The sequence below is a fragment of the Nitrospirota bacterium genome (assembly GCA_004296885.1).
Classification (GTDB): domain Bacteria; phylum Nitrospirota; class Nitrospiria; order Nitrospirales; family Nitrospiraceae; genus SYGV01.
Genome location: SCVN01000020.1, coordinates 1 through 57,671, shown reverse-complemented (window position 1 = coordinate 57,671; position 57,671 = coordinate 1). Strand labels below are relative to the sequence as shown.

Sequence of the window (57,671 nt, the reverse complement as noted above, 5' to 3'; positions counted from 1 at the left end):
GCCAAGGCCGCACGTTGCAGCTGGTCCACCTCGCGCAAGACCCACTGCTTGGTCAGCATGAAATCTCCGCCCTTCCTCACCGGACAAACTTACGCAACCCACTGAAATTAGAGTAAAAGCTTATAGTGCGGGACGGACTTTGTCAAACCAGCCTGCGAGAGACACCTCATGAACTGCTGAGCAGAGCAATCACCGGAAAGGAAAGGCTGGAACCGAGGGGAAGGACAGCGGCTCGCTGGAAGCGAGCCGCCATGACGGAACCTGAATTAGGCCCACCTGCGGGAGGCTGGAAGCGGAAGTTTATTCCCCCCCCTTTTGGACATAATTCTTGACGAATTCTTCGGCGTTTTCCTCAAGGACCTCATCAATCTCGTCGACCAGCTTGTCAATATCCTCTTTCAGCTTCTTCCCGGCTTCAAGCACCTTGGGATTGGGCCTGGCCTCGTCTCGAGCCTGCTGGTCTCGTTTAGACTCCGCTTTCTTCTCCTGTCGTTCCATAGGAGCACCTCCAAGCGTCGTCGAATAATGGCCGGATCACCTGCCTTTTGAACTGGGATCGCTCACGGAGTCAGGATACCCCAGGCCCCCCACCGCGTCAAGCCGAGGCCCGCCCTTCAACAATCTCTTATACGATCAAGGACACGATCAAAAGCGCCACGATGTTGATCACCTTGATCATCGGGTTGATCGCAGGCCCGGCCGTATCCTTGTAGGGATCGCCCACGGTATCGCCGGTCACGGCCGCCTTGTGCGTGTCACTTCCCTTCAGCCCCTGCTCCTCGATGTACTTCTTCGCGTTGTCCCACGCGCCACCGCCGCTGGTCATGGAAATGGCCACAAAAAGACCCGTGACGATACTGCCCACCAGCACACCACCCAACGCCTGCGGACCCAGGACTACGCCGACGACAATCGGGGAGAGCACCGGGATGAGACCGGGCACCATCATCTCCTTGATGGCGGCCTTGGTGACAATGTCCACACAGGTCCCATACTCGGGTTTGCCCGTCCCCTCCATGATCCCCTTGATGGTTCGAAACTGCCGCCTGACTTCCTCGACCACCAACCCGGCGGCTTGCCCGACTGCCTTCATGCACATCGACCCGAAGAGGAAGGGCAACATGCCTCCCAGGAACAGACCGACCAACACCTTGGGGTTCGACAGATCGAAGGTCATCCCCTTGCTCTGCCCCTCCACGGCCCTCGCGTACTCCGCGAACAGGACCACCGCCGCCAGGCCGGCTGACCCGATGGCATACCCCTTGGTCACTGCCTTGGTCGTATTGCCCACGGCGTCCAGCGGATCGGTGATGTCGCGAACTTCCTTGCCCAGGTGGGACATCTCGGCGATACCCCCGGCATTGTCGGTGATCGGACCGAAGGCGTCGATCGCCACGACAATACCCGCCATGGACAGCATGGACACGGCCGCAACGGCCACGCCGAAGAGGCCGCCCTGGGCCGCTCCCCCGCAGAGCCAGTAACTGCCGAGGATGGCCGCCGCAATCACCACTACTGGCCAGGCCGTGGCCTGCATGCCCACCGCCAGCCCCGCAATGATGTTCGTCGCGTGGCCGGTCTCGCTGGCCTTGGCGATCTCTTTCACCGGCGCGTAGCTCTTGGACGTGTAATAGTCGGTGATGAAGACCAGCGCCAGCGTCACCGCAAGCCCCACCAGGGCCGCCAGGTAGTAGCTCATCCCGCTGACGCCCCCGACCCCATCCATCATCTTCATGGTCACCGGGTAGAACGCCACGGCGGAGATCCCGCCCGCGACGAAGAGGCCTTTGTAGAGCGCGGTCATAATGCCCCCGCCGGGCCCCACTTTCACGAACATGATGCCGACGATGGTCGCCAGGATCGATAACCCGCCCAGGGCCAGAGGATACAGAATCGGCGCGGCTTGGCCCCCGAACAACGTGAAGGCCAGCACCATCGCCGCCACCTTGGTCACGGCATAGGTTTCAAACAAATCCGCGGCCATGCCGGCACAGTCCCCGACATTGTCGCCGACGTTGTCCGCAATGACGGCCGGATTCCGGGGATCATCTTCCGGGATACCCGCCTCCACCTTGCCAACCAGATCGGCGCCCACATCCGCCGCCTTCGTGTAAATGCCGCCCCCGACGCGGGCGAAGACCGAGATCAAACTGCCGCCGAAGCCCAGGCTCAACAGCGCATGAATCGCCTTTTCCTGTCCGGCAATGGCCGAGGCAATGGTGTAGAAGCCGGTCAACGCCAGCAGCGCCAAGCCAATGAGCAGGAGCCCGGTCACCGCCCCGCCCCTGAAGGCCACGGTCAACGCCGCATTGAGCCCTTGATGGGCCGCTTGCGCGGTGCGGACGTTGGCCCGAACGGCGATATACATGCCCACGTAGCCGGCCAGTGCCGAGGCACCGGCTCCGATGAGGAATCCGACCGCCGTCAGCAACCCAAACTTATCCGACCAGATCCCGGCCAGCCACAGAACCGCGAACAAAACAGCCGCAACAAGGCCGACGGTTCGATACTGCCGATTCAGATAGGCGCTCGCCCCTTCCTGGATGGCCTGGGCAATGCGCTGCATTTCCTGATTGCCGGCGTCAAGCTTAAAGACCCAAAACGCCAGGTAAAACCCATAGCCGATTCCGGCAAGCGCCGTGACGATCGAAAACCAGATAACCGCTGTTGCATCCACTGAGCAATCCTCCCCTTAAACGACGCGTCTCCCCGTCTCTACGCACAAGCCCCATCCCCACGGTAAGGCATCCGGCGGCACAAAAGTCGGGCCATTGTATACAGACAGGTGGCAATGATCAAGGCGAAACACCGCCCGCTGCATTGCCGGACCTTGCTCGTCGGTTTGTTGCGTCGCCGGAAGACGGTCTGTTATAGTTGGCCGCCGGAGGAGATGTGTATGGGGCTAGGGCCTGAGTACATCCTGGTTGAGGGCAAGACGTTCAAGGAAGAACAACTGACGCTCGACAACCATGTTTTCAAGAACTGCACCATGGATCTGTGCCGGGTCTATTACAGCGGCGGGCCGTTCGAATTGATCGATACGCACATCACGAACTCGACCCTCGTCCTCAATCAGCCGGCCAAGAATATCTATGCCGCTATTCAAATCTTCAAGATGAAGTCGCCCGGCTCGAAGATCGCCACCGATTAGCCGACCCCCGTCGAACCACGTCCTTACTTCAACGGCACATTCAGCGCCTGCTTCACGATCGGGATCGGCTGGAACACCGGATCCTGGGCTCCCTTGGGAGACTCCGCCTCGACCCGCTGGAGGAACTCCGGCGGCCCTGTCACCGGCGCATAGCTCAACGACACCTCGACGTCGAACGACCGGGTATCCTTTGGAGTCGGGAACGTGAAGGTCTCCGTCCGCGTCTCTTCCGGCTTCAGCACCGTATCTTCCAGCACCTTCGTGGCCTTGAAGTCAAACAACGTTTTCTGTCCCTTGGCATCCGCGAACACACGTCCGTAGACCCGCTGGCCCGTATAGACGGTCTTGAGATTCTTGCCCTTCACTGCCAGCTCCAGCACCACCTTGGCCCAGGCCGGATGGGTGGTCGGGAGGTTATGGGGCACCAGGCTTTGAACGGTCACGACCACGCTGGTCTGCTCTCCCTTGACAGAGGTCTCCAGAGCCAGCTTCGCCGCCTCCTGCCGCAGCTTCCCGATCCGGCCCGGGAACGAATGGTTGGCCACCTTGCGCTTATTCTCGCCGTTCGCCGACTCCCCGACTTGCTCCGGCATGTGGCAGGTCTGACATTCTTTGCCGCCTTTGACCGCCTGGCTGCCTTCCCATGGCCCCAACAGCTCGGTCGACTTGCCCAAGTTGGCCGAAGCCGGCACGGACTGGTGGCAGTTCATACAGAGGTCTGACTTGCGGAACAGCTCCAACTCCATGGACTGGTGGGCCAAGTTCTGGACGAAATCCTTGTACGGGCCATAGAGCGTCTTGCCCGGCTCGTACTTCGGCACGGGCGGATGGCTGCTCCGATCGACTTGCTTGATCAGATGGCATTGGGTGCAACCCACTCCGTCGATGACCGGATCTCCGGACTGGACTTGTGCCACGAACATGGGCGCCTGATCGACGAATTCACTGACGTGGGGCGCGTGGCAGCGAAAGCACAGCGCCTTATCCTTGCCGACTGAAAAGGTCAGGTACTCATCCAGCGAGGCACGAAAAGCGGGCGAATGAATAGAGCGCGAGAGGGGCGACGTTTCCCACTCCTCGAAGACCCGTTCATGACAACGTTTGCATTTGTTCGAGTTCGGGAAAACCTTCTCCAAGGCCCCCTTCGTTTTCGACGGTTCCTCGGCCAGCCCCATCGCCCCGTGACCCGAGATCGCCACGAAAGCCAGCAGCCCGAGAACGGTCAAGATCGGCCTGATCTTTCGCATGAATCTTATCCCCACTCCACGCTCCCTCACATCTTTTGACGCCGCGGGCCTTGCTTATAGAGCCTTATTGCGAAAGGTCAGCACCCGTGCTTGCGCATAGTCCTCAAGCAACTTGACGGCAGCCGCCCGTTCCTTCTCCCCAGGCAACGTCGCCAGGTACTTTTTTTTCAGCTCCGGGCTCGGCTCCGGAATCAACGCATAGGAGAGCAACGCCTCCACCGTGGCAGGAACGGCCCCGGCAGGCAACGCCAGGGTGAAAGGCACGCGTTTCGTAGTCCCTCCGCGCACCAAGGGCTCCGGAATGGGTCCTCTCAATATTTGTTCATACGGCACCCCAAAGCGCTTCTGTTCGCTGGCCAACACCTGCCCCTGCGCATTTTTGATCGTGATCGTCACCAGGAATTGTTTGAGCACCGGGTCTCCATCCGGAAAGCTGTGCGGGAGACTGCCCGTCCGCACCAAGACAGTCCCGTCCACGGAGACTTGAGACTTAGTCGCTTCAACATCCACACGGGGCATCCATTCGGCTTGCAGATTGCGGTTCTTCAACATAATGCCGGGGATCACCACGCCACGGAACCAGTGCCGGCCGATGGATCTGGTCATCGCCCCGCGCTTCGAGGTCGAACTGCCGGTCGAAGGCTCCATGTGGCAATCCTGACAGATGGTGCCTTGCAGGATCTCGCCGGGCAACTCTCGCTTGGTCACGTCCTTGACCTTATCGAAGTGGCATGAGGCGCAATAGTTGGCCCCGCGATACAGGTCCGATTGGCTCGCCGGATGGACCAGGTTCTCCTCCGGCTCCGCGTACGGCCCATACATCATCTTGCCCGGCTGCAACTTGAAGGTCGGCGGGTTGGCTGGCGCCCCGGACACGCCGTTGATGAGGTGGCACGAGGCGCAGCTGATCCCTTCGACTTCCACCTTGCCGGAGAGCACTTGCTGGCTGATCTTGTCCGTGTGTTGCGGAAAAACCGTGACCGCCGGCACATGGCAAGACAGGCAGCGGGTCCGCTCCTCGGCCGTGGGATTAGTCTGCAGCCAGAGCCCGAGGACGGTCTTGAAGACGGGTGACTCGAGAGACGTTCCGTGGAGCAGGGCGGCATCGACGCGTCCGAACGTCTTCAGATCGGGAGTTTGCTCGCGCATGCCTTTCCATTCTTCATAGTGACGATCATGGCACTGTTTGCAATCCTCGGATCGGATAAAGACTTGTTCGATCTCGGCTACCCAGGGGCTTGCCGGATGGCTCTCCGCCTTCTGGGCCACCGCCCGATCATGGTAGAGGGCGTTGAGGGCCACGACACAGGCCACCATCGCCACGATCGCCAACTTAGGCATCCGTACCATACGTACTCCGCAGCCCCGCTCGGGCAACGATCAGTCTTTCACAATCCGCACGAAATGAAAATTAATCAGGCCGCCCACTCCCTGGACTTCCGGGTCCGCGGGCTCGTAGCTCCCGACCGTGAAATTTCCGGTGGGGATGGCCCGCTTGAGGGCCCGGCCGAAATCGAGCAAGGTGCGCACCTCAACTTTATCGATCTCCTTGATCACGGCCCGCACCTTGATGCCAGCCAGGTCGGCCGGCGTGCCGCCGATGACCTCGAAGACCACCACCCCTTCGGGCCGTTGCATCTTGAGTTCTTTTTGAATGTCCTCGTCGACGGGGCCCACCACGATGCCGAATTCTTCCCCGAGCCGGACTGCTTCAGCCTCCGTCATCGCCGCTTCCGGAGCGGCGGCGACGACCGATCCCGCAGCCCACATCCAGCAGCCCAACGCAGCCAGGCACAAGAAAAAAGCCCTACCCGTGGGGAGGGCTCGTCCTCGTCTCAACCTGTTCCAAAACCGCCGACCGCTCATTCACGCCCCGGCATAAACACAATTCGACAAGAGCGGCGGCTGTCCGGTCACAGCTTCACCGTGGGATCGATGGAGAGTTGGAACCAGGGCGCCACGGCCTTTTGCCCGTTGCGCTCCTTGTTCTCGCCGTTCCACACCGCAAAGGCAACGGCTTGCAAGCGACCCGGCTCCAACCTGGCTTCATTTTCCGGATCGGTGCTGGCCAACGGCCGCCTGATGACCACACGCCAGACCCCATCCTTCCAGATGGCCTTGCCTTGCACCCGCCCCTGTGACTGCTTGCTGGTCAGGGTACTGAAGCCGCCGCCGACCAGGTCTTCAACGGAGGAGGCTCGGCGGGGAATGACCTCGAATCGCCGGACTTCCCCGCTTTCTCCCTTGCGCTCGGCAGCCTTGGCGGCCCGCCGGTCGATGTCGCTCTGCCAGTCGGCCTTCCAGTGCCAGATGTTGATGTAGTGATCGAGCTGGCCCATGCAGAAAAAGGCGGGCGCCTCCCCCAGCGGGAGCCCGATCGCCACGCCGTCTCGGAACGTGCCAGGGGTCAACCGATCGTTCTTTGTGTTGTCCTGCCATTCCAGCAGGAACGCAATCTCGACGCCGTTGTGGACAGACCGGACCCCCAGAGCCCTGGCACTGGGTTCAGGCCAGACGGGCCTCGTGATCACTTGCCCGCTCAACGGCAGCGTCAACGGCGGGACCTTCTCCCAGGCTAAATCTTCCGGGGCGGAAGGGACATCACCGGCAATCAGGTAGGACCGAACAAAGAGACCTTCGGAACTGACAACGGGAATCCCCAGCCACCCAAGCACCGCCGCACCTGCGAGGAGCCCGGCGAACAACGGAACGATCGAGGCTATCCGACCTTGCCGACCCCAAGCTCGCTCGAATCGCGCCATACCGACGCCTCGCTTCCAGATGGACAGCCGTTGTGGGAACGGCGCGCCTCTCACGGACGGACAACCAGGCCCATCCGACGGAGGCAGGGGTTCACCACAATTTTGCGCGCCTGATCTTGTTCTCGCCGCGCTCGCAGATATAGAGGAATCCCTGTGAGTCGAGGGCCAGCCCGACCGGTGAGTTGACCACTGCCTCCACCGCCAGCAAGCCGTCGCCGTGCTTAATCATGCCCGCGCTTTCCTTCGCCACGAATTGGGCCGCTCCGCATCCGCCCATATTCTTATCCTCGTACCCGCTATCTCCGTTTCCGGCCACGGTCGTGATGAGGCCGGTCGCGATATCGACCTTTCTAACTCGATGATTCATCGTATCCGAGATATAGAAGTTGCCGGCCGGGTCGAAAACCACTGCTTCAGGCGCATGCAGCATGGCCTTGATCGCCGGCTTGTTATCCCCGTCGAATCCATAGCGGCACACTCCGGCCACGGTGGAAATGATCCCGCTCTGGCCATCGATCTTCCGGACCCGGTTGCTGCCCTTATCGACGACATAGACGTGCCCCTGGACATCCACGGCGATCCCGACCAAATCATACAGCCTGGCGTCCAAAGCCGACCGACCGTCATCCAGATAAAAAGACAGGTCCAGGCCATCCGAACATTCCGGCCTGAGCCATCCGTGATCGTCGCTGAAATCAATCCCGATCGAGTCGCCGGATAGCACGACCAGGTTTCTCGCCACCAAGGGCTGCTCGCGCGCATCATCCTCGGCGGACCAAGTCCCTGCAATCGTAGTGACGTGACCGGTCCTGGGATCATAACGACGGACCCGGTGGGCCTGGGTGTCGGCGATATACAGGATGTCGTCCGCGTCGAACGTAATCGCCGCGGGATAGGTGAGATTCACGTCCAGGGCGGAGCCGTCGCCATTGAAACCAAACTGCCCCGTTCCGACGACGGTGGTGATGACGCCGGTCTCATGGTCGACTTTTCTGATCCGGTTGCTGCCCGAATCGCAGATGTAAAGATCGTTGTGGGAGTCGAACGCGACGCCGAGGGGAAGATAGAGACCGGCCTCCCCGCACAGGCCTGAGTCCCCGCTGTAGCAAGTCTCCCCGATCCCGGCAAAATTATGGATCGTCCCTTCATGCAGGTCGATGCGTCGGACCCGGTCCGACCCGGATTCGGCGAAGTAGAGGTATCGCTCGTCTTTATCGAGCGCCACGTGGTGGGGAAGCGGAATGCCGGACTTGACCGCCCGCTTGCCGTCCCCCGTGCTGCGAGCCTTGCCGTTGCCCGCAAAGGTCTCGATATAGCCGACCGGCAGTACGACTCCGGTTTCCATAATCACGTACTCCTTCCGCCAACACCGCAACTCAGACCAAGACCGCACCGCGCAGACGACCTGAACACGGCACGAGTCATGCGGAACCGGCTAGGCCTTTGAAGACGGCGGCGTAGACGCGGCAGGCTGCTCCGGCGCAGCAGCCGGGGACGGGGAAACAGCCCCCGCGCCAGGCGCCGGAATCTGCGGAGCCTGGCCTTGCGCCTGCTCGGTCATCTGCGCTTGCGCCTGGGCTTCCGCTTCGATGGCGTCCGCTTCGTGGACGGATTTCTTGAACCCCTTGATCGCCTTACCCAGCCCCTCTCCGAGCTGCGGCAACTTGCCCGCGCCGAAAATAATCAGCACAATGACCAGAATCAAAATTAACTCGGTGAACCCAAGGCTCCCAAACATGGTGACCCTTTCTCCTTCAGAATGAACGCCTGTTAGCCCTTCCCCGTTTCTTTCGTCCGCTTGGCAAAGCGATCCTTGAGCTTTTGCCTGGCTTGCTCCGCCTGTTCGAACATCTTGCACTTTTCATAGGCGCTGATCAGGTTATAGTAGACGAGCGGTTCGTCGGGGTTGTGTTCCACGGCATCTTCCATCACCTTGATGGCCAAGTCGGTCTTCTTGTGGTTCAGGGCGATGTCCATGAGCTTGAAGCTGGCGTCCAAGTGCTGCGGGTCGAGTTCGAGGGTCCGCAGGTAGCACTGCATCGCCATATCAATGGTGTTGTAATCCGACACCGCCGGATTATCCAGCTCCACATAGACGCTGCCGAGATTGTACCAGGCGATGGGATCGTCGGGCGTGACCTCGACCAGCCGTTCATAATAAGACTTCGCCTCCATAAACTGCCGCTTCTCGCAATACACACGACCGAGATTGAACAGCGCGAGGACATCGTAGGCATGGACCGCCAGCGCCTTCTTGAATTGCGCCTCCGCTTCGTCGACCATGTTCTTGGTCGCATAGATCGTGCCGAGATTCGAGTAGTACATGGCCAGCGAGCGGTTCATTTCCTCCCTGAGCACTTCGGCCATTTCAATGGACTTCTTGACCTCGGTGAGAGCGTCGTCCATCCGACCCTTGCTGAAGTACAGCTCCCCGAGACGACAGCGGGCCTGGAAATCATCCGGCTCCTCGCCAAGCAGTTTCTCAAGCTCGGCAATCTCCTCATCGGGGGTCAATTGCGGTTCCGGTTGTTCAACTGCCGCACCGCCGGTTTCCGTCGCCTTCGTGGGATCCTGTTCACTCATGGTGCCAATCCTATCTGTTTCGTTTAGGTTCGTTCACTGAGCAATGTCCCTGTCGCTTGCGGGAGCAACCCTTCTGCAAGCCCCGTCTCGCCGGCCGGCGCCATGCCTCGACGCTTGTCCAAATTCAGCAGCATCAGCCCGAGCACCACCATAAGGGTCAAATGCGAGAGTTGCAAGGCGTAGCCGGCGATAAACATCAGTCCCAACCCGTATCCAGCCAGACGTCCGATGGTCAGCAACTTGATGACCGTATAGCCCCAACACAACAGGCCCGCCACATAGAAGGCGAAGGGCAGGTAAAAGGTGTAGCCCATGCCCATTTGAAAGATCCACCCGATCCCCTCGCCAGCCTTGCGAACACTTTCCGCCACGGTCGGGTCATAGAGCCCCAGTATATAGTCAAGACCCAGTAGCCCAAGGAACACACTGCCGCCGACCAGCGCAAAGATTGCGGCCCGGCGACGTTGCCTCCTGTTGCTGGTCCACAGGGGCGTCGCGCCATAGGCCCAGAACACCAAAATGCTGGCCAGAACCATGAGCGCCTCCCCGATCCGATTGATCTCGTGCACGAACGGCGGGGCCGCAGCCAGCTTGAGCAAGCCATAGGTTGTGGAGAGCGTCTGATAATAGAGCCATCCGCCGATGCCCAGCACAAAGCACAGGACCGTGGCACGCTGGGGCCACGAGTGGTTGGCCGCCAGGTGCTCGGCCACGAGCACGGCCAGCACCGCGACAAAGACCGCATTGTAGAGGACCGAGCCGAGCATCGTGGGGGGAAAGAACAGGAACGCGACGGTCAACAGCACCAGCAAGGAGACGGAGGGAATCAAGAGCGCATCATACCGTCCGCTCCCTACCCCGCGATTCTTGTTGAGGAGCAGGAGGAACAAGGCCAGAAACACCAGCATCGATACGAGGTTCAATAGAGTAAATCCGATAGACGACAGGGTCTTGAGGGTGATCCGCACCGACTCATATTTCTGCGCCAGTTTGCTCAGATGCATACCCAGGCGCGAAACCAGGCGGTACAAGAGCAGCTCGAGAAACCCGGCTAGCAGCAGAAACTTGGCGGTATATTCGAAGAGGAGCCCATGTTCCTCAAGCCGCCCCCCCCCTTTCTCTGAAACCGCTGTCCCTGCCATATCCTCTAGATCCTTTGTTGACCGTAAACGCTAAGGATACCGATGGATTATAGCCAGAAGCGTCCAAGAGCGTCAACCTGAAGGCGGCCGCAGCGAGCAACAACGAGGGCTAGGGAACCTTAGGAACCGGCAGGCAAGGGAACGCGCTGAACTTTGGCCTTTTCCCGGGCAATGTAGAGGAGACCGTCCGCCATCGAATAATTAAACGGCAACTCGCAGACAACCTCGCTGATCTTCCCGTAAATCTCCTGGTAGACCCGTTCGGCCTGTTCCGGCGTCATGCCTTCCTTGACTTCATAGAAAAACCCAAGGCTGAGGTCCTCCGAGGCCGGCCGCATGATGCGCTGAATCCCGTAACTGCCTGGGTCGCTCATGATAGGCGCTTCTTTTTCAAGATCAAACAGGCACGGCTGGCAGGAAAACCCATACGATTGGTTAAGACGTTCGTTGTGAACGACAAAGTTGGCCGTTTCCATCGCCTCCGCCTCGGTTTCGGTCGGAAAGCCCGCGATGATATAGCAATGGATGGCGATCCCCAGATCGAGACAGTCCTCCGTAATGCGCCGGACGCTCGCCTGGGCAATCCCCTTTTTCATAAAATCCATTACCCGTTGATTGAAGGATTCGAGTCCGAAGACAATCTTGAGGCAACCCGCATCGCGCATCTGCGTCAACAGCTCGCGCGACAGATTTTTTTCGAATCGCATCTCGCAGGTCCATGAGAAATTCACGCGGCGGTCGATCATCTGCTGACAGAGGCGTTTGGTCGGCGACAGGGCAAAACATTCGTCGGTGAAGAAAAAATACTGCGTGTTGTAGCGAGCCGAGAGCCACTGCAAGTCGTCGACGGTCTTGCCTGGGTCCCGCTGGCGGAAGTTTTGGTGGTCGAGTGTGAGCGCACAAAACGCGCAGTCTTTATAGTAACAGCCTCGGGAGAACTGCACCGGCAGGACCGTGCTGGGAGACAGGTACCGCCCTAGCGGAAAGCCATCGTAGTTCGGAGCCGGCAGCTCGTTGATATTCTCAGAGTAGAACGGCTGGTTGACCGTAATCTTGCCGTTCTGGCGATGGATCAGGTTCGGAACCTTGCTAAAATCCCGCTTCCCATCAAGCTGATTGACCAACTCCAACAGAGCCGTTTCGCCTTCAAAGACAATGAAGTCGTCGGTCAGATCGAACAACCACGGACACCGGCGCAGATTATCGACCAGCCTGGTGAAGATACTGCCGCCGATCGTCAGATGCAGGTTCGGGTTGGCTTCCTTGATAAGGCGGCAGAGGGTCAGGCCTGGAATGATCTGGCTCGTGGCCGTGATCGAAACCCCCACCAGGTCAGGCTGATCCACCAGGATTGACTGGAGGAAACGGTCGCGGAACAGACTCAGATAGGGGTTTTGCTCTTCGTCACGGATGGCCTTGAGCAGGTCCTTGGACGAGTAGATGGAGTATGTGCTGAACTGATTGTCGACTACCGTCAGCCGGGTCGGAAAATAGAGCGTGGACACGAGCTCCAACCACTTGTCGATCAGGAAAAGACACTCGCGGTATCGCTCGATGTCATAAAACTCTTCTCCCCGCAGTGACTCCTTGGCCGGCTCGATCGCGTCGATCAGGTATGGAAAACGGTCCAAGGACTCGACCAGGCGCGTGTAGTGTTCCGCACTCCCAGGCCCTGCCTCCCCCGTCCGCTCTTGCTCCAGCCTCTTCACCTTGTCAACGAGCCGCTGGTAGATTTCCGCCCCATACTCCTGCGTCAGAACGGCGTCCAGTACCTCGATTCCGAGGTCTCGCTGCCGGACGTTTTTGACTCCGGCCTTGGTCAAGAACCCCGTCAAAGAAGGAAGGCTCAAATAGGGCTGCGACGGATGCCAGGTTGGTGGAAATAACAGGGATATCTTCACGGAAACCCTTCGGTTGCAGGCTTTTCAGACGATCTACTGCAGGCTATTTCTTATACACCTGCGGCTTTCTCAAATGCAACTGCACACAAGGCCAGCCAGTTCGAAGTCATGCCGCCCCTTGCATCGAGGGAAAAGAAAAGCCCCGAATCACCTTCACAGGCGACTCGGGGCTATTTCTGTCACAGCCTTCGGTGGGCAGCCGCCTCAGGCCATGATTCTATCCCCTCGCGGGGAACTGGGAGAACCTCAGGGCAACTTCAGCGTAAACCAGGTTGAGATGCCCTTCATGCCGTTCCGCTCGACGTTGGTGCCGTCCCAGACCGCAAAAGCCACGGGGACCGAGGCACCGGCCTTGAACTGGACGTCGTTCGCATCGCTGGTGGTCAACGCGCGCTTCACCACGATCCGCCACGTCGGGCCCGTGCAGCAGCCGCCCTTGACGGAACCGGACGGCTCCCACACGCCGTTGCCAATCACATCCTGGTGGGATTGAGTGGTCAAGGTGCTGAACCCGTTGGCATTGAGGTCTTCCACGGAGCTCACGCGCAGCGTCGGATCGGACATAATGTTGCCGGACCAGATGCCCGGATTGAAGGGCCCAAGGCTGCGGCCGATCCGATCCGGATAGGTCACGCCGCCCGCCGGCTCTTCAAAATAGTAATCCCAGAAGATGCCCGGGTACTGGTCGTCCACGTCCCACAGCCCGGCGCTGTCCTTGCCCAGGTCCTTCTGCCACTCCGCATTCCACCGCCAAATGTTGACGGTCCCGCCGGACTGCCCCATGCACTGGAACGGCGGCGCCCCGGAGGTATTCACCGGGAACTGGATCGCGGCCTGATCGCGGAAGTCCTGCGGCCCGATCGTCGTATTGTTCATGGTCTGGTCCGCCCAATCCAGGCGGAAGCCCAACTCCTTTCCGTTCGAGACCGCCTTGACGAAGACGGACTTCACGGAAATGTTCGGATGCATCGGCGTCGTGATCGTCTGCCCGCTCAGCGGGATGACTACGCCCGGCACTCCCTCCCAGATGGGATTGGCTCCGTCCATGGGGATCGGGCCCTTGATGGCCTTCACCGGGATCGTAACCGGCTGGCTCACCGCCAGCGGCACCTGACCCAGCGTCAACATGACGCCCACGACCAGCGCCGAGAGAAGAATGCCAAACACCACTTTCTTGTTGCGTGTCTGCACCACTCTCATATGAATATACCCTCCTCTCGATTAATGATTAAAGACTGCTCGCAAAAACGACCAACTCTTCCGCTCCTGATGACGAATGAAACAGCCCATTACGCCGTGCCAACAGGCCCAGCCTCATCTTTATCCTTATTCTTGTCTTTATCCAAGAAGGACGACGCACCCACTTCATTGAGCAGGATGTTCAGTTCGTTCCCCTGATCTTGCGCGCCACACTCATAGGTCTGGCCTTCAGGAGCATTAAATGTGGCCGGTCGATAATCGGCCTCGGAATAGGGCTGCGGGGTAACCCCAAGGTAGGCCGCTTCAAAGTCCATCCAGTCGGAGCCGAAGTCGGCCATATGTCGGAAAAACCCTGAGTCCGCCTTTTTAACCAACATACGGCAAAACAGGGGAACCCACCGACCGATGTGGTCCTTGACAAACTTTTTTTGCGCGTCCACCACGATCTGTGTCTTATCGACACCATCGTGACAACGGGCATAGGATTCCTTGTAGGCGAGAAAGTGCATGAACTCGAGCTCAACGCTCAAATGGTCCATGCGCTCATGGATATCCTTGGAGAGCTCGACTCCGAACGCTCGATAGTAGCCGGCGATATCGCCCATCACATGGGCCTGGCCAAATACGTGATCGTTGCCGAAGAGGGTTTCGTAGGGCGGACAATCCAGGGTGATCACGTTACTGAACACCCGCCGGTGCTCGGCTTGCAGGTCACTCAATTGCCAGTTGACGCATTCGGATGCCACGAGGGCTTCGACTTGGTCCAGAGACTTGGCGACGGCTGCGAGTTTCGTCCGCGCCCGCTCTCCGCCCATTCCCTCCAAGCCCTGGCGGAGACTTTCCAGCGCCGTTCGCGCATCTTCCACGAATTCCCCGGATTGCAGATAATCCAGGAACTCATCGTCTTCCGGATAGAGCATGCTCCAGGAAAGCAGGAGGTAGAGCTTGCTGCGCCCTAGCGCTCGTTCAACGGCAGGTGAGTCCTTGATGGCTACGGAGCCAGCAGGCATTGCGAGAGAATCCGCTACTCCCCGCTGGCTTTCCTTCGTATTCATCAACACATTCTCCGACGGGTCCTTACCACCATTCAGGCGTAAGCCCGCGTATGATAGGCAATGCACAGGGGGAAGTCAAGCCCGAACTCAACCCTCATATTTCCCTCATGTTGCACAAATGGAACCCTATGATTTTTCAATTGAACCTGGCTCGTTCGCCGGACTCCGCTCATCTGGCGCCTCCACCGGATGCCAACACCCGTGTCGGTGTGATCGTGATGGCGACCTTGTCATTCACGGTTTTGCACGTCTGCTCGCAGAGACCACACCCCACACATCGTTCCTTCATAACCACCAAACGGAACGAATCAAAATCCATGGCCAGCGCTTCAGTGGGACAACGGGAAACGCAGGCGTGACAGCCCTGGCCTGCAGTACAGATTCGATGTGACACAACGGCAACCCCCATGGCGACCTCTTCACGGCCGGCCACGGAGAGCAGAGCCTCGGTTCCGCATGCGCTGATGCAAGGAAAGTCCTCGCAGAGATGACACGGCGTCTCATCCGGAAAGATCACAGGTGTGCCGGACTTGGGTTCCGGCTTGATGCTGCCGTAGGGACAGACTTTAAGACAATCTCCGCAGCGGGTGCATCGCTCAAGAAAAAGCGCCTCGGCGACCGCACCCGGCGGCCTAAGCCAGTCGGTTCTGGCAGCCGGCTCCGGCTTGGCTTGCTCCGGCGACGCATCCCGATGTTTGACAAATTCCTGCGCCGTCTTGGCGACGGACAGAACGGAATCCTTGAGGAAATGACGACGGCCATACTGCGGATCCGCAACCACGGGCTTTTCTCCCATCACATCACGCCGTCGGCACGAAGTTTATACACTTCGACGCAACGATCGCAGGCTCCGAACTCTGTATCCCACCCGGGATGATTGTCCCGGATGAAATCCAATACGTGCTTTTCCAATTTATTCTCGAGATCCTCAACCCATGAATAAGTCGGAAAGCGACAGAGCGGGCATGGGAAACCCGGCATCAGCATGACTTTATTCTGAACCTCTGGAAGCTCCCCGCCCTCCACATCCAGTGCCCGGTCCATGACGCGCAGGGTGTCGGTGGCCATCTCGACGAGCTCCGCGTGGGTCAGCTGGTCCGCCTGCCACAGTCCTTCGAATACCGATTTCAACTGCGCCGGAGGAATCTTGCGATACCAGGAGCGGAATTCCTTGAAGCGGTCCTCCCGGGTCAGCATCGACTCCTTCCCCTCGCGCAACAGTCGGGAATCGATGTGCAGGCACCAGAGCACCCGGTAGCGATGCAGGATCAGGGTTTCTTCACCCGGGTTCTGCCCGACTTTGGTGTCCGGGTCGTAGCCGAAGGTTTCATCCAGAATGTCGGCGATGTGCATGAGTTCATGGCGGCAGTAACGGGTCAGCGCCGGATCATAGAATCGACGCGGGATCAACTTGATCCCCACTCCTTTGAGCCCCTTATCCTCGAACTGCTTGGCCAGGTCTTGTTCGACGGAGCCCCATTTTCTCAGGATGTCGACGCCCTCCTGGTCCTCTTTCAGAACCCCCTTGATCAGGACGATCCCGATGCGCTCCTTGAGCTGGGGGAACTCGTCGAACGCATCCCGGACGATGTCCGAAAATCCCCAGGTGCCGAACAGATACTGGTATAGTTTTTTGAACTCCGCCTCCCGGTCATCCAACGAGAATTTCTCATAGATGGGATCGGCCAGTTCGTGAAACTCCTTGTAGTAGGTCGGATCGCCCTCTCGCTCCGTTTTCTCCACGAAGGAGTCAATGACTTCCTGAAGAAGGGCGGGCTGAAATCGAATCTCCATGGACGGGTGTCTCCTGCTTGCTCGCGGCTGCGCTTGGCCTTAACCGGCTACGTTCACACGAGAGAAGGAATCTCAGGGTTGACCGGAGGCGTGAACGGATACGGCGGCTTGACTTGCTTGCAAACCATCTTTTATGATCAACGCAATCCTGCGCTGATTATAGCCATCCAGCCGCTGTATTTGCAAATACCCGGCAGGGCCTCCGCGGCTGCTGCTATTAAGGAGTACGTGCGTTATGACTGAAATGACCCAGCCCCTCCCCTCCAGCAGCCAGCCAGGCTCAGTCTCGCTTGGAACATCGACGCCGCCGGCCGACCTCCTGGAATATTGGAAAGCCGGCACCAGGGAGGTGAAAACGTTCCGCGGCCATTCTCACGGAATCTGGGCCGTCGCCTTCTCGCCGGACGGGCTCACCTTTGCCAGCGGAGGCGCGGACCGGCTGGTCCGCATTTGGGACATCGAAACCGGACGGCTGCTGCGGTCCCTGCGCGGCCATACCCACGACATCCGCGCCATCCTCTATACCCCGGACGGACAGACGCTGATCACCGGCAGTGAGGACCGGACCATTCGACTCTGGAACCCCAAGACGGGGGAGCCCACTAAGCTGCTCTTCACGCGCTACGACCATAACGTCTGTAGCCTATCGCTCTCTCCCGACGGGCTCATGCTCGCCCGGGGCAGCCACAACAAAGACATCAAGATCTGGGAAATCAGCACCGGCACCGAACTCATGACCCTGCTCGGAAAGGATCAGTTCGACCACCATTGGTCTCCGGTGGTCGCCTTCTCCCCGGATGGCTTCCATTTAGCCAGCGGATCCGACATCGGCAAGATCAAGCTCTGGGAGGTCCTTCCGAGCGGCGAAGAAAAGATCCTCCACAACGGCCACTGGCAGGAGATCGAGGACGACGACACCACCGAGTATCGCGGGTACTTCGTCGAGGACGAGGGCGGGTTCCAGAAACCGATGCTCTATTGGATCGGCGCGTTGACCTTCACGCCGGACGGCCAGGTGCTGATCAGCGGGAGCCGCGACGCCACGATCAAGTTCTTCCAAATGCCCCAGATGACCGAGATTCGGACGCTCAAGGGCCACGGGGGATGGGTCCGGTCCCTGGCCGTGTCGCCGGACGGACGGGTCTTGGCCAGTTCCGGGGACGACAACCAGATCAAGCTCTGGGACCTGGCCGCGGGCCGCCATTTCAGAACGTTGAAGGCCCATACCGGAGCGGTGCGCGGCGTCACTTTCTCCCCTGACGGACAACGTCTGCTCAGCGCCTCTTGGGACCGCACCGTGAAGTTGTGGGAAGGCGGGGCGGAGCCCCAGGAGTAGACTCGACGGCGGCTGACGAAGGGCGAACTGCTCCGGCGTCGGCACGATGCGTTGATCCTTCACGGCTATTCACGTTGTACTGTTGGCCGCTCGCCTCACCGGACCAGCAGAACGGCTCGCGGCGATCCCGCAGCACTCGATGTCTCGATCCCGCCATGCCGAACGCCTCCGAGTTCATCCCTTCCAGCCGCTAATAAAAATAGAAAGGCGACAGGCCGCTACAAGCCTGTCGCCTTTCATTCTCAAAAGTGGGGTGGCGAGGCCGAGCGGACATTGCCGGAGAAGCGGGGCACCCACCGAGGCTCTGCCGGGAAGGAAAGCGGAAACTGACTGAGTCCGCGAAGGAATTTCCGAAGGAGTTCCGCCCGGCAGAGCCCGGAAGGGTCGTTTCGAGAGGCGGGGACGCGAGGGCCTCGCTACCCTGCTAGCGACTACTCGCCTTCGTCGTCCGCCTCGCTACGCGCGGAGGGGATGCCATAGCGCTTGCACTTTTCCCACAAGGCTTTTCGGGAGAGCCCCAGTAACCGCGACGCTTCCGTCCGGCTTCCGCCGACCCGCTCCAGCACGGCCAGGATATAGTCCTTCTCGAACTCTTCTCTGGCCGAAGCCAGCGAGTCCAGCATGGCGCTGGTCGCCCGCTTGCCGGTCAAACCCTCGCTGCAAAACCCGCAGGTCTCCTGCTGCGTCCCGCCCAAGTAGGGGCACGCGGAAAATCCGCAGAGATCCCAGGGCTGTACATCCTCCTCCGGACGCCCCAGGGCGACCGCCCGCTCGATCATGTTTTCCAATTCGCGCACGTTGCCCGGGAACGAGTAGCGGAGCAAGAGCTCCTGGGCCCGCTGGGAAAACCCCTTCACGGGCTTACTTGTTTTCGCCGCGCGGGCCTGCAACATGTGTTCGCCGATCAACAGCACATCTTCCCGACGCTCGCGCAGCGGGGGCAAGATCACCGGGACGACGTTGAGGCGATAATAGAGGTCTTCCCGAAACCGTCCCTGTTGCACCTCTTTCTTGAGATCTTTCTGCGTGGCACAGACGAGCCGCACATCCACCTCGACGGTTTCGCTCCCCCCCACCCGTTCGAATTGCCGCTCCTGCAACACGCGCAGCAGCTTCACCTGCACTACGGGAGAAATTTCGCCGATCTCGTCCAGGAACAGCGTCCCCTTGTGCGCCAGTTCGAAACGGCCCCTCCGCTGCTTGAGCGCACCCGTGAACGCCCCCTTTTCGTGCCCGAAGAGTTCCGCCTCCAGCAAGGTCTCCGGCAAGGCCGCGCAGCTCACCTTGATCAGTGCGTGATCGCGGCGCGGGCTGCTGCGGTGCAGCGCATTGGCCACCAGTTCTTTCCCGGTCCCGCTCTCCCCGACAATCAGCACGGTTGAATCCGTAGCCGAAACCAGCTGGATCTTCTCCAGTACCTCCCGCATCCGATCGTTCTTCCCGAGAATACCCTCGAAGCTGAACCGTCCCTCCAGCTCTTCGCGCAACTGCAAATTTTCCTGGCGCAGCGCCAACACCTTCGAAACCCGGTCCACAATCAACAACAGCTCGTCCATCCCAAAGGGTTTGGTGACGTAGTCGTATGCGCCCAGCTTCATCGCCTCGACCGCCGTTTCCACCGAGCCATGCGCCGTAATCAGGATCACCTCGGAACGTGGCGACCGCTGCTTGCACACCTGGAGCAACGACAATCCATCCGACCCGGGCAGGCGAAGGTCGGTAATCACGATGTCAAACGTGTTGGAGGCGAGGATGGCTTGGCCCTCCTGCCCCGTAGCCGCCGCACGCACGTCATAGCCGACGGCCTTCAGCGCATCGAGCATCGAGAGCCGCATCAGGGGCTCGTCGTCGATGATCAAGACCGACGGAGCTTTCATGCGATCCTCCCTGTCGCGACCCGTTCCCGTACAAGCGGAAGCGACACGGTGAACAGCGCTCCCTGCCCCACCTCGCTTTCGACCAGAATCTGGCCGCCATGCCGTTCCACGATCCCGAGGCTGACGGACAGGCCCAAACCGGTTCCTTCGCCCACGCCCTTGGTCGTAAAGAAGGGGTCAAAAATACGCGACAAGACATGGGGCTGGATGCCGCAACCCGTGTCTTGCACCTCGATCACGCAGGCTTCGCCCACGACCCGGGTCCGGATGGTGACAGTTCCCCCGCCCTTGATCGCTTGAGTCGCGTTCAGGACCAAGTTCATCAAGACCTGTTCGAGCATGTGCTGATCCACCATCAAAGCGGGCAGATCTGCCTGGAGCTGCTTGTCCAGACGGATCTGGCCGGCCACAAAGACATGCTCGGTGAGCACCAAGACACGCTCGACGACCGCATTGATGTCCGTGGAAGAAAGCTCCGGTTCGTGCTGTTGGGAAAAGTCCAACAACTGCCGGACGATCTTCTGGACCCGCCGAAGCCCGTCTTCCATTGAGACCACGTATTCCTCCTGCCTGGCTGGCGACAGCGTCCCCTTGCGCAAGTTGTACAAGCAGTTGAGAATTCCGCCCAACGGATTGTTGATCTCATGGGCGACACCGGCGGCGAGCTTTCCAACCGACGCCAGCTTCTCGGTATTGAGTATCTGTTGCTCCAGCTTCTTGGTGTCGGTGATGTCCCGCGCAATACCCAGGACGCCCTGGATACGGCCGTCCGGATCGTGAAGCGGCGACACGCTCACCATGACCGTCCGCGTATCCCCCGAACAACTCAGCACCTCGACCTCATAGACCTGCTTGGCGCCGATATCCAGCGTACTCTTCAGACGACGCCCACGGTGTCGCTTCGAAAGCAACGAGAGGTAAGGGCGGCCGATCAGATCTTCCTTGCGATAACCCCAGGCGGCGACTTTGTTGTTGACATAGGTGAACCGCTGCTCCGTATCCAACGTATAGATGACATCGTTCGCGTTCTCGAGAAGATTTTCCAGGTAAGTCTTGGTTTCCTCTATCTCCCTGGTCCTGGCCTTGACCTTGGCTTCGAGCTCCACGCTGTACTCGTGCAGTTGCTGCTCCAACCGTTTGCGTTCCGTAATATCCCGGAGTTGCACCATGATGGAGACCGCAGAGCCGTCCTCGATCCGAATCAGGTCCATCTCAACCAGCATGGGCGCACCGTCACGGCCCACCACTTCGATTTCCTCCGTGGGCACTTGCTGCTCGCCTCGTACGATCTTCTCCATCAAGGCACGCGTGAGTTCTTGATGGTGGGAAGAGATCAGATTGAGCAGCGGGCGGCCGATCAAATCGGCCTCCGGATAGCCCAGAACTCGCTCTTCACGCTGATTGACCGCCATTATGCAGCCATTTGATTCCACCATGAAGACCGGATCCGCTGCCAGGTCGAAGAGCGCCTTATACCGTTTCTGCGAGAGCGACAATTGCTGGGTCCGTTCGGCTACTTCCTGCTCCAGTTGGGTTGTATGCCGCTGGACCTTCTGTTCCAACGCCTTGCGTTGGGTGATGTCCCGCACAAATGCACGAGAGTACACAAGGCCCCCGCCCTCGGTGTCGAATAGCGCAGTGGAGTGGATTTCAACGTCGATCGGCCGGCCGTCTTTGCTCAGAAACACCGTTTCGATCGTGGACCGCCCCTTCGACACCATCCGTTCGAGGTAGGCCAGGATTTCCGGCCCGCGTCCCTGCGGGACGATGTCCCACAGACGCATCGCCAACATCTCCTCCAGGCTATAGCCCAGTTTGTCCAGCTCGGTCTGATTGACATGCACGAACTGCCCCGCCTTGTTAATCTGGTGGATCATCTCCGGCGAGTTCTCGATCAGATCTCGATACCGTTCCTCCAGCCTGCGGATATCCGCCATCCGCTGCTCCAACTGGGTGAACGAGGCCTTCAGATTCGCAGCCATCCCGTTGAACGCCTCAGCCAGTTGCTCGATTTCATCGCCGGTCTGCAGCGACAGCCGCTGGTCCAGATTGCCGGTCCCGATCCGCTTGACTCCTTCGTGGAGAGCCTGGACCGGGCGGACAATCCGCCGAGCCGCAAGCACGCCCGTGCCCCAGAGCAGGGCGAAGACCAAGACCCCGTAGGCGGCGACCTTGATCACCAGTTGGTTCAACGGGGCATAGGTTTCTTCCGGGTTCTGCCGGACGACGGTCAGCCATCGTTTTCCATCGAGGCTTCCCGGAGCGAGCTTGCCGCCCAAGCGGACAGGAGAAAATCCGACAATGCCCTCGCGACCGCCATGCGTGTCATCGGCGGCCACAACCCATCCGGCCTGAAGATCGGCGACGGATTGGAGCAAGGCCGGGGTCACCGAATGCTCCTCGGGGGGGAGGACCGGACAGATCAACAGCGTCCCGTCCGAAGCCAACAACATCGCATGTCCCGTCTGGCCGACCGTGATCTCCGCCACCGCCTGGAACAGCGAGTCTCGCCGCAACAGGACCGTCACAGCTCCAACCGCAGCCCGCTGGTCGTCATCGAGAATCGGCACCGACACATTCAGCACATGGGTGCCGAAAGAAGGATCGAAGTAGATTTCGCCGACGTATTGCTGCCCGGTCCCGCCGCTGTATACCGCCCGCCACCAAGCACTCTTGCCATAGTAATATTCCACCTGGGGAATCGAGCTGACCACCAAGGCTCCGCGCGCGTCGGTCACGAAAATCCCCACGTAGTCCGAGCGCCGAATGTCATGCCAGCGGATCAGGTAATTCGTCACGATGCGATTGATGAACAGAGGGAATTCGTTGCGGCGCTCCCGCTGACGCCACTGCTGCTGCCAGTCCTTGATCATGGCTTGGATGCTGGCCTCGTCTTTGTCCGCATAGCCTCGGTTGGCCTCGGTCACGGCCGTCCGCAGGAACGGGGTCGCAGCCAGCTGTTGCGCTTCGCTGAGACCGCGGGTGACCTGCATTTCCACCCGGCGCGCCGCTTCTACTGCCGATTCCTTGAAATTGGCTCCGACACTCTCACGGAGAGCGCGGCGTTCTTCAACGTAGGTCAGGAAGAGAGAGAGGCTCAGAGGCAGGAGACCGACCATTACGATGGCCGTAATGATCTTACGCTGGAGACTGTGTGACCGACTCCAGGCTGTCATTTAGGTAACAAATCATCCTTTCTATGTGCTCATTTTCATTCGGCTTCTCTTGAATGTCAAGCAAAGGTAACATGAAACTTCCTCCTACCCTCGCTTGAGCAGCCGCCCCTCCCGGCCTGGCCAGATCAGCAGCAAGGGGCTGGCGACAAAGACCGAGGAATAGGTCCCGAAAATGACTCCCCAAAGGAGCGCCAAAGAAAAGTCGTGCAGGACTTCGCCCCCGGCCAGGGTCAATGGAATCAGCACCAACACAACCGTCAGACTGGTTACGATTGTCCGGCTCAAGACCTGATTGATCCCGTTGTTGATCACGGCTTCCATGTTATCCCGACGGCGTACGCGGAGATTTTCGCGTATCCGGTCGAACACGACAACCGTATCCGTGAGCGAATACCCGGCCAGCGTCAGCAGGGCCGTTACGACCAGCAAGGTGATTTCCTTGTCCAGGATATAAAACGCGCCCAGCACGGCCAGCACATCATGAAACGTAGAGAGTGCCGCCGCCACGCCGAAGCGGAACTCGAAGCGTGCCGCGATATACAGAATAATGCCGAGGAAGGACACCAGGATAGCGATCAACGCATCCTGCTGTAATTTCTGCCCGATCGTGGGGCCAATCTCTGTGGAGGCGTCCACCACAAACTTGTTGTTCGGAAATTCCTTGGTGAAGACGGCAACGACCCGGTCCGCTACTTTTTCCTCGATGGTGGTCGAGGTTTTGACCCGAACCAGGAGCTTGTTGGCCTCGACGAACTCCTGTAAGTCCGCATTGGCGAGCCCGTTTGACTCCAGCGCCTTGCGCGCCTCGTCGATGGGGATGGGCTGGTCGAATTTCAACTGCACGGCGGTCCCGCCCGCGAAGTCGATCCCGAGGTTGGCGGCTCCCCGGGCGATCTGAATCACGGCCACGATGCCCAGCAGAACCAGCACGCCCGAAAAAACAAACGCGATCTTCCGCTTGCCCATGAAATCAATATTGGTCTTCCCCAAAATCTCGAACATGCATTCCCCTCTCGCAGCTCGGACGAAACCGCTAAATGCTCAATTGTTCGACTTTGCGGCGCTGATTCAACGTGTCAAAGACCACTTTCGTGCCGACCAGCGCGGTGAACAGGTTGATTGCAATCCCCAGGCAGAGCGTGACCGCAAACCCCTTGATCGGCCCGGTCCCGAACAGGAACAACGCCAGGCCCGTAATTAAGGTGGTCACGTGGGAGTCGATGATCGTCAGCAACGCCTTGTCATAGCCCCCATCGATCGCCAGACGTACCGGCTTACCCTGCCGCAACTCTTCGCGGATACGCTCGAAGATCAAGACGTTGGAATCCACTCCCATGCCGATGGTCAGAATGATCCCTGCGATGCCGGGCAGCGTGAGAGTTGCATTCAATCCGGCCAGCGACCCGATCAGGCAGATCAGGTTCAACGCCAAGGCGAAATCGGCGATGACGCCCGAGAGCCGGTAATAGACCATCATAAAAAGGACGACCAAGCCGCCCGCGAACAGGGTGGCACGGACCCCCTTCTCGATCGAGTCGCGCCCCAACGAAGGGCCGACGGTCAGATCCTGGATGATCTTCAGCGGGGCGGGCAAGGCGCCGGCCCGGAGCACGATCGCCAGATCGTTGGCTTCCTGCATGGTGAAGGTGCCGCTGATCTGCGCCCGCCCTCCGCTGATTCGCTCCTGAATGACGGGGGCGGAATAGATGGTATTGTCCAGCACGATCGCCATACGCTTCTTGACGTTCTCGGATGTGATGCGCTCGAACTCCCGGGCGCCCTTGGCATCGAAGGTCACCGACACGTAGGGCTCGTTGAACTGCCCGATCGAAACGCGCGCATCGCTCAGCACATCCCCGGCCAGCATCACACGCTTCTTGACCAGGAACGGCGTGCGGAATTCTCGGCCCGTGTCCTTTTCGATCACTTTCTCGAACAGGATCTGGTCCCCTTCCGGAAGTTGTCCGGCGATCTGCTTGAGAACCTCGTCTTCCTTGCCTTTCGGGATTCGCTGCGGCAGATCCATGGCCAACTTACTGGACTCGTCCAAGAGCTTGAACTCCAATAGCGCCGTTTCCTTGATCAGATCCTTCGCCCGCTTCGGCTCGGTAATGCCCGGAAGCTGGACGACGATCTGCTTGAGTCCCTGTCGCTGGATCAGCGGTTCGGCCACGCCGAATTGGTCGATCCGGTTCCGGATCGTCTCCAAGGCCTGGTTGATGGCCGAATCCTTGATCCGCTTAATCTCCCCTTCGCGCAATTCATAAACCAGACTGCCGCCCGTGCTCTTCTGTTCCAACTCATAGAAGGAAGGGAAATCCTCCATAAGTTTTTGGATCTGAGTCTTCAGATCCGCGTTCTGAAAGGCAAGCGTGACCTGGGAGGACCCGGTCCGCTTAACCGACTCGACGGGAATTTTTTTGTCGACCAGCAGATCCTGCATGGCCGTGACGGACCGGTCCACGGCGATCTCCACCGCCCGTTCCTCCTCGACCTCCAGAACCAGATGGATCCCCCCCTGCAGATCCAGGCCCAGGGTGATGCCCTTGGTCGGAAGGACCTTCTTCGACCAGTCAGGCAGGGCCTGATACAGCCGAGGATAGGAGGGAAGAAAAAACGCCACCGAAAGCACCAGTACGATGCCCAGCAATGCAAATCGTCCGCCGACCTTCTTCATTCGTCCCTCAATCGTTGAAACGGCCCCGCCTGACGGAATCCTCGCTATTCTTCTTCATCCGCCCGAAGCCGGGAAATGGATTCCCGCTGAACCTTGATCTTGGTATTGTCCGAGATCTGCAGCGTCACCGTTTCTTTGCCCAAATTGGTGACCGTGCCCCAGATGCCGCCGGACGTTACCACCTTATCGCCCTTCTTGAGCGCCTCCAACATCGCCTTCAATTTTTTCTGGCGCTTCTGCTGGGGCAGAATCAGCAAAAAATAAAAGACGATAAAGATCAGTACGAACGGCACCAGCGACAGCAACGAGGATCCCGGACCTGTGCCGCCGCCTTGCGTTCCCTGTGCCCAGGCCACTGATGCCATCATGCTCACCGCTTCCCCTCCTGCACCGCTGCTAGTTCTTCGATCCCACCACGATCAGCCGCATCGTCCGCTCCGACGACGCCGGCCGCTTCCCGCTTCGCGTGAAATTCCCGCCGAAACGCAGCGAACGAGCCGGCAGCAATGGCGGAGCGGATTTGCCGCATCAAGTCGGCAAAATAATACAAATTGTGCAAGGTGTTGAGGCGCACCCCCAACATCTCCTTGACTCCAAACAAATGGTGCAAGTACGCCCGCGAATGCTTCCGGCAGACCGGACAGCAACAGGCTGGATCGATCGGGCGCTCGTCCTTGGCATAGCGGGCTTGCTTGATCAGCACCCGCCCATCGGCCGTGAACAGCCAACCGGTACGCCCATGCCTGGTCGGCACCACGCAGTCGAACAAATCGATGCCCCTGGCCACTCCTTCGACCAAATCTTCCGGCAGTCCGACCCCCATCAAATATCGGGGCCGCCCGGCCGGCAATTCAGGAACGGTTGCGTCCAGCATCGAGTACATGACGGACTTCTCTTCCCCTACGGAGAGCCCTCCGACCGCGTACCCGTCGAACCCCAGCGAGACCAAGTCCTGCGCAGACTCGACGCGCAGAGCCGGGTCATGCCCACCCTGGACGATCCCGAACAAAGCCTGGTCGGATCGGCGCCGCGCCGCCTGGCAACGGCGGGCCCAAGCGCCCGTCCGTTGCAACGCCTCGTGGACCCGTTCGCGGGAAGACGGAAGCGCCACGCATTCATCGAACGCCATAATGATGTCGGCCCCCAAGGCCTCCTGAATCTCGATCGCCCGCTCCGGCGTAATGTGATGGGAAGAGCCGTCCACATGGGATTGAAATGTCACCCCTTCGTCCGTCACCCGACAGAGCTTCGCCAGGCTGAACACTTGAAACCCGCCGCTGTCGGTCAGGATCGCCCCGGGCCAGCCCGTGAACGAGTGCAATCCTCCCAGTTCCTCAATCACCCGATGCCCCGGACGCAGGTACAGATGGTAGGCGTTGTTCAGGATTAATCGAAATCCGAGTCCCGCCAGGTCCTCGGGACCAATCCCCTTGACGGCCCCCAGGGAACCGACCGGCATGAACGCAGGGGTCTCGATCGTCCCATGGGCCGTTTTGAGCACACCCACACGCGCCGATCCGCCCATATCCGTCTGCTGCACTGTGAACTCAAGCATAGTCGAAGGCCATCTTCACATCCGCTCGGGGGCGGAGATCCCGAGGAGCTCCAGGCCGTTGCGGAGCACCTGCTGCACGGCATACATCAACGCCAACCTGGCTCCCGTCAAGCCGGGGCTGACTTGCTCCCGCTGCTTGCCCATCTCGCTCGCATCTTTGACGAACGCAGCGGCCTCGGCGACGTCCTGATCCGCGGCCACCGGCATGATACGATGCTTGAAGTAGAATGTGTGCAGTAGGCCGGCCAGCTCCTGCAGATAGAAGGTCAACCGGTGGGGCTCCAGAGCCGCCGCGCTGCCCTGGACCACGGACGGATAAGCTGAGAGCTTCCGGATCAGCACGAACTCATCCGGGTCACGCAGCAGCGACAAGTCCGCCGCACTCGGTTTCGGCACCGGCAAACCCCGTTCTTCGGCCACCCGAAAGAGACTCGCGATCCGCGCGTGCGCATACTGGACATAGTAGACGGGATTCTCTGCCGACTGTTGCTTGGCCAATTCCAGGTCAAAGTCCAGATGCGTGTCCGACCGGCGCATCAGGAAGAAAAACTTGGCCGCGTCCGCGCCTACCTCGTCCATCACCTCGCGCATGGTAATAAACTCGCCGGCGCGTTTGGACATTTCCACCTTCCGGCCCCCGCGCAGCAGATTGACCATCTGGACGAGGACCACCCGTAGCCGTTCCTTGGGATAGCCATAGGCCTGCACCACCGCTTCCATCCTCGGGATATACCCGTGATGGTCCGCGCCCCAGACATCGATCAGCAGATCATAACCGCGCTGGAGCTTATCCCGATGGTAGGCGATATCCGACGCCAGATAGGTGTAGTCCCCTTCCTGCTTCCGCACAACCCGATCCTTCTCGTCGCCAAATGACGATGACCGAAACCACCAGGCTCCATCCTGTTCGAACAGCAAATCGCGCGCGCGGAGATCGGCCAGCACTTGTTCAACCCCCCCGGACGCCAGCAAGGAAGCTTCGCTGAACCAGGCGTCGAACTCGATGCCGAAGGATCGGAGATCCTGTCGGATCTTTTCGAGCAAATCCTTGTAGGCCAGCTCCCGGCACCGTTGCTCCGCCTGTTCGGTCGGAAGGTTGAGCAGCGACTCCCCCGCCTGCTCACGCACCTGCGCAGCCACCGTCTCAATGTAGGCGCCGCGATACCCATCCTCGGGGAACGACACGGGCCGACCGAGCAATTCCAGATACTTGGCATACACAGATGTTCCAAGCAGTTTCATCTGGCGACCGGCGTCATTGATATAGTACTCCTGCACCACTTCATAGCCTGTCGCTTGCAGCAGTTTGGCAATCGCCTGTCCAACAGCAGCCCCACGCCCATGACCGACGTGGAGGGGCCCGGTCGGGTTCGCGCTGACGTATTCCACCAGTACGCGTCGCCCCTGACCCATCGTCGTCCGCCCATAGGCCTGCCCTCGCGCTTCGATCTCCGCCAATACCTCCAACCAGAGGTCGCGCTTGACCGTCATGTTCAAAAAGCCGGGCTTGGCTATCTCAACTCGATCGAACAACACCTCGCGCCTGACAATATTATCGAGAATGATCTGGGCGACATCATAGGGAGCCCGCCGTTCGGATGGCGCGAGACTCATGGCCACCGTCGAAGCCAGGTCGCCCCATTCCGGCCGCTTGGGTAGATCCAGCGTCAGGGTCGGAATCGATTCCACTCTTAATTGCCCCTTGCGCTTGGCTTCCTGCAAGGCATCCTGGAGGGCGTCGATGACTTTTTCCTGCACAATATCGTGAGACACAACCTGGCCGAACTCCTTCTTTTGTCTAGCAAAAAACCAGCGGGTGAATCTAACACAACCTCTCAGGCATGACAAGACAAGGAACTGCGAAACTGATCTGCGGACGTGCTTTTCGCTCTAGCCCGAAGTCCTCCAAGACAACTCTCGATCACCTGTTCGATCGGTACCTGTAAGCAACGCTTCTCGGTGCAAGTCTGAACCCTGTTCCACTCGTTGCAGAGACAAGGGGCTCCGCTTAAGATCTCGACGTGACGGCCACGGGGAGCCCATCGTTCTGGGTCGGTCGGCCCGAAGAGTGCGATCGTCGGCACATCCAAACAGGCAGCCAAGTGAGTGATCCCCGAATCGTGCCCGACATACAGAGCAACCTGAGCCATCAATGCTGCCACCGAGATCAACTCCTGTCCCCCGAACACCAAGGGCGATGCTGCGCAGGACCGTTGGATTGCTTGGACCTGCTCTGTATCAGCCGGTCCAGCCAGCAAGAGCGGTACGGCGCCAAGAGCTTGCAACTGCGCAACCAGTTTGACAAACCATCCGGGCTCGCAACATTTGTGAGGGCTCCCGCTGCCCGGATGCACCGCTACGAGCATCTGCTCTTTCCGGACTCCCGCCTCTGCCAAACTAGCCGTGGCAGCTTGCAAAATAGCCTCCGGTAATCGCAGCGGCCTTGCCGTTCGCTCTTCACCGACCATCGAGGCGACTATCTCAAGGTGCCGGTCCGCCTGGTGCAGGTTCATACAGCCGGCGTCAAAAGGGCTCCGAATGATAACTCTCCCAGCCCCGAGAGCGTAGAGGGTCGCCGCAAGGCTCCCCTCTGCATCCTTCATCCACCCCATGGCCAAATCAGCCTTGTCCAGCCAGGAACGCAGGCCTGAAGCCACCAATTCGGCTCCAGCCAGCAGCCCGGCCAGACTGCCTTGTTCCAGCGGGAACAGCCGGTCCACCTCCCCACAAGCAAATAGCAACCGGCCAACTTGCTCTCCGGCAATCAGCCCGCACTCGTGCGTCGGGAAAGCCGCCCGGATCGCGCGGATGGCAGAGAGGGCCAACAGCACATCTCCAAGAGCTCCGGGATGGATCAGCAAGAGAGATCGCCGCATAGGTTTATGAGCCCTCACGTGCCGCCCCTTGCTTCCCGGCAAACAGCTTGCGGGCGAATTCCAAGTCGGCCGGCTGATTCACATTGAGGAAGCTGAGCAGCTGCGGGTCTGCTGCTCTTATGTCCTCTTCTGAAAGGATCTTCACGGAGAGATCAGAAATCGAAACCAGGTCCTGTACCCTCAGACTTTTAGCATGGAGCATCCGCTCCAAGTGCGGCAGGCAGGCCTTGGAGTAAATCGCATGCATGGGCTGGAGCCCGTTCGCCAGGCGGACCATCACCACATCGGCGCCCTGCCCAAGATCGGCCATACGGCGGATCACCGAATCCGCCAGAAAGGGCATATCACAGGCTGCCGCGAATAGGCGCGGATGGCTCGCGCTAGAGAGTCCGCTATAGAGCCCCCCCATCGTCGCACAATCCGGGATCAAATCGGTCACAACTCTGGCGTGCAAACCCTTTAACTCGGGCAAGGGTTCGGCCACAGACACAATCACCTCGTCGAACAGACCTTCCAGTACGGTCAGGGACCGCTCCAGCAAGGTCCGCCCCCCGAGCTCAAGAAACCGCTTATCCCGCCCCATCCTGCGGCTCTTGCCCCCGGCCAGCAACAGACCGGTCATCTGCCCTATTGTAGAACTCATGTCTGTAAACACATCGACTGCTGCAGAAAAAAAAAGGGGGTGGGCCATCCCACCCCCTTTCCAAGGCTTGTCTTCCCTTACGGGCTAGACTTTACCCTTTTTCTTATTGGCCCGACGAGTCAACACCCACCCTTCCAGGATCACGACACCGATCGCGATCAGGGTCGGATAGATGTAGGTCTCTCTGGGAATGGGCGGCTCCAAGACCGTGTAGTAGAAGGCGGAAACGGCCATCTTGCGGCCTGCATCCCCGTTGTGCCCATCCCACGCGAAGAACACCGTCGGGATGTACTTGCCCATCTCGAAGTAAGTGTCTTCGTCATAGTCTTCCTTGATGGGCCGGCTGACCATCAAAGTCCAGCGACCATCCTTCCACTCCTGCTTCAGGACCTTGAGCTTCTCGGTATAATCGTCCCGATCCTGGAAGTCCTGGTCCCAGCCGGTTCCTGTAAACGCCTTGATGGTCCCGTTGGCTTCCCACTTCACGATGTCCACCGGATACTTCTGGTCGCCCCAGAGGTAGCGCGGCTTGATCGGGGCCGGCAATTCCTGCCACTTCACCGGGAACTGGAACGCAAAGGCGTCGTTGTAAACCGGATACTTGCTCTGTTGAGCGGCAATCGAATCCCCTTCGCCGGTCTTCGGCGCCTGTTCCTTGACCCCGTAGTTCTCCACGTTCACTTCGGTGGGCTGCCAAGGCAGCTTCCCTTCGGCCACGCTCTTGGATCGGTCATCCCACTGAAACAGGAACACGATGTTCTTATCGTTGTACAGAGACTTGACCCAGACGTCGTCGATCCGGTTGACGAAATTCCTCGGCTTGTGCGTGATCTGCCCGCCGAACAACACGATCCGGCGCTCACGCTTCTGCCACATCTCGTTCTCCGGATCGTCGGAGATCTCCCCTTCCAGCACCGGACCGGACCGGATCACGAAGTTTACCTTCGGCTTGTCGGTCAGCGGATCGATCGGCAACGGGTTCCCTTCGGGGTCCCGCTCGCAGAGCGAGTTCACGAAGTTGGCAATGTGCCACCGCTCTTCGACCGTCGTGTTGTCCGCGAATGACGGCATCGGTGTGCCGCTCACCCCCGTGGAGAACGTCCGGAAGATGTTCTTGATGTTGTACGGATCCTGGCGGCTCCCTCGGAAGTTCCAACACTTGTGCCAGTTAGCCGGCTGAATCGGGAAACCCCAGTCATCCTTCAGGTTGAACGCGTTGCCGTCCCCCCGCCCGGTGACCCCGTGGCACTCGATGCACTTCTTGTCCACGATCAACTGGGCGCCTTTTTCCAGGCTCTCCTTGCTGACTGGAATCGGCTTGATCTCATCGAGTTGCAGGACGGTCTGCGTCTCCGTCGCCTTGTCGTCGAACTTGCGGTCTTTGATGAGCTGGGTCGTCACAAACGACAAGACCTGCAGCCGTTGCTCCTCGGTCAGAATGCCTTCCCAAGAAGGCATGGCCGATCCGGGGAGGCCGTGGGTCACCGTCGCGAACAAGTCGTTTTCCGCCTCGACCGCTTTCTTGGCATCGAACAACGGCAACTCGCCGCTGGCGGTCCTCCGGATCTTGAACGTCCCCTGGTTGAAGTTGCGCGGGCGAGGCCAGAGTCGGTCGGCGGCTGGCCCATCGCCAGCCCCATCCACACCATGACACCAGACGCACTTCGTGAAATAGACTCGCTTGCCGGCTTCGATCATCTCCGCGGACGGGAGCGGCGCCAGCTCACCCTTCTTGAAGCCCTCGGGGACGCCGCCTCCTTCTTGCGCAAAGATTGAAACCCCTGCGCTGCCGGAGAGCATCGTGATCCCCAGGGCTGCAATCGCGATTAAGAGCACCTTACTCGTCACATGCCTCATAGCTATACCCCTTCACCGAAATGATGTGTGGGATTAATCCCAAGTTCTCGGATAATAGCCGGTGTGCCAGTATTCAAACAGAACGACTTTCCAAATCTCATCCGTGGTCAAGTGCTGCTCCCAGGGCGGCATCACCGAGGCCCAGGGGAATCCTTCGTTCGGCAGCCCAATCCCACCCTTTGATACACGCCAGAAGATAAAGGTCTCCTGGAGCTGGGCGATTGTGCCCGGATCGGTGAAGTTGGCCGGAATCGGGTTGAATGCAAAGGCGTGCAATCCGCGTCCGTTCAGATTGTCACCGTGGCAGAAGTGACAGTTCTGGAAGAAAATCTCCCCGCCTTCGCGCACATACTTCAAATAGCCCTCTGCCTTCGGATCCCAAGGATTGGCGTCGGGCTTCATCAGCCGTCCCATCGCTTGCTCGACAATCCTGGCGTTGGAGTATTCCTGGTCGTATTTCCCTTCCGGATTGACCCGGTAGGGGTTCTGGGACGTCTGAAGCACGAAGGTCTTCCCGTGCACCTTGGTGCTGGCCGGCGGCGCCGGATGCACCGTACGTAACTCGACCGGCTCATCCAGATTCGGCAAGAACGAGCTGTACGAGAACCCCCAGAGGAGGATCGGCAGCAGAATCAGGTAGGCCGTGCGCAGCCCCTTGTGAAAGCCGGTATTAGCATCCAGCACGTTCATGATCGGCTGTTTGAACTTCTTCCAATCGTCTTCGTTGCTGGACATCCACATAAACACGGCGATCAGCGATACGGTGCCATACATGGCGCGCACGCTGAAGGGGATGGGAGGATACACCCTAAACTTCAGGTACAGGATGATGTACGTCCAGAAGAGAATCCCCTGCCAGAACCGAGGCAACTGGATGCCGCCCGCGCTGAGCATGTAGCTCATCGCGGCGAAAATCGCCACGCTAACGGCGAGTTCGAACAACATCTGCATCGGCATGAACCCTTCCACCAGCTTGAGGGACGTGGCTGGAAGGACACCAAAGGCCAGCAGTGCAATCAGCACAACCACCAGCCCTCCAAGCACTGACCCGATTAATACCTTCATCGTCCGGCTCTCCTTCTTACACTCCCGTTCCTAATCGGCGTTGGCCATTAAGATACTTTGGGAGGCTCCTTCCCCTCTTGCAGTTGGGAGAGGTAATCCACGATCTTGTTCAGCGCACCGGCACTCAGCTTCTTACCGAACTCCTTGGGCATGGTATTGTCCGGGAAGCCTTTCACCACGTATGCGCTGGGATTAATGACTGATTCCGTAATGTATTCGCGCGTCGACTTGGCCGTACCCTTATAGGCAGGGTCCTTGATCCTGGTCGGGGCATTGGTCCCCTCCACCAGTTTCGGACCGATGGTCCCCACCGCGCCAGCGATCCCGGGAATCGTATGACAAGCCACACAGGTGGCCTTCTGGAAGATCTGATCCACCGGCTCCTCGCCCGTCGCCAACACACCACCACCAGCCCCAGCAGGCTTATCCTCTTGCTGCTTGGGACGGTCCGCCTCCGGGATAAACTTCTCGTAGGCCTTAGTGATTTCCTCGAAGGACGGCGCTTCCTTGCCTTCGCGAATGTACATCCAGGTATCCACGGCAGCCAATTCGCCCAGCGAGAGCGAGATGGGCGGCTTGTGGATTGCCGGCATGGGGCTCTGCTTGTCGTTCGTCCCTTTCACTCCGAATCCGGCGACAACAAAGCAACTCGGACAGGAATGAGACTCAGCGATATATTCCTGTCCTGTTTCAGCCGTTCCAGAGCCAGGGAACGCCTCCTTCTGCTCCGAGTCACGATCGCCCGGCTTACCCTTGTGGTAGCGTGGGTCATCCAGTCTGGTCTTGGCCCGATCCGGAACGCCCCAGAGGTTCGGCGCTCGCTCGCTCAAGAACCCTTCGTTGAAACCGTGACAGAGGGGGCATTGGCCCTTGCCGATCGCACCCTGCACCTTGCTCTGCCCGATCCCGCCAAAGATGATCTTCTCCCCTTCGTCAGCCAGCTGCTGGGACGACATGCTCCCGAAGTCCAGCTTTACCTCAGGCGGAGGGAATCCGCCTTCCACCTGGGGCAGCCAGTTCCCATACCCCGAGAGGCCAGCAGCCACCAAGAACATGAACCCGCCAATCTTGAAGAGCGCCCCGATATTGGTGAAGTAGATGCCCATCATGAAGGCCAACGCGGTAATCATGGCCAGGGAGACGGGTAGGAGGCGCGAATTGGCGAAGAAGTTGATCTTGTAGTTGGCGATGGCCATCAGCAACATAAACGCCGCCATCATGCCGATAAACGTTTTGAACGTCGCCTGCTTCTTTTTCACAGGATCGCTGATGCTCATCTGAAAATAGACGAGCAAGCAGGCGAGAAAGGCCAAAAGCGGCCACCCCATGTCCAACGCTGCCTGAATTAACTCGACCACGTGACACCCTCCTCGGATTCCTCCCCGGTCTACGCCGGGGAGGACACCCTGCAAGCCTTGAAAGGCCGAAGAACGTTAGTGCCCAACCGCCGGCTGCGGCGCGCTTCCGTGAACCGGCGCCTTGGCTTCCACCGGCGCCTTCTTGGCCGCCAACGCACCGAGCCAGAAGACAAACATGATACTGATCCAGAAGAACAACACGTTGAACGAAATCATATTCGCCGCGAATCCCACCGTGTGCGTGTAGGCCCAAGGGGAATTGTCGCGCATGACCTCATTGACATGCCAGAACAACCGCACCGAGGAGCGGATGTAGCCCATCAGGCCCATCATCCAGGTGAAGGCCGTGGCAAGCATGATTATGGCGTACTGGGACCGCACAGAGATCTTACCCCACTCAATCGGCCCGATTTGCTTGGCCCCCTTCAACATGGCAAGGTTCAGCGCGGTCATAAAGAACAAGCAGGAGAGCGTGGTCGCCACCTGCGGCACGGACAACCCAACCCGGACGTTGGCCGGAATGAAGTAGCCGTAAATGGCCAACCAGATAATATTCACATAGGCAAAGAAGAAGAACACACCCATGAAGATATTGCCGAACTTGGACCAGGATACGCTCGGCACTCGATTTCCGCGCTGATACCAAATGAAGGTCAACACGGTTGTCGTGATGATCACATTGATGCCGCCGTTCTTCGCGGACATGACCCCGTAGTTACCCAACACCGGGTGCTGCTGCCCACCCATGGCCTTCAGTTCAGCCGGAGTCATCACCATCGTATGCGGCGTAATGAACACCAGAAAACCGCACACCAGGAGGAACACGAAGTACTTGATCCAGCGCTGAAACCGCTCGGCGCCGCGCATCCGTCCTAAAGCCTGCCAGAGATAGTAATTGGTGCTTAGGAACAGAATGCCAATCATCGTCGCCTGAATGATGAACAGCCAGGCGAGCAGGCCGCCCATCAGCGTGATACCCATCTGCTGCCGATAGGCATACACTTCGCGCATCAACCAGTAGCCGGCAAAGGGCAACGGGATCAAGAACGCCACACCCAATGACATGGCAATGTAGCCCATCCAGTCATAGTGGGCCCGCTCTTCGTCGGTCTTCGAAGACAGGAACCGATAGGCCGCATAGGCTGCCACCACGCCGCCACCGAAGGCCATATTGCCCAAGATCCGGTGCACATTCAACGGATTCCAGAGCGCCGTATGGATCACGTGCCAGATGTTTCCCAGATAGCGCCCCTGCTCATCCACACCGGCCGGGGACATCATGAACCCGATCCAGGAATTGGCCAGGAACATCAGCAACGTCCCGATCACGTTCAAGATCACTGACATGCTGAGGTGAATCCACTTCAAGAACCCCTCCTTCATCTTGTCCCAACCGTAGTAGTAGATGTAGAGGGTGCCGCTCTCGGCTACAAACATCAAGGCATAGATGTGCATGACCGGACGGAAGATGCTCGAAAGGTATCCAAAGAAGGCCGGATAGAGAGTCAGGAAGGTAAAGATCAGAATGCCGCCCAGGATTGCCGTCAACGAGTAGGCCGTCAAACTGATCTTAATGAAGTCGTAGGCGAGCTGGTCATACTTCTTAGCCATCGCCTTATCCTTCGTCATCACCCCCATAAACTCGATGACCATACAAAAAATTGGCACCGCCAAGACGAAGCTGCCATAGTAAAGATGCTGCTGGTTGGCGAACCAGAGAAGCACCCGACTCTCGAAGTTGTAGCGCGGATAGTCCTTTGCGTTGTCTCCTGTCTTGGGAGCCGGCAGTCCGGACACGATCCCCTCAGTCTTGTAATAGACGTCGCGCGCCTTCTCGATCTTCTTGTCCTTATCCCCCTCGCCCCCTTCTTTCTTGACCACGTCCGGGGGAGGCCCACCAGCCGGAGCCCCGCCCCCGCTTGCAAGCGCAGGAACCGAGACCACGATCGGCAGGAGAAGGAGGCCAATCATCGCGCTTAACGCCATGATCGCCAGCGTCTTCTTTCTGGTCAAACTGCCCATGGCTTCCTCCTTAAACAAAAGCTGACACGAGATGGTTGCAAAACAAGCCTGCGCCCGAAACCAGACGCTCTCGCCCTACGTCGGTGCGGCGCGTCATGATGACTGCGATTACTTCCGGAACAGATACCAATAGTCCAAACCCTGCATGTCCATCAGAGCATGATCCACGAACGTAAAATAACCCACAGCGATAATCACGGATACGATCACAGCGATGACGGGATTGTTCAGCGCGCTCATTGCTCCCCTCTCCTCCTGCCACGCCATATCACCCGCGTGGCACACCAGATCAGATTAAGAACCACTTCTTAGCAGGGGCACTGGATGCCCGCAAACCAATAAAAAAACCAGAGACCCACCGCGCAAGTGATGTAGAAAATCATCTTGCCGATCTTGACCTTCAACTCGCTATCCGGCTTACCTGGTGCGCTTGCGACTGCTTCTCCCATGTCTCTCTCCTCAGCTACAACCTTGGTTGACGGTCCGCGTTCCGCTTATAACAATGATCGCCTGCCAGCGTCTTGACAGGCTGCTAAGTCTATGTTATTGCTCTCTTCGTCGTTTTTACTGATGAGGGCAAACGATGAGCAAAAATTCAAAAGTGTTCGACATTATAGTTTTGGCCGGAATGGTTGTCAATATAATTTTGGCCGTGTTTTTGATCCTCTATTACTTTGATTTTCTATGATTTTCTGTTTATTGTCGGCTTAGCCACGCCTACCTCTCCAGACCCGGAAACCGCACAACGAAAGCCGATCGTTTCATCGCGAAAATCAGGGACCATTTTGCTCCGGCTGGTAATCCGCACGTCCGTCCCCACACTTGTATACCCGCCTCCCCGCATTACTCGAAATACCCCATGTTCGGGGCCTGCGGGATTTCGATCGACTGCGTCGCGATAGGCCTCTTCCCCATACCAATCGGCAACCCATTCCATCACATTCCCCGTTCCATCCGCTACGCCAAACGGGCTGACGTCCCGCTTGAACGATCCCACCGGCGCCGTAACGTCGAACCCATCCTGAGTCGAGCCTCCGTTGAACGCCAACTGATCCGGCTCGGTCCCCCACGGCCAGAGCCGGCCATCCACACCGCGCATGGCTTTCTCCCATTCCGCTTCGGTGGGCAGCCGCTTGCCCTTCCACCGGCAATAGGCATCGGCGTCTTCCCATGACACGTAGGTCGCAGGCTGGTTTATTCCTTTCATGCGGCTGATATTTTTGGCATAGCGAGACGGAGGCGCGGCTTTCCGATGGCCCGTCGCAGCGACAAAAGCTTGATACTGCGCATTGGTGACTTCGTATCGATCGATGGAGAAGGCGTCTACGTATATGGTCCGTTCCGGCTGCTCGTCATAGCCCCCCGCCTTGGTGCCCCGCAGGAATGGGCCGGCTGGAATCGGGGCCATCTCTTCAGGAATCGGCAGCTCGCTGGAATCTGACTGGCTGGATGCGGAGGGGGCCGGAGCCGAGTCTTCTCCAGGGACGTGAGGAGCTTCCGGAGGCGGCGTCGTGCCTCGCAAAATCCCTATGACGGGAAAACTGGTAAAGGCAAGGACCACCAGCAGAAAGGCGATTTTGAACTTGGTTTCCAGCATGGCTCGGAATATAGACCTCAGACGGTCAGCACTACGCCGGCGGCGAGCCTAGCCTTTGACTTTTTTTGCGTCAGCACGCGGCTCATCCGCATCCCTGGCGCATCGGATCCCGATCGTCGTGTCGGTTCTCCACATTTTGGCCTGAAAGCGTTTTGAGAGCCGCGCATTGTGATACGTTTCCCGCCAAGACCCTCCGCGGATTACCTTGTGTTGCCCGTCTTCAGGACCGAGCGGATCCCGATAGGGCGTCTTTTGATAATACTGCTCGCCATAGGTGTCGGCAACCCACTCGGCCACGTTCCCCGTCATGTCATACAGCCCGTATGGGCTGCGTCCCGATTCAAAGGATCCTGGCGGGGCCAGGTACTTGAAGCCGTCCTCGTCGCCATCCACGTTCGCATGGCCCGATCCAAAGTCATCACCCCAAGGGTACCGCCGTTTGCCCTCACCGCGGCCGGCCTTTTCCCACTCCGCCTCGCTGGGCAGCCGCTTGCCGGCCCACTTGCAGTAAGCTTCTGCATCGGCCCAAGACATACCCATGGCCGGCAATTCCGGCTTCAGAATCTTCGCCTGGTCGTCTTCAAACACCGGAATGAACGGCTTGCCACGCTTGGTCATCTTGACGAAGCGCTCATACTCGGCTTGGGTCACTTCCTTTTTATCCATATAATAGGTCCCCAGGTAGACCTGGTGCTCGGGTGCCTCGTCCGGATCTCCGTCCTTGCTCCCCATCGTAAACGGCCCTTCCGGAATCTGGACCATCTCGCGACCGTCGTCGCCGACGGTCGTCTTATAAATCGAATAGTCCCGCGGCGCCGCTTGGGCAACCGGTTTGCTCTCCACGACGATGGACTCGACCAGCAGACGCTGCTGCTTGGCTCGGTACGACTCGTAGACCAGCGCTACGATCATCAAGATAAAGGAGGCAAAGACAAAGACGATCGCCCCGATCAAGACGCCTCTATTTTCCATAGTTCCTCAAGGAGCCTCCTGGTTCTCGCCTGACGGGGCTTGCGTTTGCACCGCAACCTGCTTGCGCTCGGCCCACATGTCCATCAGCATGGAGTACTGGACGCCCAGGAACCCGCCCATCGCCGCCCCAGCCCCCGCGCCGACTGAAATCTTCTCCGCCCCGGCCAGCAGCCAGGCCAAAATGCCTCCGAGGATCGTCCCGATCAGGATGCTGATCAGAAATCGGCGCCCCCCGAAGAGCCCGACCACCGTTCCCATGACCAGGCCGATCCCGATGGCAATCGGCAATACCCCGCCCCCCATAAGCAAGCCTAGCAACGAGCCCACGGTTCCCATGACCAGCGCACCCAAGAGCATGTCGATGATCTTGCGGGATGAGGCTTGAGACATGGCGTCCCTGGAAGTCACATGTTCCTCAGAAGCACCGCTAGGGGGACGACACGGTCAAGGAACCGAAATCCACTTCTACGCCGGGCCCGCCTTGCAAGGAAATGCCCCAGGCTTTGCCGGCCGGTTCATGCTGGTGGATACGCTTGAAGTCTTCGTAAACGTTCACGCGTTCTTCGATCCATTCTCCGATCGGCTGTGGCCCGGACCGAAGGATGATCTCGGATGCTCCGAACATCCCTCCTTCCGTTGTCGTGCCCTTCGCCTTCGTCGAACTCCACACATATTTGTTCGACACGGGAATCACCATCAAATCCGTATCCAACGACACGAACACCGCCGCAATCGGCTCCGCCCCGGCCGGCGCCACCTTCAGCCGCCAGCGCCAGGTCAGCACCGGCATGGCCTTCGGAGCCCATGAGATATTCCTTTTATAGATCCGTTGATCCGCCTTGCGCACGGCCAGGAAGGGCTGTGTGCCGTCCAGTTGCACCACATAACTCTGCCTGGCCTTTCCTTCCCCATGCTGGGCCTTCCATTCTTTCGGAAACCCGTCGGCGTCTTTCGCAGTGAAATCTTCCAGCACCGCTTGCCCGGCCGGCTGGGCTTCCAGCCCCGCCCACGATACATGCAGACACAAAACGCCGACCAAAGCCGCCAACACGAACCGCATCATGACGGCTGCGCCTCGCGCGCCTCGGGCAGGATCGGCCGACTGTTCTGCGGAATGAGGCCCGTCACGGGGACGGCCCGGCGGTCCCGGCTGCTGATCCAGAAGAGCAACAGGACGGTCAGCCAGAACACCACCATGTTCAGCGTCACCATTTTTGCGGCAAAGCCCAACGAAGGAGTATAGGCCCAGGGAGACAAGTCCGGCATCAGCTCGTTCACGTGCCAGGAAAGCCGTCCCGAGGATCGGATATAGCCCATCAGGCCCATGACCCAAGTGAAGGTCGCGGCAAGTCCAAACAGAGCCACCATGCCGCGCACGGAGATCTTCCCCCACTCGATCGGTCCATGGACCTTCGCGCCCCGCATCATGCTCCGATTGATCAGCAGTCCCGCCACGAGCACCGTCAACGTGGTGAAGGCTTGCGGGCTGGACAGACCCACCCGCACACTGGCAGGCAGGTAGAACCCATATACCGAGAGCCAGATAATATTCATAATGCCCGTCACGAACAGAACCGCGAGCAGAATATTGCCTGTTTTTTCCCAGGAGACAGTGATCGCTCGGTTGGCCCGCCGGAAGAAGATATAGCTCAGCGCTGTCAGGCAGATCATGACGTTGATCGCGCCATTTTTTGAGGACATGACTCCATAGTTGCCGATCACCGGATGCTGTGCCCCGCCCATGGCCTTGACCTCGCTGGGAGCCATGACCACCGTATGCGGCGTCAGCCACACGAACAGGCAGGCCATGAGGGCCCAGACCAGGTGCTGGAAGTAGGGCTGATAACGCTCCCCTCCCTTCATGCGCCCCATGCTCTGCCAGAGGTAATAATTGATCCCCAGGAACAGGACTCCGACGAGCAGCGCCTGGACGACGAACAACCAGGTCAGCAGCCCGCCCATCATCGTCACCCCCATGCTCTGCCGAAACGCATAGACCGACCGCATCAGCCAGTAGCCGGCGAAGGGCATGGGCAGGAGCGCACAGACGGTGACGAAGAGGAAGACGTACCCGACCCAGTCATAGTAGGCCCGTTCCTCGTCGGTCTTGCTGGTTAAAAATCGGTACGACGCGTAGGCAATGACCACCGCGCCGCCCGACATGATGTCCGCCAGAAACCGATGGACGTTGAGCGGGTTCCACAAGGCGGAGTGGAGCAAGTGCGCCATGTTGCCCAGGTAGCGCCCTTGCGCGTCCACACCGGCCGGTGCCATCATGAACGCCGCCCAGGCATTGGCCAGAAGCAGGAGCACCCCCCCAAGACTATTCACGACCACGCCAAGGGACACGTGCAGCCACTTCAAGGCCGGCGCGGCCATCCGGTCCCAACTATAGTAATACGCGATCAGAAAAACGGATTCCGCGACGAAGACCAGCGCATAGACCGGCATCATTGCCTTGAAGGTCCCGCCCATGTAACGCATGAAGCTGGGATAGAGCCAGATGAACATACCCAGCATCAGCGTTCCCACCACCGCCGTCAGGGACAGGGCCAGCAGCGAGACGCGCAGGAAGTCGCGGGCCAGACAGTCATACCGGGCCGCCACCGACTTGTCGCGCGTAAACAGGCCGATCAACTCGATGATCACGCAGAAGATCGGCAGGGCCAGGACAAACCCGCCGAAATAGGTATGCTGTTGCGTCACGAACCAGACGAAGGTCCGGTTGTCGAAGGAGCCATACCGCGGGTACCGAGCCTCGTCTTGAGCCGGAGCCGGCGGCCCAACCGGCACTCCGCCGGTCTTGTAATAGATGTCCCGCGGGGTCTCAGTTTGGGCCGATTCGGAGGAGTTTTGCGCAAGCACATAGGAGGGTGCGGCGCAGAATAAGAGAACAAGCAGCGCCAGTAACAAACAAGCCGGCCTTACCATTCGCATGACCGATGACATCACGTCTCGCACCACCACTCCTTGCACTTATTAGCTCTGCCTCCCGCTTCCCCCGAGGGCAACCCCGACCGGCGGAACCGTCCCGTCAGTCGGTGCCGTCCTCGTTTTTGACAGAATGCCAAAGACAAACGGACAACGCAACAGGGAAGTGGGCACCTGCTGATGAATACGATCCTCCAAGGCACGCCGGTACCCAAGATAATAGCCATAAAGAGCCATGATTCCTGTCACCAGCAAACCGATCAGCCCGTGGACCGAGCCGGTCATATGCTCCGGCCGCAGCAGAAACGCCACCGCCCCGGCCAACACCAGGTAATAGGTCGCGGCAAAAGCCAAGCCCGGCCACCACCAGAAGCGGAAGAGCTCAGGCCAACCCAGCGAGCCGAAGGCCGCCACCCACCCGCCCGGCCGTTGCTGGCCCGACAGATAGGCGGGCAGTGCAACAGAGCCGGCCAGCAGACTGGTCGCCAGAAACTGCGCCAGCAGGGTGGAACCCGTCTCGCTCAGCCCGGACACTACGGCTGCTAGCAGTCCCCCTGCGCCTCCCGCCAGGAGCGTCCACCAAGCCACGGCCCCCGGTTGCTCCCGAATCAGCGCGCGCAAAGCCGTTCCATCGGGAAACGTCAGAACCGATTGACCATCGCGCTGCAACCGTCGCACATGCCCGATCTCGAAAGCATCTCTCGCCACCGAGGTGCAGGCGATGATAATGGCCATCATGGCCGGCCCGTCAGGATGGAGCAGATAGTCGTACCCGACGAGGATCTTCAACAAAGCCAGCACCATCAACGAGAGTTGCGCCCCATAGAGGAAGCCGATCCAGCCCGTCAACCAGCCGAGCAGCCTGCCCCCGTCCTCCCTCCACAGAATCGCGAGCCCGGTCCCGCGGCCAACCTTGTAGGCCCAGAGGGCCGTCGCCGCCGAGATCACGCCGCTCAACAGGAGCAAGAACAACGGATCGGAGAGCGGGTCCGCACGCTTGACCAGACGATAGACGGCAAAGGCCACGAGGCCCGGCACAAACATCACCAGGCGCTTGCGCTTGCGAACTTGCTCCTCGGTCACTGCCAAGGTCAACCGCGGCAGCACCCGCAACGTCAAGCGGTGCAACATCACTTCCTCAACGCTGAACGCAGAATGCTGAGTGATGAACGGAGAGTTGAGACCATCTCATATTTCCTCTTCGCTCTGCCGTTCATCGCTCAGCATTCTGCGTTCATCATTTCGACGCCGCCATCCCGAAGTACCGGGCTTTCACTTCTTCCATCAGCGCCACCGTCACCTGGGCGAGGCCGCGCTCAACCGCGGTGCGCTCCAACTCCAGTCTGGCCATGGCCCGCACCGGCCCAGGCACATTGACCAACCGCTGTTCCGCCTCCGGCTCCCAAGCGACCGCCCCTCCCTGCCTGGCCTGGGCCATCAAGTCCATCGTGACGACCTTCTGCCCCTTGGACCGGACATAGGCCTCGACCTCTTGTTTGACCAACGGAGCCACATAGGGAGGCATCCGGTCCAGCTCATGGCGCGCGTCGTCGCTCCACACCAGACGATCCACCAGAGCCAGGGTTTCGTCCGGCGTTCCCTCGCACCCCACGGAGAGCCCGCAGCCCAGACACTCGGATCGGACGAGCCAGGCGCAATGCGGCTCGTCAGCGAATGCCTCATCCACCCCTTGCGTATGCATCCAACGCCCGCAGCCACAGACCAGCATGGGATTATCCGATTTTCCCTGGATAGAGGATATACAGCATCGTATAGGTCACGCTGCCGGTCACGAACAGGACACAATAGATGATCATCGTGAACCGTCCGAGTACCCGATGACGCCGCTCCGCGTTCGGCCAGATTCGTTGAATCGTGATCTCTACGGAGAACACGATCGCAATCAGCAATAACAGACCCAGATACACCATCAGCTTGCGCGAAGAAAAGCCGGCGCTAGCGACACGGGAAGCAAACAGGAGCAGAATCACCGCCGTGATGCCGCCGAAAATCTTGCCGATCTTGCCCCACGACGTTAGCAAGGTGACGTTTCCGAGCATGCGCTTCCCCTGGTCAAACGCTTGCGCGCGGAACCCCAGAACAATCATGTACACGGCCATCACCAAACCGATAATGACAAGGAGAATGTGCAAGGTCAGCAGTGGAATGAACACGTGGTCATAGAGATCTTGCGAGCCGCCGAACCCTTCCTTCCCCTCCACGGCCAGCACGCCGAGTTGCCGAAAGAGATAGTAGTTCGTGAAGAATACCAGCATCGTCACCATCCCCCCCAGCATCAGCCAATGGTGTGCATCGGCCTGCCGCCGCCGGGCCTGCACCCACCCGATGATGAAGAGGCCGGTGAAGAGGGTCGCCATGAGCTGGCTGATGTCCGCGCCCAAGGTCGCATGGGTCCCGAAAAAACCGGGCTGCTTCAGCCATTCGAGCATAACTCTCCTTGTCGCGCATATCCCGTCACTCGTCGTTCACCCGTCGCTTCACGTTTCACGCCTTACGATTTTGTCCCCTGTACCACCGCAGTACGCTCCAACTCGACGACCGATGCGAACCCAGCCCTCTCCATCCAGCCCGCCGCCTCAGCCGCCGTGTAACAGCGGCCACGCTCCGTATTCACCAGAATATGGACGGCAAAGGCCGTAACCCAGGCCGGGCCGGTCCGCGACTCCTCCAGGAAACGATCCTTGATGATCAGCTTACTTCCTGCCGATAAATGCGAGAAGGCCTTCCTGACGAGGGCTTCATTAGCTTCGGGGCCCTGATAGTGCAGAATATCGGACATCAGAATGGCATCGTAGGGACCGCCAAGAGGGTCTGCGTTGAAATTGCCGGGCTGCAAACTGATGCGTCCCTCCAAGCCTGCCTCTTTGATCGCCCGCTCAGCGACCTGCAAGGTCTGGGGCAAATCGAAGACAACCGCCCTCATCTGCGGGTACACGGCGCAGAAAGCAATGGCATTGGTGCCGGCGCCCCCACCCAGGTCCAGCAAGGTCTTCGCCCCATCCAACCCCAGACGCTTGGCCAAACCTGGCCCGCTCTGCTGCCCAATCCGGTCCAAGACGGACAGCACATTGGCCCCCAGTTCCGGGTTGGTTTCGAACACATGCTGGCTGACCGGCGAACGGCCGGTCTTGATCGTTTCGTCCAGTTTCCCCCAGTTGTTCCACTCGGCATCGTGCAACAACAGCAAGTGGCCGATGTAGTTGGGCCGACTCTTCACCAGGTGAGTACGCGCCGTATTAGTATTGGCAAAGCGAATGCCCTCCTTGGTCAGCACCTTCATCGCCACCAAAGCGTTGAGCAGCAGTTCCAAGGCTCGGGGGTCCGCCCCGATCTGCGCCGCAACCTCGGGCAAGGTCCGTTCTTTTTCTCCTAATATCGAGAACACATCCAGCCTGACCGCGGTCAGAAGGATCTTTGTCTCCCAGTAGTAACCGATCTGGAAAATTTCGGCGAGCGACAATTCCCGACGCACAAGGCCTCGCTTTAGCGGCGATCTCCGCGCCATTCGGTTGAAAAACGGTCAATCTTACCCAGTTCAGTCACAGAAAGGCAAGGCGGGGGAAACGGAGGAAATAGGCATCCGGTGAGGTTGCAGAGCCATCACCCACCGCAAACAAAACGGGCGGCAGCCTTGCTGGCTGCCGCCCGTTTCGAAGGCAACGAAGAATGAACGATTCGAAACCTTACTTCTTGACCTGGAGCTTGGCCTCGACCTTGCCGCCCTCCGGCACATCCACGTCGGCTTCGACGCGGCCCGCGAACGGATGCCAGGCCACGATCTTGTGCTTGCCGGCCGGCACGTCCTTGATCTCGAAGCTGCCGTCATCATGCACCACCGCGTAGAAGGGATTGGAGACCGGCAGGAAGAAGGACTGCATGAATTCATGCTGGTCGCATTGGAGCCGCATCATGGACCCCTGCTTGTCCTTGCGCAGCACCGCCGGCTTGTCCAGCTTGGAACCCTTCTCGGCCAGACCGATGTTGAAGATCGTCGTCGAGCTGGAACCCATCACCTCGAAGGAGTGCGGATTGTGCAGCACGCCCTTCACGGACTTGGGATCATCCGGGTCCGAATCGTGGTTCTCGACATGGAAGTTCTTCTGCTTCACAACCACACCCGTGTAGGGCTGAAATTCGCAGAACTCGGCCACCACATCGGTGCCCTTGTAGCCATCCATGAACGCCTTGTCTTCGATGTCGGAGATGGCCACCACCGCTGCCTTCAGGCCGCCATCCTTACCGACCTCGATGGAATTGAGGATGCGCTTATCCCCCTGGGAAAGCTCCTTCTTCGGAATCTTCGGACAGAACTTGGGGTTGGGGAACTTCGCGAAGGAGAATTCCTTGGAATCACTCTTGCCAGCAAAGGTCACCTTGCCGGTCACCGTCCCGCCGGCGTACGAGGTGAGCGGCGCCGCCACGAGGGCCGCAGCCACCAGACCAAACACAACCGTCATTACACCCTTCTTCATGTCACCGCCTCCTTGTGAGTAAAACCGTAAGATCAGACCGATACCGGTTAACCGCGACGTTCGAATGAGTCCCTTGGAACTACCGCACACCCTTGACTGCATGACCGTTAGCAATGGGTGGAACGACCATCCTCAAGCCACGCCGGGGTAGCCATTGGCAATACGGACCGTGCTGGAGGGTCATCCTTGAGGCTTTCGAACGACCATGTATAGCCCACCGGGCAAGAGCCTGTCAAGCGCCAACCTGCGATTTTCCCTGGTTACCGTCCTATGGCAGGCTGAGCCTGTTCAGCTAGGCCGATCACCCGGATGAGGGCTCCTCCGACCGTAGCCCGAACCGCCTCGTCTTTGTCCTTGAGGCCATTCTTCAATATCGCAATCGTTTCGCGTAGTTGCTCTTGCCTAAACTCAGGACTTGCAAGGTGGCCAAGGCTTCTCGCCGCAGCAATCCGAGGCCTCGGGAGGGGGTCCTCCAGCAATAATTGCAAGACTTCTACCGCCTCCGCACGGTCTTTTCCGTGAGCCTGGGAAAGGGCTCTGCCAGCTGAGGCCCTGATGCCCGGATCTGTGTTGCGGATCAGGGTCATGACCGTATCAACGACCTCCGTAAAGGGAGTCCCGAGGTGCAGTAGCGCGGAGACCGATGCGGCCCGGACGGCCGGGTTCGGATCCAGTAGCGATTCCTTTAGCGCAGCAACTGATTCAGAAGCTGCCACCTCTCCCAGACTGACCGCCACGGAAGTCCGTACTCCTGGAATCGAATCGCGAAGCGCCTTGACCAGAGCCGGCCCTGCCGCCGGATCCTTCAAGCTTCCCAAAGCCGTGGCTGCCGCCCCCCGCACCGAAGGCTGAGCATGGGTCAAGGCTTGTTGCAACAACGGCAGCGCACGCCGATCTTCCAAGTCACCCAACATCCGAAGCGCAGCCGCACGATCCTCCGGGTTTTGCGCCTCCGCCGCCTCGCGCACCTGGGCCCAAGCTTCGGCCCGCCCGAGCATGACGAGGGCGCCAGAAGCGGCAATACGGACCGTCACCTGCTCGTCCTTGAGCGACGGCTCCACAACAGGAATTTGAGACCGGTCTCGCGACCGGCCCAAAGATTTCAACACCGCCACCCGTACGATCGCGGCCTGATCCTCCAGGGCTTTCTTAAGCCTCGCCGTATGGGCTCCCGGCTTCAGCCGCCCCAATCCCTCTGCCGCCAGCGCACGCACCAGTCCCGATCCGTCGCTGAGTCCGTCGAGAAAATAAGGAATGGTCTCGTCGGATGGCACTTCCTTCAGTGCGGAATAGCCGGCCCCGCGCATCTGCTCCCGCATGTCCTTGAGCACGACCACGATAAATCCGAAGGCCACATCGTGGAGCAGCACCATGTCATCTTTGCCCAACTTGGCGGCGACCTGATCGTAGACAGGCAGCGCATCCACCGGCCGGCCAAGATGAACCAGGCTCCTGGCCTTGAGCCGAAGCGCGTCGAGTCCTTGCCCTCCATCTTGAATGAAGGGCTCGACCAAGGTCAGTACCCGATCATAGTGCCGTTGTTCATAAGCCGCGTGGGCTTCCTTGATCGAACCTGATGGCTTCTCACCCGTCGCCAGAGCCGAGCCGGTGGAAAATATCGGAAGCAGCATCAGGAGCAGCGGCAGGGCGGGCTGAAAGAAACGTGGGGAAGTCGGACCGTGGTTCGCCATCAATCTTACTGCTGACGCTCCACGAGAGGGATAATGTCGAGCGGATAACCGAGTACGCCCGGGCCGAAGCGAGGGTTTTCGACCACTTCATGCGCCGTACGGCGACCGACGGGGGCCTTCATGAACAAGGACGCGTTCACGATCCCGTTCGGCTCCACCATCACCAGTTGAGCGGACATGAGGCCTGCCTGGGGATGCCAGGCCACAAGCCGGTACGTACCGGGCGGAACGTCAGTCAATGTGAACGAACCGGACGTGTCGGTGATGGCATAGTAAGGATTGTCGATGGCGACGGCCCAACTTTCCATGTAGGGATGGAATCCACACTGCATGACGAACATCCGCCGCCCTTTGCTGAGGTAGATGGGACCCAGCAGGGACTTGCCTAGTTCGTGCTGGTGCGACGCGTGCAAGTCCCCGCGCTTGTGATGGAAATTCATCGGCAAGGGCTGGTTGAACAGAACACGCGCACCCTGGAGCGGCGAGTTTTCGTAGGCCTGGACATCGTGCATGACCGGATCCATATTCACGACTTCGACGGCATGACCGTCACGCACAACCGTCACAAAGGGCATGAATCGACAATCCCGCGCCTCGACATGGGGCACCGAAACATCGAATGCCTTCCCGGCTGAAATCCCTTCGAGCATGACGACGGTGTCTTTCAGCCCGTGCGCACCATCCACCGAGAAATCATAGAGCAGACGCCAGCCATTCCCGTTCGAAATCCGGCCGCAATACTGGGGGTCAGGATAGATGACGAGATTGTAGCCCTTGGGGGCCGGGACCCGCCCATCCAACGTCACCCGGCCCGCAACCGTCCCTCCCTCTTTGACCTCGACGACGTCATACGCCAAGACCGGCGATGCCAGGAACAGCGCGAAGCACAGTGTGATCGCAAACCGATTCATCCTGCCTCCGTATGACTGAATGATTGACGGACAGGTGGCTCATCCTAACCGAAGAGTCGGACAAAAAAAAGGGGGAGCCTCATCGGCTCCCCCTCAGGCTCAACTGTCCAAACGAGCGCGTGGGGCCGAGTTACTTCGCCGCCACGGGAATGGCCTGCGCCTGGGCCGGCTCTTCCTGCTGCGCGCTCTTCACGCCCGCCGCCGCACCAGCCAACGGAAGGATCCGTTGGTCGCCGAACGGGAGTACCCGCAGGTAACCCCACTGACCGGACTGCGAGTACGGCAGCCGCTGGTTGCTGTACACATAATCACCGGCCATCCGGGCAGGCCCGCCGGCCGATGGGATGTAGGCATCGATCGCTTCCGAGCCGGAGAACTCGACCACACTGATCTGGTCGGCCCCGCGCATGAAGGGCTCGATCGGCCACTCATGCTTTTCGACGCTAAACATCCCGTTCTGTTCGTTATTGGCGCCCAAGATGTGAATCCGAACCGGGTCGCCCGCGTGCGCCTGGATAATGGGCGTCACGGGATCCTCGGGTTTGTCCACCTTGCACGGCTGGAAGACCTTGCCCAACGAACAGCCCTGTTCTTCACGATACTTGTACGGCTCGGACCGGTAATTGACGCCGGTCAAGCCGGCCACGTTCTGCACATAGGGCATGAAGCTGGTGCCGATGATGTTGTCCTCATCCTGGAAGAACAGCGCCACGTCCCGGTAGTTGTGCCGGGTTTCGTTGCCGGGAATCGTGCGGTCCACGATCACGTCGGCTGCCCAGCTGTTCTTGGTCGTAATATCGGCGCCGGTCTTGGGATCGCGGTACTTGGACCCCTTCGGCCCGATGACTACCGCGCCAAACAGCCCGTTGCGCGGGTTCACCATCACATTGCCCCAGTCCCACACAATCGAGGTCGCCTCTCCCAGGAAAGGATCGGCATAGTAGGTGTAGGTCCGGCTCTCGCCCGCCGCGATCGTCTGATCTCCGGCGTTGTTCCCCACGTTGGCCCCGAGGGAATCCTTCGGGTCGAAGGCCAAGCCGATGGCCGAGAAGGACGCACGGCTCGCCTTCATGTTGTTCTTCAGGTTCACCTTGATACAGTCGCCGACGTTCGCGCGGATGGTCAACGGCATGGGTTGCATGCCCCCCGCCACCTTTGTAACGTCCTCTTCCAACGCGTAGATCTTGGCGTCGGGATTCGAGATCTGGATCTTCCGTTCGAAGTCCACCTCGATCGCCTCGGGCGCATTCGGGTTGAACTTCATGGACGGATAGTCCATGGCCACGACGTTGAAGCTCTTCACCGGCGCATCGGCCGGGCAGACCGGCTTCGCCGCCGGGATCTCGTTCCGGCCCGAATAGCCGGCCGGCAACCTCTGCAGGTCCTGCTGTTCCTTGTCATACACACGCACGATGCCCCAGCCGCCCTCGGAGAACTTGGAGGACCGGCCGTTGAAGTGGATGTAATCGCCGGCCTGCAGCCGCGGGCCGCCGGCCTGCGGCACCACCAGGTCGTACCGTTCGGCGATCCCGATATGCATCGAATACTTCCTGTTGGCATCGCCCGCATACCGCTCCGACAAGAACGTATGGCCGGAGAGGGTCCAGGTCATCGTCTCGTTCATGAGGGTATGCAACAGCCGGAACACCATCGTGTCCCCCGTATACGCCCGCAACAACGGGGTATAGGGATCGCCGTGGATGGCGCTGTTGAAAATCTGCGACGATTCGGGATTGGTCGCCAACCGCTGCGCGATCGGGCTGGCCCTGAAGTTCAAGCCGCTTCCGGTCGTGTGCGTGCCGCCGTTCAGGAACGGCATCGGCGTCATGTAGATCTTCTCCGGCATCATGAACGACACGGTCTTGCCCGCTTCCAGCGCCACCTCGATCGGCTGGCCTGGCGGATTCCCCGCGGTCACGATGTTCACCGTGTGCGGCACCGTATCGTGCACTTGCACCATCAACTCCCGGAAGCTGCCGTTCACGCCGTAGCCCACCGGTTCGACGGTCCGGATGTCCGCGATCGGGCCGCTCCGGATCAGCTTGCCGGTCTTCGGGTCATGGTAGGTCGAACCGACCGGCTCGGCGATGAATGTCCCGAACCCGCCGTGCGGCCAGGTCGTGGCGCCGAACGCGTGGTCGTGCCAGAACACCGTCCCCACGTCCGCATCCACCCAGAACCGTTGCCGGACGAACTCGACCGTCACAATGTCGTTCGCCGGGTGATCGTTCCGCAGACCCTTGGTCAGGGTGATCGTGTTGCCGCTGATCGCCTTGATCCGGGAAACTTCGTTCCCCTTCACATTATCAGCCCCGACCAAAATGTCGGTTCCCACATGATACTGGGCCGCGTTCTTGACCGACAGGCTGGTCGCGCCCTTCTTGGCCGCCGCGGTCAGCACCGTGTTCATCGGCGGGGGCAGCCCCTTCTTGTTCTTTTTCTCCAGCATCGTAAACGGACGCACCGACTGTTCATAGGAGAAGCCGGTGATCACGCCGTCCGACGCCTGGTTGTCGAACTGCAGGAAGTGCCAGTGGGTGTTGATCTTGGACGACTGGAAGTTCGTGTAGTCGTCATCGTCCCACTCGCTGGTCAACGTCCAATCCACGCAATCATAGATGTTGCCGCGGACGACCAACGGATACTTGAGGTCATCGTTCTTGCGAATCGCTTCTTCTTCCTCATGGAGCACATAGATCAAGCCGTTGGGATCGACCACCGCCGGCTCCTTGCCCTGCGCTTTGGCGATCTTGATCGGCAACTTGATGAAGTGCACGTTGTAGTTCTTCCGGCCCGCGTTCTCCGGACAGAGGCTCCAGACCCCGTTCTCGCCCGGCGCAGCCTGCTCCGTGCTCTCCTCACCGTTGGCATCCCGACGGATCATCTCCAGCCAGGGGGCCCCCACGTGATTCGGCGAGAACATCACGCGCTTCCCGAAGTGCGGCGTCAGATGCGGCCAGGCGACCTTTCCGGTCGTCGGCTCGAACGTGATCGGATGCCGCTTGCCGGGATGGCTGGACTTGTACTTGGGATTGTCGATCGTGCTTTCCTTCTCGCTCAACGCACGATTGCCTTCCCAGGTCCAATCCAACACGGTCGCATCGTAGGACACGATCTGGCCCTTCTCGTCGTCCTTGTGGCCGGGCTTCCCTCGCGGGGGCAATTGCATCTCGACCCAGTCCTTGATGGTGATCACGGCCGGGTTGGACTTCCAATCGCTCTTGCCCTTCTCGACGATCTTGAAGGTCTTGCCGAACCAGTCCACGGTCTTGCCGACCAGCTGATCGGACGTGACCGGGAGTTTCATCCGGCCCTTGCGATCCGGCAGCTCGCGCAGGTCCGGCATCGTGTCGTTCCGGTACTCGCCCACCTGCATCGTGTTGTACACGCGCCAGTAGCCCCACATGCCGGCCACATAGTGGTGCGCCACGTGGCAGTGGAACAGGAAGTCGCCTGCCAACTGCTGACAGAGCCCGGAGCCGCACTCGGTCTCCAGGTCCAGCGCCTCGGACGGCCCGATCACTTCCACGTCCACCCGGTCCGTCTTGTGCCGGATGACCGGATACTTCACCGGTCCGTTGGTGGCCGTGGCCCAGAGGTTCATGTCGTCGATGGCCCGCGGGCTGCGCGGCCAGCGGATGGTGCCCCCATGGGGATGGTGCGAGTGGAACACCTCGGACCCGCCGTGAACCAGGCGGAACTTGGCCGGATCGCCCATGTAGGACCGGGGAATCGTCGGGGACGGATCGCCGAAGGTATAGGAGCTGTAGCCCATCGACTCGTCCTCGAACCCGAAGTACTCGTGCTGCACGTGCATGTTGTTGATGCCGAACGGCTCGCTGCGATAGTTGATCGCACGGCCTCCCGGACGGTAAGCGTCGGTCAGCGGGTCGCGCTGCGGGAGGAAGTCGCCCTTCTTGTTCACCGGACGGAACGCCTCGTCTCCCACCTCATGATAGATCAGCGCGAACTCGCGGAAGTCCGGACCGCTGCCGTTCTTGATGATTACCTGCCAGCCGCTCCGGGCGGGAGTCGGATCGCCGGTGCCGAGCGGCTCCAGGTATTCGGAGCCCTTCGGCTCAACCACGAAGACCCCGAACAGGCCCATCACGGTCAGTTCCCGATCGTTGCTGTAGGTATGGAACTGGCGACCACCCTCCTGCGTGCTGGGGTGGATGTACCACTCCATCTCCACGCTCTTGTCTTTCGCCACGGCCGTGTCCGGGTTGGTCGTTGTCGCCGGCTTGCCGGTGGCGCTGATGACCGTGCTGGACCCGTGGATATGGAGGCTGACTTCCTCGCCGCCCTCCAGCTTGTTCTGCAAGGTGATCTTGACGCAGTCGCCCTGGTTGCCGCGGATCACGAGGGGCTGGATCCACTGGGCCTGGATGCCGGGAAGCACCGCACCAGGATCCCACCCTTCCTTCTCGCGCGCCGCCTTGTTCTTGGCCTCTTCTTCGCGCACTTTGTCGAGGTTCTCGGTCAGCGCATACATGTAGCCGGGATAGAAATCCAGCCACTGGTTCAGGGTGATCTCGACGTTGATCGCCGAGACGTCGTAGGATTTCACCGGCGCGCTGGCGGGGCACTTGCCGCCCGCATTCATCGACACCGGTTCCACACGGGGATCCGACACCAGCAGCAGGTCCTGGCCGCCGGCTCCATACTGGTGCAGCATGGACGTGGTGTTGAACATGCCCGTGTTGACGCCCTGCACCTGCGGATCCTGGTTCATATGGTCCATGATCCGCTGATGCTGCTGCTCAACCTGTGCGGACCGCTCCGCGCGCCCCGACATCGTGTCTTCCACGATGGTCTGGCCCTTGAGCTTTTCGGCCCAGGCCGGCGTCTGGTGCGACATGGCGGTCTGCTGGACGGTGGCGTGCCCCTCGTGGGACGAGGCGGACTCAGCCGAGGCGGACAGCGGCAGCCACAGAAGGGCGCCGCCGGCCATCAAGCCGAGCGTGCGAACAAAACTGTGCAGTGAGAATGTGGAATGGTACATGGACCGGCCTCCTTACTAGAATACGACTGATGAATGACCCTGACGGTTACATATAGAAATACTCTGGCAGGTTGTGGAAAGGATCTCCGGATTGACCCAGATACACCAAGCGCGCGCCTCTCGAGGCTCGCGAGAAGGCCCAAAGATACTCAAGTCGACTTTCTCTGTCAACCCCCATTGTCTCGGCTGAAAAAATTGGGAATGACCCGACCGCCCCCACTATAACAACAGAATAACGACAGAAGGCGCGGCCGGTACCGCTGGAGGTTAAGCAGTCGCTGAGCCTGACGAGGATTGTTCTTCTTTTTCTCTTTGAGGAGGTTCTGGGACGCGCACATCCGGCAGCAGGCTGTGGGTGCCCGTGCCCGTACCCATCCCGGCAGAAGCCAGATTCGTTGATGGACCGAACGGAGTGGCCTGGACAGGAATCAGATTCGTCTGCGGCCTATTCATCAGCAGATTCAGCGTGGCGACCAGAAAACTTCCGATCAGAAGGGCCAGGCTGGTCATTCGAACCATGCCCATCCCCTCTCCGCGCAAATCTTTTCCCACATCGGCCACGGTCTCCAGAAGACGATCCAACGCCAGTGTCACTTCAACCAACTTCGCGCCGGCATTGTCGGCCGCATGCCGTTCGGCCTCATTGCGCAGTTTGGCCGCCTCTTGCGGGGAGTCGGCGCGCCAAACCTGGCGGAGCAGCCGCAAGGTCTGATCGGCAGCGGAAAAATAGGCATCGAGGCTGACCCGCACGGCCTGGACATCCTGGCTTTCGCTGCGCCCGCCGTGCGACACGCGTAAACCAGCGGCGGCGAAACGGTCCACCGCGGACAGAATGCGAACCCGTTGATCCGGAAGCGACACGGTGAGGCGCTCAAAATCCCGCTGGCTGGGAGCTTCCAGGGCCCGGATGATGGTCGTCCGATAGCGCATGACATCGGCCAGGACATGAGCCAAGTCCGTGGCCGCCAGCGTGTACTCGGTGTATATAACCCGCAGATCCTGGTCGATCCGCTGCAAGGCCTGGGCGCTCAACAGCCCCAAGCCGATCACCAGCAAGCTGATCACGATGCGCCGCCAGCCTGGCAGCCTGAGGCGGATGGGTGAAGGGATAGACACCACCTTACTCTCGTCCCGAGGGAGCGGAACGGCTGTGTATCAGGATGATGTGGGAAGGGACGAGGTAAGGGGCGGGGAGGCCTCCCGCCCCCTCCTCAGCGAGCCGGAGGGACGCCGCCTGTGCCGGTGCGACGCCCCTCCGTGACTCACGTCCTCGCGACCTGGCGTAGGATTACAGCCAGTTCACGCGCTCGGCCGGCCGAATGTAGATCGGCTCTTCGACCTGGATACGGGCGACTTCCTTCCCCGACTTGTTGAAGCCCAGCACGGTATCGTTGTACATCTCGAACCGCTTCCCGTGGATCTGGGTTTCGAACACCTTCGGGCCCGGAATCACGTCGTACCGGAAGATGATCTGCTGGCTGGCGCGCCACAGCTGGAACACCGCCAACAGCTCCCGGCTCGGCACCAGGAACTTCTCGATGGCGTTGTCCACGCCCGGGCCGAACATCTGCCGGGCATAGCCCCGCGGCGCCCACCGCGGCGGAATGTAATACCCGTTGGGCTCGGTGCCCCATTGCGGGTACAAGGGCAGCGCCACCTGCTCCACCCGGATGGCGAAGTACAGGGGATGCCAGCGATCTTCGGCCCAGAGGCCGTCCTCGCCGATCCGCACCAGCGACTGCATGCGGATCTTGCCCACGCAGGCCGACATACACCGCGTCTCCATGGGCTCGCCGCCGGTCAGCGGGTCCTTGCCCTCGATGCGCGGGTAGCAGGCGATGCACTTCTCGCTGACGCGCGTCGTGCCCCGATACATCGGCTTCTTGAACGGGCACTGCTCGACGCACTTCTTGTACCCGCGGCACCGGTTCTGGTCGATCAGCACGATCCCGTCCTCCGGCCGCTTGTAGATGGCCTTGCGCGGACAGGCGGCCAGACAGCCCGGATAGGTGCAGTGGTTGCAGATCCGCTGGAGATAGAAGAAGAACGTCTCATGCTCCGGCAGGCTGCTGCCCTGCAACTTCCACGGTTCATCGCGCGAGAACCCGGTCTTGTCGACGCCTTCCACGATGGCGCGCATCGACGTGGCCGTGTCCTCGTAGATGTTCACGAACCGCCACTCCTGGTCCGTGGGGATGTAGCCGATCGCCGCCTGGCCGATCTTGGCCCCGGCGTCGAAAATGGTCATCCCTTCAAACACCCCATACGGCGCATGGTGCTTGCGGCCGACCCGCACGTTCCACACCTGGCCGCCCGGGTTCACTTGCTCGATCAACTGCGTGATCTTCACGTCGTAGAACTGGGGATACCCGCCGTAGGGCTTGGTCTCCACGTTGTTCCACCACATGTATTCCTGGCCCTTGCTGAAGAGCCAGGTGGACTTGTCGGCCATCGAACAGGTCTGGCACGCCAAGCACCGGTTGATGTTGAACACGAAGGCGAACTGCCACTTCGGATGCCGCTCCTCGTAGGGATACAGCATCTTCCGTCCCAGTTGCCAGTTATAGACTTCCGGCATTGTTGTACTCCTCCAATTGCAATCGGTTAATCGCCATGCGCGAACGAGTGGGCGCTCGGGTTACACCTTGATCTTGATGTGCTCGCCCTTGAGCCACTTGATCATGAACTCGTTCTCCTGCGCCGGGGTAAAGCCCGTGCGCACCGGCTCCCATGGACCGCGCGCCCCGATGCCGCCGTCTTCCGCCTTCGTGATGCGGATCAAGCATTCCTTCGG

46 protein-coding genes (1 of these 46 running past the window's edge) are annotated in these 57,671 nt (G+C 59.7%); 2 read left to right on the top strand and 44 right to left on the bottom strand.

Annotation, left to right across the window (positions count from 1 at the left end; all coding sequences use genetic code 11):
- The 3 genes from recJ to EPO61_12435 all read right to left on the bottom strand — a co-directional run.
- Window positions 1-59, bottom strand: the 5' end (the start) of a protein-coding gene (recJ, locus tag EPO61_12445) for a single-stranded-DNA-specific exonuclease RecJ (GenBank protein ID TAJ07678.1). Its footprint begins 1,645 nt before the window's first position; 59 of the gene's 1,704 nt are visible here — the first part of the coding sequence; it begins with the start codon at window positions 57-59; its stop codon lies beyond the left edge, outside the window.
- A 241-nt stretch (window positions 60-300) separates the two neighbouring features.
- Complete coding sequence (locus EPO61_12440) at window positions 301-498, bottom strand: ubiquitin-like protein Pup (protein ID TAJ07677.1); 198 nt, start codon at window positions 496-498, stop codon at window positions 301-303.
- Window positions 499-625: 127 nt separating this feature from the next.
- The gene (locus EPO61_12435) at window positions 626-2,677 is read right to left on the bottom strand and encodes a sodium-translocating pyrophosphatase (GenBank protein TAJ07676.1); all 2,052 of its coding nucleotides are present in this window, start codon (window positions 2,675-2,677) and stop codon (window positions 626-628) included.
- 219 nt (window positions 2,678-2,896) lie between these two features.
- Here EPO61_12435 and EPO61_12430 point away from each other — a divergent pair, with 219 nt between their 5' ends.
- Window positions 2,897-3,151 carry a hypothetical protein gene (locus EPO61_12430; GenBank protein TAJ07675.1) on the top strand — a complete coding sequence of 85 codons (255 nt, stop codon included), beginning with the start codon at window positions 2,897-2,899 and terminating at the stop codon, window positions 3,149-3,151.
- A 23-nt stretch (window positions 3,152-3,174) separates the two neighbouring features.
- Here EPO61_12430 and EPO61_12425 read toward each other — a convergent pair whose 3' ends face one another.
- The 13 genes from EPO61_12425 to EPO61_12365 all read right to left on the bottom strand — a co-directional run bounded on the left by EPO61_12425 (window position 3,175) and on the right by EPO61_12365 (window position 16,835).
- Window positions 3,175-4,398: a hypothetical protein gene (locus tag EPO61_12425; GenBank protein TAJ07674.1), complete on the bottom strand. Its 1,224-nt coding sequence runs from the start codon at window positions 4,396-4,398 to the stop codon at window positions 3,175-3,177.
- Between the two features lie 54 nt (window positions 4,399-4,452).
- A complete protein-coding gene (locus EPO61_12420) occupies window positions 4,453-5,748 on the bottom strand; it encodes a hypothetical protein (GenBank protein TAJ07673.1) in 1,296 nt (431 codons plus the stop codon).
- 30 nt (window positions 5,749-5,778) lie between these two features.
- Window positions 5,779-6,168 carry a PDZ domain-containing protein gene (locus EPO61_12415; protein ID TAJ07672.1) on the bottom strand — a complete coding sequence of 130 codons (390 nt, stop codon included), beginning with the start codon at window positions 6,166-6,168 and terminating at the stop codon, window positions 5,779-5,781.
- A 143-nt stretch (window positions 6,169-6,311) separates the two neighbouring features.
- Window positions 6,312-7,160 carry a hypothetical protein gene (locus EPO61_12410; GenBank protein TAJ07671.1) on the bottom strand — a complete coding sequence of 283 codons (849 nt, stop codon included), beginning with the start codon at window positions 7,158-7,160 and terminating at the stop codon, window positions 6,312-6,314.
- Window positions 7,161-7,251: 91 nt separating this feature from the next.
- On the bottom strand, window positions 7,252-8,505 hold the full coding sequence (locus EPO61_12405; GenBank protein ID TAJ07670.1) for a hypothetical protein: 1,254 nt from the start codon (window positions 8,503-8,505) through the stop codon (window positions 7,252-7,254).
- A gap of 90 nt (window positions 8,506-8,595) precedes the next feature.
- Window positions 8,596-8,898 (bottom strand): twin-arginine translocase TatA/TatE family subunit, encoded by a 303-nt coding sequence (gene tatA, locus EPO61_12400; protein TAJ07669.1) that lies wholly within the window; start codon window positions 8,896-8,898, stop codon window positions 8,596-8,598.
- 32 nt (window positions 8,899-8,930) lie between these two features.
- Window positions 8,931-9,743, bottom strand: coding sequence for a tetratricopeptide repeat protein (locus EPO61_12395; protein ID TAJ07668.1), 813 nt, complete (start codon window positions 9,741-9,743; stop codon window positions 8,931-8,933).
- Between the two features lie 23 nt (window positions 9,744-9,766).
- Window positions 9,767-10,885 (bottom strand): hypothetical protein, encoded by a 1,119-nt coding sequence (locus tag EPO61_12390; protein ID TAJ07667.1) that lies wholly within the window; start codon window positions 10,883-10,885, stop codon window positions 9,767-9,769.
- A 119-nt stretch (window positions 10,886-11,004) separates the two neighbouring features.
- A complete protein-coding gene (locus EPO61_12385; GenBank protein TAJ07666.1) occupies window positions 11,005-12,786 on the bottom strand; it encodes a radical SAM protein in 1,782 nt (593 codons plus the stop codon).
- 246 nt (window positions 12,787-13,032) lie between these two features.
- Window positions 13,033-13,986 carry a nitrite oxidoreductase, gamma subunit gene (locus tag EPO61_12380; GenBank protein ID TAJ07665.1) on the bottom strand — a complete coding sequence of 318 codons (954 nt, stop codon included), beginning with the start codon at window positions 13,984-13,986 and terminating at the stop codon, window positions 13,033-13,035.
- Window positions 13,987-14,075: 89 nt separating this feature from the next.
- On the bottom strand, window positions 14,076-15,041 hold the full coding sequence (locus EPO61_12375; protein ID TAJ07664.1) for a hypothetical protein: 966 nt from the start codon (window positions 15,039-15,041) through the stop codon (window positions 14,076-14,078).
- 169 nt (window positions 15,042-15,210) lie between these two features.
- A complete protein-coding gene (locus tag EPO61_12370; GenBank protein ID TAJ07663.1) occupies window positions 15,211-15,837 on the bottom strand; it encodes a 4Fe-4S dicluster domain-containing protein in 627 nt (208 codons plus the stop codon).
- The gene (locus tag EPO61_12365) at window positions 15,837-16,835 is read right to left on the bottom strand and encodes a hypothetical protein (GenBank protein TAJ07662.1); all 999 of its coding nucleotides are present in this window, start codon (window positions 16,833-16,835) and stop codon (window positions 15,837-15,839) included. The genes EPO61_12370 and EPO61_12365 overlap by 1 nt, the downstream gene beginning before the upstream one ends.
- 235 nt (window positions 16,836-17,070) lie before the next feature.
- Between EPO61_12365 and EPO61_12360 the strand changes: the two genes are divergently transcribed.
- Window positions 17,071-18,171: a WD40 repeat domain-containing protein gene (locus tag EPO61_12360; protein ID TAJ07661.1), complete on the top strand. Its 1,101-nt coding sequence runs from the start codon at window positions 17,071-17,073 to the stop codon at window positions 18,169-18,171.
- Between the two features lie 431 nt (window positions 18,172-18,602).
- Here the strand turns inward: EPO61_12360 and EPO61_12355 are convergent, their stop codons facing one another.
- The 28 genes from EPO61_12355 to EPO61_12220 form a co-directional block, all read right to left on the bottom strand.
- Window positions 18,603-20,048 carry a sigma-54-dependent Fis family transcriptional regulator gene (locus EPO61_12355; protein TAJ07660.1) on the bottom strand — a complete coding sequence of 482 codons (1,446 nt, stop codon included), beginning with the start codon at window positions 20,046-20,048 and terminating at the stop codon, window positions 18,603-18,605.
- A complete protein-coding gene (locus tag EPO61_12350) occupies window positions 20,045-23,224 on the bottom strand; it encodes a PAS domain S-box protein (protein ID TAJ07659.1) in 3,180 nt (1,059 codons plus the stop codon). Before EPO61_12350 ends, EPO61_12355 begins: the two co-directional genes overlap by 4 nt.
- Window positions 23,225-23,308: 84 nt before the next feature.
- Window positions 23,309-24,226, bottom strand: coding sequence for a protein translocase subunit SecF (gene secF / locus EPO61_12345; protein TAJ07658.1), 918 nt, complete (start codon window positions 24,224-24,226; stop codon window positions 23,309-23,311).
- Between the two features lie 31 nt (window positions 24,227-24,257).
- Window positions 24,258-25,901 (bottom strand): protein translocase subunit SecD, encoded by a 1,644-nt coding sequence (gene secD / locus EPO61_12340; protein TAJ07657.1) that lies wholly within the window; start codon window positions 25,899-25,901, stop codon window positions 24,258-24,260.
- Between the two features lie 44 nt (window positions 25,902-25,945).
- On the bottom strand, window positions 25,946-26,269 hold the full coding sequence (gene yajC / locus EPO61_12335) for a preprotein translocase subunit YajC (GenBank protein TAJ07656.1): 324 nt from the start codon (window positions 26,267-26,269) through the stop codon (window positions 25,946-25,948).
- A gap of 2 nt (window positions 26,270-26,271) precedes the next feature.
- A complete protein-coding gene (locus EPO61_12330) occupies window positions 26,272-27,456 on the bottom strand; it encodes a tRNA guanosine(34) transglycosylase Tgt (protein TAJ07655.1) in 1,185 nt (394 codons plus the stop codon).
- 15 nt (window positions 27,457-27,471) lie between these two features.
- Window positions 27,472-29,229 carry an arginine--tRNA ligase gene (locus EPO61_12325; protein ID TAJ07654.1) on the bottom strand — a complete coding sequence of 586 codons (1,758 nt, stop codon included), beginning with the start codon at window positions 29,227-29,229 and terminating at the stop codon, window positions 27,472-27,474.
- Window positions 29,230-29,291: 62 nt separating this feature from the next.
- Entirely contained in the window at window positions 29,292-30,332 is a 1,041-nt protein-coding gene (locus EPO61_12320) for a glycosyltransferase family 9 protein (protein ID TAJ07653.1), read from the bottom strand.
- A gap of 4 nt (window positions 30,333-30,336) precedes the next feature.
- On the bottom strand, window positions 30,337-31,023 hold the full coding sequence (locus EPO61_12315; protein TAJ07652.1) for a molybdenum cofactor guanylyltransferase: 687 nt from the start codon (window positions 31,021-31,023) through the stop codon (window positions 30,337-30,339).
- A 36-nt stretch (window positions 31,024-31,059) separates the two neighbouring features.
- Window positions 31,060-32,775 (bottom strand): c-type cytochrome, encoded by a 1,716-nt coding sequence (locus tag EPO61_12310; protein TAJ07702.1) that lies wholly within the window; start codon window positions 32,773-32,775, stop codon window positions 31,060-31,062.
- 90 nt (window positions 32,776-32,865) lie between these two features.
- On the bottom strand, window positions 32,866-33,897 hold the full coding sequence (locus EPO61_12305) for a cytochrome c (protein ID TAJ07651.1): 1,032 nt from the start codon (window positions 33,895-33,897) through the stop codon (window positions 32,866-32,868).
- Between the two features lie 47 nt (window positions 33,898-33,944).
- Window positions 33,945-35,255 (bottom strand): c-type cytochrome, encoded by a 1,311-nt coding sequence (locus EPO61_12300; GenBank protein ID TAJ07650.1) that lies wholly within the window; start codon window positions 35,253-35,255, stop codon window positions 33,945-33,947.
- A gap of 75 nt (window positions 35,256-35,330) precedes the next feature.
- A complete protein-coding gene (locus EPO61_12295) occupies window positions 35,331-37,277 on the bottom strand; it encodes a hypothetical protein (GenBank protein ID TAJ07649.1) in 1,947 nt (648 codons plus the stop codon).
- Between the two features lie 682 nt (window positions 37,278-37,959).
- Window positions 37,960-38,874 carry a formylglycine-generating enzyme family protein gene (locus EPO61_12290; GenBank protein TAJ07648.1) on the bottom strand — a complete coding sequence of 305 codons (915 nt, stop codon included), beginning with the start codon at window positions 38,872-38,874 and terminating at the stop codon, window positions 37,960-37,962.
- Window positions 38,875-38,922: 48 nt separating this feature from the next.
- Complete coding sequence (locus EPO61_12285; protein ID TAJ07647.1) at window positions 38,923-39,846, bottom strand: hypothetical protein; 924 nt, start codon at window positions 39,844-39,846, stop codon at window positions 38,923-38,925.
- 6 nt (window positions 39,847-39,852) lie between these two features.
- Window positions 39,853-40,236, bottom strand: coding sequence for a hypothetical protein (locus EPO61_12280; GenBank protein ID TAJ07646.1), 384 nt, complete (start codon window positions 40,234-40,236; stop codon window positions 39,853-39,855).
- Between the two features lie 37 nt (window positions 40,237-40,273).
- The gene (locus EPO61_12275; GenBank protein TAJ07645.1) at window positions 40,274-40,909 is read right to left on the bottom strand and encodes a DUF3047 domain-containing protein; all 636 of its coding nucleotides are present in this window, start codon (window positions 40,907-40,909) and stop codon (window positions 40,274-40,276) included.
- Complete coding sequence (locus EPO61_12270) at window positions 40,906-42,813, bottom strand: hypothetical protein (GenBank protein ID TAJ07701.1); 1,908 nt, start codon at window positions 42,811-42,813, stop codon at window positions 40,906-40,908. Before EPO61_12270 ends, EPO61_12275 begins: the two co-directional genes overlap by 4 nt.
- Window positions 42,814-42,825: 12 nt before the next feature.
- Window positions 42,826-43,908 (bottom strand): hypothetical protein, encoded by a 1,083-nt coding sequence (locus tag EPO61_12265; GenBank protein ID TAJ07644.1) that lies wholly within the window; start codon window positions 43,906-43,908, stop codon window positions 42,826-42,828.
- Window positions 43,909-44,014: 106 nt separating this feature from the next.
- Complete coding sequence (locus EPO61_12260) at window positions 44,015-44,506, bottom strand: hypothetical protein (protein ID TAJ07643.1); 492 nt, start codon at window positions 44,504-44,506, stop codon at window positions 44,015-44,017.
- A gap of 4 nt (window positions 44,507-44,510) precedes the next feature.
- The gene (locus tag EPO61_12255) at window positions 44,511-45,227 is read right to left on the bottom strand and encodes a DUF420 domain-containing protein (protein ID TAJ07642.1); all 717 of its coding nucleotides are present in this window, start codon (window positions 45,225-45,227) and stop codon (window positions 44,511-44,513) included.
- 62 nt (window positions 45,228-45,289) lie between these two features.
- Complete coding sequence (locus EPO61_12250) at window positions 45,290-46,303, bottom strand: methyltransferase domain-containing protein (GenBank protein ID TAJ07641.1); 1,014 nt, start codon at window positions 46,301-46,303, stop codon at window positions 45,290-45,292.
- Window positions 46,304-46,481: 178 nt separating this feature from the next.
- On the bottom strand, window positions 46,482-47,270 hold the full coding sequence (locus tag EPO61_12245; protein ID TAJ07640.1) for a hypothetical protein: 789 nt from the start codon (window positions 47,268-47,270) through the stop codon (window positions 46,482-46,484).
- 260 nt (window positions 47,271-47,530) lie between these two features.
- Window positions 47,531-48,961 (bottom strand): hypothetical protein, encoded by a 1,431-nt coding sequence (locus tag EPO61_12240; protein TAJ07639.1) that lies wholly within the window; start codon window positions 48,959-48,961, stop codon window positions 47,531-47,533.
- 5 nt (window positions 48,962-48,966) lie between these two features.
- Window positions 48,967-49,872, bottom strand: coding sequence for a carboxypeptidase regulatory-like domain-containing protein (locus EPO61_12235; GenBank protein ID TAJ07638.1), 906 nt, complete (start codon window positions 49,870-49,872; stop codon window positions 48,967-48,969).
- A 130-nt stretch (window positions 49,873-50,002) separates the two neighbouring features.
- Window positions 50,003-54,877 (bottom strand): hypothetical protein, encoded by a 4,875-nt coding sequence (locus tag EPO61_12230; GenBank protein TAJ07637.1) that lies wholly within the window; start codon window positions 54,875-54,877, stop codon window positions 50,003-50,005.
- Window positions 54,878-55,144: 267 nt separating this feature from the next.
- Window positions 55,145-55,993 (bottom strand): hypothetical protein, encoded by an 849-nt coding sequence (locus EPO61_12225; GenBank protein ID TAJ07636.1) that lies wholly within the window; start codon window positions 55,991-55,993, stop codon window positions 55,145-55,147.
- 172 nt (window positions 55,994-56,165) lie between these two features.
- Complete coding sequence (locus EPO61_12220; protein ID TAJ07635.1) at window positions 56,166-57,455, bottom strand: nitrate oxidoreductase subunit beta; 1,290 nt, start codon at window positions 57,453-57,455, stop codon at window positions 56,166-56,168.
- Window positions 57,456-57,671 lie beyond the last annotated feature (216 nt).

Coding starts and splice junctions, on each gene's coding strand:
- EPO61_12440 (TAJ07677.1), bottom strand. CDS start 498: ATGGAACGACAGGAGAAGAAAGCGGAGTCTAAACGAGACCAGCAGGCT.
- EPO61_12430 (TAJ07675.1), top strand. CDS start 2,897: ATGGGGCTAGGGCCTGAGTACATCCTGGTTGAGGGCAAGACGTTCAAG.
- EPO61_12425 (TAJ07674.1), bottom strand. CDS start 4,398: ATGCGAAAGATCAGGCCGATCTTGACCGTTCTCGGGCTGCTGGCTTTC.
- EPO61_12420 (TAJ07673.1), bottom strand. CDS start 5,748: ATGGTACGGATGCCTAAGTTGGCGATCGTGGCGATGGTGGCCTGTGTC.
- EPO61_12415 (TAJ07672.1), bottom strand. CDS start 6,168: ATGTGGGCTGCGGGATCGGTCGTCGCCGCCGCTCCGGAAGCGGCGATG.
- EPO61_12410 (TAJ07671.1), bottom strand. CDS start 7,160: ATGGCGCGATTCGAGCGAGCTTGGGGTCGGCAAGGTCGGATAGCCTCG.
- EPO61_12405 (TAJ07670.1), bottom strand. CDS start 8,505: ATGGAAACCGGAGTCGTACTGCCGGTCGGCTATATCGAGACCTTTGCG.
- tatA (TAJ07669.1), bottom strand. CDS start 8,898: ATGTTTGGGAGCCTTGGGTTCACCGAGTTAATTTTGATTCTGGTCATT.
- EPO61_12395 (TAJ07668.1), bottom strand. CDS start 9,743: ATGAGTGAACAGGATCCCACGAAGGCGACGGAAACCGGCGGTGCGGCA.
- EPO61_12390 (TAJ07667.1), bottom strand. CDS start 10,885: ATGGCAGGGACAGCGGTTTCAGAGAAAGGGGGGGGGCGGCTTGAGGAA.
- EPO61_12380 (TAJ07665.1), bottom strand. CDS start 13,986: ATGAGAGTGGTGCAGACACGCAACAAGAAAGTGGTGTTTGGCATTCTT.
- EPO61_12375 (TAJ07664.1), bottom strand. CDS start 15,041: ATGAATACGAAGGAAAGCCAGCGGGGAGTAGCGGATTCTCTCGCAATG.
- EPO61_12370 (TAJ07663.1), bottom strand. CDS start 15,837: ATGGGAGAAAAGCCCGTGGTTGCGGATCCGCAGTATGGCCGTCGTCAT.
- EPO61_12365 (TAJ07662.1), bottom strand. CDS start 16,835: ATGGAGATTCGATTTCAGCCCGCCCTTCTTCAGGAAGTCATTGACTCC.
- EPO61_12360 (TAJ07661.1), top strand. CDS start 17,071: ATGACTGAAATGACCCAGCCCCTCCCCTCCAGCAGCCAGCCAGGCTCA.
- EPO61_12355 (TAJ07660.1), bottom strand. CDS start 20,048: ATGAAAGCTCCGTCGGTCTTGATCATCGACGACGAGCCCCTGATGCGG.
- EPO61_12350 (TAJ07659.1), bottom strand. CDS start 23,224: ATGACAGCCTGGAGTCGGTCACACAGTCTCCAGCGTAAGATCATTACG.
- secF (TAJ07658.1), bottom strand. CDS start 24,226: ATGTTCGAGATTTTGGGGAAGACCAATATTGATTTCATGGGCAAGCGG.
- secD (TAJ07657.1), bottom strand. CDS start 25,901: ATGAAGAAGGTCGGCGGACGATTTGCATTGCTGGGCATCGTACTGGTG.
- yajC (TAJ07656.1), bottom strand. CDS start 26,269: ATGATGGCATCAGTGGCCTGGGCACAGGGAACGCAAGGCGGCGGCACA.
- EPO61_12330 (TAJ07655.1), bottom strand. CDS start 27,456: ATGCTTGAGTTCACAGTGCAGCAGACGGATATGGGCGGATCGGCGCGT.
- EPO61_12320 (TAJ07653.1), bottom strand. CDS start 30,332: ATGCGGCGATCTCTCTTGCTGATCCATCCCGGAGCTCTTGGAGATGTG.
- EPO61_12315 (TAJ07652.1), bottom strand. CDS start 31,023: ATGGCCCACCCCCTTTTTTTTTCTGCAGCAGTCGATGTGTTTACAGAC.
- EPO61_12310 (TAJ07702.1), bottom strand. CDS start 32,775: ATGCTCTCCGGCAGCGCAGGGGTTTCAATCTTTGCGCAAGAAGGAGGC.
- EPO61_12305 (TAJ07651.1), bottom strand. CDS start 33,897: ATGAAGGTATTAATCGGGTCAGTGCTTGGAGGGCTGGTGGTTGTGCTG.
- EPO61_12295 (TAJ07649.1), bottom strand. CDS start 37,277: ATGGGCAGTTTGACCAGAAAGAAGACGCTGGCGATCATGGCGTTAAGC.
- EPO61_12290 (TAJ07648.1), bottom strand. CDS start 38,874: ATGCTGGAAACCAAGTTCAAAATCGCCTTTCTGCTGGTGGTCCTTGCC.
- EPO61_12285 (TAJ07647.1), bottom strand. CDS start 39,846: ATGGAAAATAGAGGCGTCTTGATCGGGGCGATCGTCTTTGTCTTTGCC.
- EPO61_12280 (TAJ07646.1), bottom strand. CDS start 40,236: ATGTCTCAAGCCTCATCCCGCAAGATCATCGACATGCTCTTGGGTGCG.
- EPO61_12275 (TAJ07645.1), bottom strand. CDS start 40,909: ATGATGCGGTTCGTGTTGGCGGCTTTGGTCGGCGTTTTGTGTCTGCAT.
- EPO61_12265 (TAJ07644.1), bottom strand. CDS start 43,908: ATGTTGCACCGCTTGACGTTGCGGGTGCTGCCGCGGTTGACCTTGGCA.
- EPO61_12260 (TAJ07643.1), bottom strand. CDS start 44,506: ATGCTGGTCTGTGGCTGCGGGCGTTGGATGCATACGCAAGGGGTGGAT.
- EPO61_12255 (TAJ07642.1), bottom strand. CDS start 45,227: ATGCTCGAATGGCTGAAGCAGCCCGGTTTTTTCGGGACCCATGCGACC.
- EPO61_12250 (TAJ07641.1), bottom strand. CDS start 46,303: ATGGCGCGGAGATCGCCGCTAAAGCGAGGCCTTGTGCGTCGGGAATTG.
- EPO61_12245 (TAJ07640.1), bottom strand. CDS start 47,270: ATGAAGAAGGGTGTAATGACGGTTGTGTTTGGTCTGGTGGCTGCGGCC.
- EPO61_12240 (TAJ07639.1), bottom strand. CDS start 48,961: ATGGCGAACCACGGTCCGACTTCCCCACGTTTCTTTCAGCCCGCCCTG.
- EPO61_12235 (TAJ07638.1), bottom strand. CDS start 49,872: ATGAATCGGTTTGCGATCACACTGTGCTTCGCGCTGTTCCTGGCATCG.
- EPO61_12230 (TAJ07637.1), bottom strand. CDS start 54,877: ATGTACCATTCCACATTCTCACTGCACAGTTTTGTTCGCACGCTCGGC.
- EPO61_12220 (TAJ07635.1), bottom strand. CDS start 57,455: ATGCCGGAAGTCTATAACTGGCAACTGGGACGGAAGATGCTGTATCCC.